Annotated in this window: 34 protein-coding genes and 3 pseudogenes (1 of these 37 running past the window's edge); 22 read left to right on the top strand and 15 right to left on the bottom strand. The window is 67.5% G+C overall.

All coding sequences use genetic code 11. The annotated features are described in order from the left end of the window. On the bottom strand, positions 1-1,018 hold the beginning of the coding sequence (locus tag GWK61_RS02210) for an AfsR/SARP family transcriptional regulator (protein ID WP_194904332.1). Its footprint begins 1,853 nt before the window's first position; 1,018 of the gene's 2,871 nt are visible here — the first part of the coding sequence; it begins with the start codon at positions 1,016-1,018; its stop codon lies beyond the left edge, outside the window. A gap of 719 nt (positions 1,019-1,737) precedes the next feature. Here GWK61_RS02210 and GWK61_RS02205 point away from each other — a divergent pair. The 3 genes from GWK61_RS02205 to GWK61_RS02195 all read left to right on the top strand — a co-directional run bounded on the left by GWK61_RS02205 (position 1,738) and on the right by GWK61_RS02195 (position 10,418). Continuing rightward, positions 1,738-5,211 carry a ricin-type beta-trefoil lectin domain protein gene (locus GWK61_RS02205; protein ID WP_194904330.1) on the top strand — a complete coding sequence of 1,158 codons (3,474 nt, stop codon included), beginning with the start codon at positions 1,738-1,740 and terminating at the stop codon, positions 5,209-5,211. 152 nt (positions 5,212-5,363) lie between these two features. After that, the gene (locus GWK61_RS02200) at positions 5,364-7,910 is read left to right on the top strand and encodes a carbohydrate-binding protein (protein ID WP_194904328.1); all 2,547 of its coding nucleotides are present in this window, start codon (positions 5,364-5,366) and stop codon (positions 7,908-7,910) included. Positions 7,911-8,099: 189 nt separating this feature from the next. Further along, positions 8,100-10,418: a beta-galactosidase gene (locus tag GWK61_RS02195; RefSeq protein ID WP_194904326.1), complete on the top strand. Its 2,319-nt coding sequence runs from the start codon at positions 8,100-8,102 to the stop codon at positions 10,416-10,418. A gap of 231 nt (positions 10,419-10,649) precedes the next feature. Here the strand turns inward: GWK61_RS02195 and GWK61_RS02190 are convergent, their stop codons facing one another. Then, positions 10,650-12,947, bottom strand: coding sequence for a ricin-type beta-trefoil lectin domain protein (locus GWK61_RS02190; RefSeq protein ID WP_194904324.1), 2,298 nt, complete (start codon positions 12,945-12,947; stop codon positions 10,650-10,652). Between the two features lie 321 nt (positions 12,948-13,268). On the opposite strand from GWK61_RS02190, the gene GWK61_RS02185 reads away from it, so the two are divergent. Beyond that, positions 13,269-14,273: a LacI family DNA-binding transcriptional regulator gene (locus tag GWK61_RS02185; RefSeq protein ID WP_228561632.1), complete on the top strand. Its 1,005-nt coding sequence runs from the start codon at positions 13,269-13,271 to the stop codon at positions 14,271-14,273. Positions 14,274-14,547: 274 nt separating this feature from the next. Here GWK61_RS02185 and GWK61_RS02180 read toward each other — a convergent pair whose 3' ends face one another. Further along, positions 14,548-15,558 (bottom strand): LacI family DNA-binding transcriptional regulator, encoded by a 1,011-nt coding sequence (locus GWK61_RS02180; protein ID WP_194904319.1) that lies wholly within the window; start codon positions 15,556-15,558, stop codon positions 14,548-14,550. Between the two features lie 438 nt (positions 15,559-15,996). On the opposite strand from GWK61_RS02180, the pseudogene GWK61_RS60510 reads away from it, so the two are divergent. The 8 genes and pseudogenes from GWK61_RS60510 to GWK61_RS55915 form a co-directional block, all read left to right on the top strand. Continuing rightward, positions 15,997-16,212, top strand: a pseudogene (locus GWK61_RS60510) (bifunctional rhamnulose-1-phosphate aldolase/short-chain dehydrogenase); the annotation flags it as partial. After that, positions 16,209-17,663: a rhamnulokinase gene (locus GWK61_RS02170; protein ID WP_194904317.1), complete on the top strand. Its 1,455-nt coding sequence runs from the start codon at positions 16,209-16,211 to the stop codon at positions 17,661-17,663. The pseudogene GWK61_RS60510 and the gene GWK61_RS02170, both read left to right, overlap by 4 nt. Positions 17,664-17,759: 96 nt before the next feature. After that, a pseudogene (locus GWK61_RS55925) lies at positions 17,760-18,348 on the top strand ((Fe-S)-binding protein); the annotation flags it as partial. Positions 18,349-18,365: 17 nt separating this feature from the next. Further along, positions 18,366-18,551: pseudogene (locus tag GWK61_RS60505) on the top strand ((4Fe-4S)-binding protein); the annotation flags it as partial. Positions 18,552-18,661: 110 nt separating this feature from the next. Beyond that, positions 18,662-19,306: a LutC/YkgG family protein gene (locus GWK61_RS02155; protein WP_194904315.1), complete on the top strand. Its 645-nt coding sequence runs from the start codon at positions 18,662-18,664 to the stop codon at positions 19,304-19,306. A 19-nt stretch (positions 19,307-19,325) separates the two neighbouring features. After that, the gene (locus GWK61_RS02150) at positions 19,326-21,584 is read left to right on the top strand and encodes a glycoside hydrolase family 95 protein (protein WP_194904314.1); all 2,259 of its coding nucleotides are present in this window, start codon (positions 19,326-19,328) and stop codon (positions 21,582-21,584) included. Between the two features lie 405 nt (positions 21,585-21,989). Further along, positions 21,990-23,819 (top strand): discoidin domain-containing protein, encoded by a 1,830-nt coding sequence (locus GWK61_RS02145; protein WP_228561615.1) that lies wholly within the window; start codon positions 21,990-21,992, stop codon positions 23,817-23,819. Between the two features lie 35 nt (positions 23,820-23,854). Beyond that, entirely contained in the window at positions 23,855-24,466 is a 612-nt protein-coding gene (locus GWK61_RS55915; protein WP_228561614.1) for a galactose oxidase early set domain-containing protein, read from the top strand. Positions 24,467-24,772: 306 nt separating this feature from the next. Here GWK61_RS55915 and GWK61_RS02140 read toward each other — a convergent pair whose 3' ends face one another. From GWK61_RS02140 to GWK61_RS02120, 5 genes are all read right to left on the bottom strand, one after another. After that, positions 24,773-25,618: a carbohydrate ABC transporter permease gene (locus tag GWK61_RS02140; RefSeq protein ID WP_323747375.1), complete on the bottom strand. Its 846-nt coding sequence runs from the start codon at positions 25,616-25,618 to the stop codon at positions 24,773-24,775. 18 nt (positions 25,619-25,636) lie between these two features. Continuing rightward, positions 25,637-26,605: a carbohydrate ABC transporter permease gene (locus GWK61_RS02135; RefSeq protein ID WP_194904312.1), complete on the bottom strand. Its 969-nt coding sequence runs from the start codon at positions 26,603-26,605 to the stop codon at positions 25,637-25,639. Positions 26,606-26,612: 7 nt separating this feature from the next. Continuing rightward, positions 26,613-27,932, bottom strand: a complete 1,320-nt coding sequence (locus tag GWK61_RS02130) for an ABC transporter substrate-binding protein (RefSeq protein ID WP_194904310.1) — start codon at positions 27,930-27,932, stop codon at positions 26,613-26,615. An 81-nt stretch (positions 27,933-28,013) separates the two neighbouring features. Beyond that, entirely contained in the window at positions 28,014-30,968 is a 2,955-nt protein-coding gene (locus tag GWK61_RS02125; RefSeq protein ID WP_194904308.1) for a glycoside hydrolase family 2 TIM barrel-domain containing protein, read from the bottom strand. 188 nt (positions 30,969-31,156) lie between these two features. Then, entirely contained in the window at positions 31,157-32,167 is a 1,011-nt protein-coding gene (locus GWK61_RS02120) for a LacI family DNA-binding transcriptional regulator (RefSeq protein ID WP_194904306.1), read from the bottom strand. A 416-nt stretch (positions 32,168-32,583) separates the two neighbouring features. Here GWK61_RS02120 and GWK61_RS02115 point away from each other — a divergent pair, with 416 nt between their 5' ends. Then, positions 32,584-33,051 (top strand): hypothetical protein, encoded by a 468-nt coding sequence (locus GWK61_RS02115; protein WP_194904305.1) that lies wholly within the window; start codon positions 32,584-32,586, stop codon positions 33,049-33,051. 221 nt (positions 33,052-33,272) lie between these two features. Continuing rightward, on the top strand, positions 33,273-35,735 hold the full coding sequence (locus GWK61_RS02110) for a ricin-type beta-trefoil lectin domain protein (RefSeq protein WP_194904303.1): 2,463 nt from the start codon (positions 33,273-33,275) through the stop codon (positions 35,733-35,735). Between the two features lie 292 nt (positions 35,736-36,027). Here the strand turns inward: GWK61_RS02110 and GWK61_RS02105 are convergent, their stop codons facing one another. Then, positions 36,028-38,187, bottom strand: a complete 2,160-nt coding sequence (locus tag GWK61_RS02105) for an MGH1-like glycoside hydrolase domain-containing protein (protein ID WP_194904301.1) — start codon at positions 38,185-38,187, stop codon at positions 36,028-36,030. Positions 38,188-38,913: 726 nt separating this feature from the next. Here GWK61_RS02105 and GWK61_RS02100 point away from each other — a divergent pair. Beyond that, positions 38,914-39,381 carry a hypothetical protein gene (locus GWK61_RS02100; RefSeq protein WP_194904299.1) on the top strand — a complete coding sequence of 156 codons (468 nt, stop codon included), beginning with the start codon at positions 38,914-38,916 and terminating at the stop codon, positions 39,379-39,381. 128 nt (positions 39,382-39,509) lie between these two features. Beyond that, positions 39,510-41,978, top strand: a complete 2,469-nt coding sequence (locus tag GWK61_RS58285; RefSeq protein ID WP_194904298.1) for a ricin-type beta-trefoil lectin domain protein — start codon at positions 39,510-39,512, stop codon at positions 41,976-41,978. Positions 41,979-42,140: 162 nt separating this feature from the next. Here GWK61_RS58285 and GWK61_RS02090 read toward each other — a convergent pair whose 3' ends face one another. Then, positions 42,141-43,001, bottom strand: coding sequence for an MBL fold metallo-hydrolase (locus GWK61_RS02090; RefSeq protein ID WP_194904296.1), 861 nt, complete (start codon positions 42,999-43,001; stop codon positions 42,141-42,143). 119 nt (positions 43,002-43,120) lie between these two features. Further along, entirely contained in the window at positions 43,121-44,158 is a 1,038-nt protein-coding gene (locus GWK61_RS02085; protein ID WP_194904294.1) for a LacI family DNA-binding transcriptional regulator, read from the bottom strand. 224 nt (positions 44,159-44,382) lie between these two features. Here GWK61_RS02085 and GWK61_RS02080 point away from each other — a divergent pair, with 224 nt between their 5' ends. From GWK61_RS02080 to GWK61_RS02060, 5 genes are read left to right on the top strand one after another with little or no spacing between them, the layout of a single operon-like run. After that, positions 44,383-45,372, top strand: coding sequence for a 5-dehydro-4-deoxyglucarate dehydratase (locus tag GWK61_RS02080; RefSeq protein ID WP_194904292.1), 990 nt, complete (start codon positions 44,383-44,385; stop codon positions 45,370-45,372). Continuing rightward, complete coding sequence (locus GWK61_RS02075; RefSeq protein ID WP_194904290.1) at positions 45,372-46,673, top strand: glucarate dehydratase family protein; 1,302 nt, start codon at positions 45,372-45,374, stop codon at positions 46,671-46,673. The genes GWK61_RS02080 and GWK61_RS02075 overlap by 1 nt, the downstream gene beginning before the upstream one ends. Position 46,674: 1 nt before the next feature. Next, entirely contained in the window at positions 46,675-47,895 is a 1,221-nt protein-coding gene (locus GWK61_RS02070; protein WP_194904288.1) for a hypothetical protein, read from the top strand. Next, the gene (locus GWK61_RS02065; protein WP_323747374.1) at positions 47,885-49,435 is read left to right on the top strand and encodes an aldehyde dehydrogenase family protein; all 1,551 of its coding nucleotides are present in this window, start codon (positions 47,885-47,887) and stop codon (positions 49,433-49,435) included. Before GWK61_RS02070 ends, GWK61_RS02065 begins: the two co-directional genes overlap by 11 nt. After that, positions 49,428-50,237, top strand: coding sequence for an NAD-dependent epimerase/dehydratase family protein (locus GWK61_RS02060; RefSeq protein WP_323747373.1), 810 nt, complete (start codon positions 49,428-49,430; stop codon positions 50,235-50,237). The genes GWK61_RS02065 and GWK61_RS02060 overlap by 8 nt, the downstream gene beginning before the upstream one ends. Positions 50,238-50,521: 284 nt before the next feature. On the opposite strand, the gene GWK61_RS02055 is transcribed toward GWK61_RS02060, so the two are convergent. Beyond that, a complete protein-coding gene (locus tag GWK61_RS02055; protein ID WP_194904284.1) occupies positions 50,522-52,660 on the bottom strand; it encodes an alpha-glucuronidase family glycosyl hydrolase in 2,139 nt (712 codons plus the stop codon). 938 nt (positions 52,661-53,598) lie between these two features. Then, positions 53,599-54,288, bottom strand: coding sequence for an NAD(P)H-dependent oxidoreductase (locus GWK61_RS02050; protein ID WP_194904282.1), 690 nt, complete (start codon positions 54,286-54,288; stop codon positions 53,599-53,601). 89 nt (positions 54,289-54,377) lie between these two features. On the opposite strand from GWK61_RS02050, the gene GWK61_RS02045 reads away from it, so the two are divergent. Continuing rightward, positions 54,378-54,854 (top strand): MarR family winged helix-turn-helix transcriptional regulator, encoded by a 477-nt coding sequence (locus GWK61_RS02045; RefSeq protein ID WP_194904281.1) that lies wholly within the window; start codon positions 54,378-54,380, stop codon positions 54,852-54,854. Between the two features lie 43 nt (positions 54,855-54,897). On the opposite strand, the gene GWK61_RS02040 is transcribed toward GWK61_RS02045, so the two are convergent. Both GWK61_RS02040 and GWK61_RS02035 read right to left on the bottom strand, forming a co-directional pair. Beyond that, entirely contained in the window at positions 54,898-57,009 is a 2,112-nt protein-coding gene (locus GWK61_RS02040) for a glycoside hydrolase family 2 protein (RefSeq protein ID WP_194904279.1), read from the bottom strand. Between the two features lie 538 nt (positions 57,010-57,547). Further along, positions 57,548-57,671: RICIN domain-containing protein (locus tag GWK61_RS02035; protein ID WP_194904277.1), on the bottom strand; the 124-nt coding region annotated here is incomplete at its 5' end.

Here is a 57,671-nt window from a genome sequence, read left to right as displayed (position 1 = left end):
CTTCCCCCGTGGGCACAGGCTCAGCGACATCGAAGCCCCGCAGGTCGACGTAGTGCAGACCGCCGGGGAAACGGTCCTGTGCTCGTGCCGCCCAGTGCAGTACGAGCGCCGTCTTGCCGACGCCGGCCGGGCCGGTCAGCGCTATCACTTGTACGTCCTCGCGGGCGGAGTCGCTGACCTGCTCGAGCCACGCCAACTCCGCCGATCGGCCGAAGAACCCGTGGGCTGCCCGGGGGAGAGTCGTGCCGCGGACCGGTTGCGGCGCCGTCGCGGCGACGGCCGCGGTGCCGTTGCCCGCCGCGCGATTGATCGCGTGGAGCAGGGCGTCCCGTATCTCGGGCCCGGGATCAAGACCCAGCTCGTCGGCGAGCCGGGCCTTCGTCGTATGGAAGAGCTCCACCGCCTCCGCCGGGCGTCCCGCCTGGCACAGGCTCAGCATCAGTAGCCTGACCAGCGGCTCACGCAGCGGCCAAGCGATCAGCGCCTCACGGAGATCGGACAGGGTCTGCTCACCTCGGCCCAGGCGCAAGGACAGCTCAGCCCACTGCTCCAGGACCGTTGCCCGCGAGTCGTCGAGCCGCTGGGCCAGAGCCTGGCACAACGGCGTCGATCCGCATCCGGTCAGCGCGGCGCCCCGCCACAGGGCCATCGCCTGTCGCAGCAGGGCCGTCGCTTCGTGGTCTGAGGCAGTCGATGCCTGATCAACCAGCGCGCGTTCTCGGTATACGTCGACGAGGTCGCTCTCGGCTTCCAGAACGTAGCCGGGTGCCCTGGTCACGAGCCGAACGGAGTCGTCCAGCAGGCCGCGCAGGGCCGCGATGTGCCCCTGCACCACGGTGCGGGCTGAGCTCGGCGGATCGGCGTCCCACAGCATCTGGACGAGTCGCTGCGCCGGGACGACGCGGTTGGCCTCCAACGCCAGCGCGGCCAGGATCGCCCGGCGCTTGGTGCCCCCGATGTGGACGAGCGTGCCGTCGGGGCGCCTCAACTCGACCGGGCCCAGTAGGAGAATCCGCATGCCGCAGGCGCCTTCTGTGCTTTGATCCGGTCCCTCGGGCGTGTCAGCCAGCCTATCCGGCGTAGATCCTGCGGCAAGAGGCGGGCCCGAGGTTTTTTGAACCAGTTGGCGTGGCGGGGCGAACGGCTCTGTCTCGCGGAGGGCCGGCGAGGCCGACGGCCGGGTCTTGACCGGCCGTGGCTGCCCGGTCGGAAGCGGCGGATGTGCTTCGCCGGAGTTTCGGCGAGATCACTGACGGCAAACGGTTTGCCATCTTCTGAGCGTCGGGTGCGCGCGCTGTCCTTGATGCCGCGTCGCAGCGCGGTGATCGCGCGCAGCCGGCGCCCTGGTCGCGGCCATCGGCGATGGGTGGAAGCACTACGTGGTGGTTGCTCTCGGACCCGCCTACAAGAAAATCTCGCAAGTTTCTGTGACTCCGGTCCGCCTCAGGGGTCTCCTAAGCGTAGGGCACCTTTTGTCTCAAGAAAATTAAGCCGGCCGCGTCATTTGAGACGTTGACAGCACTTCTTAGCGGGTGTTTCATCCCGGTTACCGAACTGTTTGTTCTTGATAGCAACAAAATTCTCGCGACGGTTATCCGTTCTCGGCTCGAGATGCGCCGTCGACAGCACGTCGGTTCCATCTTCCGCACTGTGTTCCCACACTGAGCCCATCTCCCCACAACCCAACTCCGTATTCGCGCGCCCGAAAACAGGAGCACATCCCCCAAGGAGACACAGATGTCGAGTCGAAGAGACCGGCGAGAAGGGCACGGCTCCAGCCGGGCCCTGGCCATGATCGGTTCGGTCATCCTGATGACGGCGGTCGGGACAGCGGCGCCGCCGATGCAGACAGCCGTGGCGTCACCCGTGGCGGCGGCTTCGAGCGGGCAGTGGGTGCTGTCGACGACCGATCCCTCGTCGAACTACGCGCCGACCTTCGTCGGCAACGGATACCTCGCCGCGCGCATCCCCGCTGAAGGCACCTGGTTCAGCACGAACCCGATCACCACCCAGTCCGAACTGGCCGGGTTCTACGCCAATCCTCCCGGGGCCGGTAGCTGGCCCGAGCGGCGGGCCAGCCTGCCGACGTGGACCGCGCTCGGCCTGACCAGCGGGACCGACAGCTTCGGCAACCTGCCGACCTGTGTGTTCGACGAGATCTGCGAGGCACCGGCCGGTCAGCTGTCCGGCGGCGCCGAGATCGCCGGCGACCACGGCGGCTCCACCGGCGGTTCGTTCGTCGCCGGACTCGGCCTCAACCAGCAGCCGGCCGTCGGCGCGACGGTCACCGTTCCGATCACAGGGTCCAGTGCCGGGTCCGACACGGTCGCCATCAGGTACTCGAACGGCAACTCCAGCAGCCAGACGGTCTCCTACAGCGTGAACGGCGGCGCGCCCCGGCAGATCACGCTTCCAGTCACCGGAAGCTGGGACAGCTGGAGCACCGTGACCGTCCCGGCCATCCTGAATGCCGGCACCAACACCTTCGCCGTCACGGTCGCATCCGGTGACAGTGGACAGGTCAACATCGACACTGTCGCCGCCTACCCCGCCTCTGCCCCGGCACCGCGCGTCGTGGCGCAGGTGCAGCAGGGCACGAAGTCCAACTACAGCCAAAAGCTCGACATGAGCACCGGCACGCTGACCACGTCCTTCACCTGGACAGCGCCGTCCAACCGGACCACCGACTTCACGTACACCGTCAACGCCGACCAAAGCCACGGCCATACCGGCATGGTCACCATGACCGTCACTCCGCACTGGTCGGGTACCGCGACGATCACCGACGCACTGGACGGCCGGGGCCTGAACTACGCCGGCACCGCCTCGCCCAGCGTCGACGGCGCGCACGGCACGTTGACCGAGAACGTGCGGGCCGACAGCACCGGAGTGACGGCTGCGATCGCCTCGGTGCTGCGCGTCGGGGGCGCGGCCACGACGACCACGGCCACCGCACCTGGCTACCCCGCGCAGAGCTCGTCGTTGACGGTGCAGTCCGGCACGACGTACACGGCGACCAAGTACGTCGGCATCGCCGCCAACAACGACACCGACCGCACCCTGACCGCCGCGACCCCGCAGGCCTACGCCCTGTCCGAGGCCACCTCGGCCGCGAACCTCGGCGCCGGCCAGGTCACCGCACGCAACAACCAAGCCTGGTCGACCCTGTGGTCCGCCGACATCTCCGTGCCCGGCAACGACACCCTGACCGCGCAGATCCGGGCCAGCATGTTCTACCTGTTGGAAAGCACCAGGGCCGGCGTGGCCTGGAGTACCTCGCCCGGCGGGCTGTCTGCGGACGGCTACAAAGGGCACGTGTTCTGGGACATGGAGACCTGGATGTATCCGGCGCTGCTTGCTCAGCATCCTGATATTGCCGCCAGCGTCGACGCCTACCGGCAGCGGCTGCTTCCGCAGGCAGAACAGAACGCCGCCACGTGTGGGCCGTCAGGCCAGACCATCGCCGGCGCCCGGTTCCCCTGGGAAAGCGCCCTGACCGGGAAGGAGACCTTCCTCGGCGGCGGTGAGACCTGCGACGAGCTCCACATCACCGCCGACATCGCCCTTGCCCAGTGGCAGTACTACCTGGCCACCGGCGACATCGCCTGGCTGAAGAACAACGCCTGGCCGGTGCTGCGGGACGCCGCCCGGTTCTGGGCCTCGCGTGCCGTCGCCAACGGCAGCGGCGGCTACCAGATCCTGAAGGTGATGGGTCCCGACGAGTACCACGACAACGTCGACAACGAGGCCTACACCAACGCCGCAGCGCAGAAGACGATTCAGATCGCCGTCCAAGCTGCTCAGATCACCGGCAACACGCCTGACGCGAACTGGGCCGCGGTCGCGGCCGGGCTGTCGATCCCGTTCGACGCGGCCGGCCAGCACCACCTGGAATTCGACGGCTACAGCGGTCAGACGGTCAAGCAGGCCGACGTCACCATGCTCCAGTACCCGTGGGGCGTGCCTATGTCCTCCACGGTCGCCCAGAACGACCTCGACTACTACGGCGCGCGCACCGATCTCAACGGGCCGTCGATGACCGACGCCATCGCCTCCATCGATTCCACCAGCCTCAGCAGCAGCCGCTGTGACGCCTACACCTACCTGCAGCGCAGCATCAACCCGTTCATGCGCGCCCCGTTCGACCAGTTCACCGAGACCCGCGGGGGAGGAGCGTTCGACTTCACCACCGGCGCCGGCGGGTTCCTTCAGGAGTTCGAGTACGGATTCACCGGGCTGCGCTGGAACCAGAACTCCCTGCAGCTCGACCCCTCACTGCCACCGCAACTGCCGGGCCTGAACCTCACCGGCCTGCAGTGGCAGGGCCGCACCTACAACCTCGCGATCAGCCCGAACGGAACGACGCTCACCCTCACCGCGGGCCCGGCCATGCCGGTGACCGTCGCCGGTGGTCCCAGCCGGACGGTGAGCACCGGCTCGACGGTGACCATGTCCACCCGCCAGCCGAGCGGCTCGTCGGACGCCGCGCAGTGTAAGACCGCGACCGCCTCCAGCGCCGACCCCAGCTACCCGGCCGCAGCCGCCGTCGACGGCAACCCCGCCACCGCCTGGCACGCGACCGCTCCCGGCGCGAACCTGACCGTCGACCTCGGCACCAGTACGCCCATGCACCAGGTACAGGTTCTGTCCGACGGCGCGACAACCGCCTACAGCATCCAGGGCTCCAGAGACGACAGCACCTGGAGCACGCTGGCCGGCCAGAGCGCTACGTCGTCCTCGTCCACGACGGTCACGTTCCCCGAGACCTCCTACCGCTACCTGCGCTACCAGGCGGGAGCCTCCGCCACCGCACAAGTCGCCGCCCTCGTCCTCGCCCCGCAGGCCGGGCAGATCACCGGCTATGCCGGTCTCTGTGTCGACGTGCCCGCCGCGAACGACGGCACCGCGGTGCAGGTCTACAGCTGCAACGGCACGGCTGCCCAGAGCTGGACCGTCCACCTCGACGGGACCCTTCAGGCGTTGGGTAAATGCCTTGACGTCCGCGGGGGTGCCACGGGCGACGCGACGCCGGTTCAGGTGTACGCCTGCAACGGCACCGGTGCCCAACAGTGGGCGCCCCAAGCCAACGGAGAACTCGTCAACCCGCCGTCCGGCAAATGTCTGGACGACACCGCGTCCGGCGGCTCCGGAACCCAGCTGATCATCTACACCTGCCACGGCGGGACGAACCAGAAGTGGGTCCTGCCGTAGTCGGCTGACAGCACAGCTCGTTCGCCTCCACCTTAATCCACAAGAGCAGGACCGCTGGCGGAGTCATGCCCTGACAGTGGCCCTGCCGGACACCTTCGCCAGCCCTCTGCTCGGCGTGCACACCCTCCGGAAAGGCAAGGATCATGAGAAGAGTGCTGCGACACACTCGCAGACGTACCGCGATCGCCGGCGGGATCGCTATCACGTTCCCGCTGACCCTGATGCTCATGGCGCCGCCGTCCAGCGCCGCCGCCACGCTCACCGCCGCGGGTACCACCGTGTCGGTGTCGGCTAACGGCAGCTACACCATCGACACCAGCGCTCCGCGCCTTCACTTCGGCGGGACCGTGGGCGTAGCGGTGACCAACATCAAGCAGACCACCGGGCAGGACGGCGTCGGCGCCTTCCACGAGTTCGGCTTCGACTACTGGGCCGGTGGAATCGCACGCACCAGCAGTATCCGCGCCTACGACAACAGTCGCGTGGTGCTGTTCAGCACGACCTACCAGAAAGCCGCGACGAACGCCTACCCCTTCCCGGCGCTGTCGGCCAAGCCCTCCCTCCAACACCACGAAACCTTCGGCAACAGTTGCTTCGCCCCGCACCAACTGGACGCCGCAGGCGATCCGGGATCCAGTCCCTACCTGGCCTACGACACCTCCGGCAGCTACCTGTTGTCCCCGGCGTCGAACTTCTCCACCGCGGTCACCAAATATGACTCCACCGGCGCGCTGACCAGCGGCATCTCCTCGGGGATCAGCAGCCTGCCGGCCGGATTCACCCAGCGCACCGTGCTCGCTTTCGGCAGCGGCGTTGGCGGCGTGTACACGACCTGGGGCAACGCCCTGACCGACTTGTCCGGCAAGAACCGGCCGTCGCAAAGCTCGACGAACACCCTGGCCAAGCTCGGCTACTGGACCGACAACGGCGGCACCTACTACTACAAGTACGACACGAGTCTCGGCTATGCCGGCACTCTGCAGGCGGTCCGCAACGACTGGACGGCCAAGGGCCTGCCGATGGGCAACCTCCAGCTGGACAGCTGGTTCTATCCCAAGGGCCCGAACGCCTCCTGGAGCGCCAAGGGGAACGGCGAGTACCTCTATCAGGCCGATCCGACGCTGTTCCCCAGCGGACTGGCCGCGTTCCAGAAGAGCGTGGGCGTGCCGCTGATCACCCACTCCCGGTGGATCGACCCCTCGAGCCCCTACCACCAGCAGTACCAGATGTCCGGCAACGTCGTCACCGACCCGGCGTACTGGAACGACCGGATGAACTACCTGAAGTCCTCCGGGGTCACGACCTATGAGCAGGACTGGTTGTGCAAGAACGGACAGCCCGCGTTCAACCTCACCGACCGAGCAGCATACCTGGGCAACATGGCCAAGGCCGCCGCAGCCAACGGCCTGGACATCCAGTACTGCATGCCGCTGCCGCAGGACTACCTGCAGAGCACGTTGTACAACGCCGTGACCAACGCGCGGGTCTCGGGAGACAGATTCGAGCGCTCCAAGTGGGACGACTTCCTGTACAACTCGCAGCTGGTCGGCTCGCTCGGGGCCTGGCCCTGGGCCGACGTCACGATGAGCACCGAGACCTCGAACCTGCTGCTGCAGGACCTGTCGGCCGGCCCGGTCGGCGTCGGCGACCCGATCGGCGCCGAGAGCGCCGCCAACCTGAACAGCGTGGCCGAGGCCGACGGCACGATCGTCAAGCCGGACACCCCGATCGTCCCTGACGACGCCACCTACCTGCGCGACGCCGCCACGCCCGGCGGGACGATGGTCGCCACCACGAGCAGCCGGCACGGTGCCATGTCGGCCGGGTACGTCTTCGCCTATGCGCGCTCCACCGCGGCGCCGAGCCCCGGCACGGTCTACGAGGCCGAGAACGCGCTCCTGTCCGGCCCCGTCGTGCGCGCCGACCACTCCGGCTACACAGGCACCGGATTCGCCGACTATCAGAACGCGAACAACGACTACGTGCAGTGGAAGATCAACGTGCCCACCACCGGTACCTACACGCTGTCGTTCCGCTACGCCAACGGCGGAACTTCCAACCGGCCGCTCGCGACCACCGTGGACGGCAAGGCCATCTCGACCTTGCCGTTCGCTCCGACGGCCAACTGGGACACGTGGGCGGTACAACCTCTGACGGTCACCCTCACTGCCGGTCAGCACACTGTGCGAGCCACCGCGACCGGCCAGAGCGGCCCGGACATGGACAACCTCAGTGTCGCGGCCAGCGGCAACACACCCGGCGGCAACGCGCCCTTCCGGCCTGCGGACCTGGGCGTGACGGGAACGGCCTACGTCTTCGACTACTTCGCCGACACCGGCACCCTGATCGACGCCAATTCCACCTACAACCCCCACGTCGACTACAACGGGTCCTACTTCCTGGTGGTACCGGTAGGCCCGTCGGGCATCGGGTTCCTCGGCGACGCGGGCAAGTTCGTGTCGCTGGGCTCGCAGCGGATCAGCTCCCTGTCCGACGACGGCGCCGTCCACGCGACCGTCGCCTTCGCCCACGGCGACGGCCCGGTCACGCTGCATGGCTACTCTCCGACGCCGGTGAAGGTCACGGCCGCCGGCGGCACAGTCGCCAGCGTCACCTACGACACCGCGACGCACCGCTTCTCAGCGCGCATCAGCCCCGGCGCAGGAAGCACCTCGTCGGTCACCATCACGCGAACCTGAACAGCCAGCTGCCCCTTTCGCGTGCGCGGAAGGGGCAGCTCGCCAAGTCGCCCTCCATGTGTCGGGCGACCTACCAACGGCGTGGAAGCCGCCAGCCGGCGTGACCTGATTCCGGCCCGGACATCGACGGCCAGAAGCGGGGGGACCAGCAGCCGACGCTTCATCCCCACATCGTCAGGAGACGGACCCATGGATCGACGGAAGTTCCTCGTCATCAGCACGCTGACTCCGCTCGCAGCGACCTTCGCATCGAGCGCTGCTGCCCACGCGGCCGGGCACACCTTCGCCTTCTCCGCCGACGGCTCTGCCTTCCTCTTGGACGGGCAGCCGTTGCAGATCCGCAGCGGCGAGATGCATCCGGCACGCATCCCGGTGCAGTACTGGCGGCACCGCATCCAGATGGCCAAGGCCATGGGGATGAACACGATCGCGGTGTACGTGATGTGGAACTACCTGGAGGAGAAGCCGGGCGTCTTCGATTTGCACACCGACCGGCGGGATCTCGCCGCCTTCGTCGGGCTGTGCCAGGCCGAGGGCATGTGGGTGCTGCTGCGGCCCGGGCCGTACGTCTGCGGCGAGTGGGACCTGGGCGGCCTGCCGCCGTACCTGCTGGCCAACAACCCGATCTCGTTGCGGGTGCGGAGTGCATCCGACCCGCACTACATGGCCGCCGTCACCAGGTACGTCAACACCCTGGCCCTGGTCATCGCACCGCTGATGGCCGCCAACGGCGGACCAGTCCTGATGCTGCAGATCGAGAACGAATACGGCTGGTACGGCAGCGACGTCACGTATCTGGCTGAGATCCGCCAGGCCTGGATCAACGCCGGGATCAACGGGCCGTTCTACACCGAGGACAGTCTGAGCCAGGTGCAGGCCAAGCACACCACCGTCCCCGGCGGTGCGATCGGCGTGTCCAACGGTGACGCTTCGAAGATCGCGTCGTGCCGAAGCAGCTTCCCCGCCGTCCCGGCGCTGGCCGGCGAGGTGTATCCGGGCTGGCTCAGGCACTGGGGAGAGAGCTGGTACTCCGAGACCGACATCTCCGGCGCGCTGACCGGGCTGATGAACGGCGGCCTGTCGTTCAACATCTACGTGATCCACGGCGGCACGAACTTCGGGTACTGGGCCGGCGCGAACGCCAATGACGACGGCAGTGCCTACAAGCCCCACATCACCAGCTACGACTACGGGGCACCGATCAACGAGCAGGGACAGCCGACCGCCAGCTACACCGCGTACCGCAACCTCGTCACCGGGTACGTGGGCACACTGCCGGCGGTTCCGTCGCGGATCCCGACGATCGCGGTCAACGGCAGCCGGGCCATGACCCCGGTGGCGTACGCGTCGCTGTGGGACAACCTGCCCACACCACTGCCGTCCGCACAGACCGTCAACCCACAACCCATGGAGATGTACGGTCAGAACTCGGGGTTCATGCTCTACCGCCGAACCCTTCACGGCTACACCGGCGCCACACTGAACGTCACCGCAGTGCACGACTACGCGACTGTGTTCCTGAACGGCGCCTACCAGGGCGGCTTCTCCCGCCCGGCCATCCCGTCGGCATACGCGACGCCGTTGAACGTGACCACCGGCAGCACCCTGGCGCTGGGGACGTCCACCACGAGCCCGACGCTCGACATCCTGGTCGAGGGCATGGGGCGCGACAATTTCGGGCACGGCAACATCGACCGCAAAGGCATCACCGCGCAGGTGTCCCTGACCAACGCGGGAGGGCTCGACGGCGTCCTCACCAACTGGCAGAGCTATGCCCTGCCTGTCGACGAGGCATACGTCGCGAGACTGAACCCGGTAGTCAGCAACCCGGACCGGCCGGGGATCTTCTTCCGCGCCACCGTCAACCTCACTCAGACCGGCGACACCTACGTCGACATGTCCGGCTGGACCAAGGGCATCGTCTGGGTCAACGGCCACAACCTGGGCCGGTACTGGTCCATCGGGCCGCAACAGCGCCTGTACTGCCCCGCCCCGTGGCTCAACGTGGGGGAGAACACCGTCCTCATCCTGGACCTGCACCAGACCCAGGCACAGCCGATCACGTTCGAGGCGACCGCGATCGCCCCGTCGACCGCCTACGTGATCACCAACCGGCGCAGCGGCAAGGTCCTGGACGATCCCAGCGGATCGACCACCCAGGGAACCCAGCTGATCCAGTGGACCGCGAACGGCGGATCGAACCAGGTTTGGCGTGCGATCAGCGCCGGCGCCGGTATCAGCAACCTGGTCAACGCCCAGTCGGGACTGCTCGTCGACGTCCAGGGCAGGGCGTCCGCGGACGGCACTCCGATCATCCAGTGGCCGTCCAACGGCGGAGTCAATCAGCAGTGGCGGATCGTCGCGGCCGACGGCTACGTGAAACTGGTCAGCGTGCTCACCGGCAAGCTGATCGGCGTCAGCGGCGACAGCACCGCGGACGGCGCGACCATCGTCGAGCAGACCGACACCGGCGACATCAGCCAGCACTGGAGCCTCAGCCCGAGATGAGCGTCTATATACCCGGCAGGTACTGGAACGTGACCGCTGACCGGAGGCGGCTCCCATTACCGGGCAGGGCGCTGATTGCCTGAGCCATGTCGGTGTCGCGTGGTGGCCGCGACCGTGACGGTCGCGGCCACCACGAGCAGCGACACCAGGAGGGCGGCGCGCCTCATTGAAGCGCCTGCTTCTGACGCGCTCCGCCTGGTCCCGTCATCGCTGTGCTTCTTGTCCGGGGGCCTACTGATTGGGTTGGGTGAGCGACCATTGCTGGTTGGGATGACCATTGCACGCGTAGATGATCAACTGCGTGTTGTCCTGGGTCCCGCCGCCCGATGCGTCCAGGCACATCCCGGCGTAGGGGCTGAGCTCTTGCGTCGCGCTGTCGTAGCTCCACTGCTGGCCGGCCGAGCTGTTGCAGGTGCTGATGGTGACCGGCGTCAGGCTGGTGCTGGACGCGGCAGTCAGGCACTTGCCCATGGTCCGAAGGGTGCCGTCGCCGAACCGGGCGAAGATCTGGTTCGGTGATGAGCCGCCGCAGTCGTACAGGGCCAACTGGGTGCCGTCGGTGGTGTTCGCTCCGGGAACGTCGGCGCACCGCATACTCGGGACACCCTTGATGACGCTGCTGGGCGCTGTGGCGACGTTGACGCTCACGTCATCGCAGTCCGCATAGCCGGCGCCGGACGCCTTGTAGCAGTAGATCGTGGCCTGGGTGCTGGACGGCCCGGTGTGGAAGGTCACCGATCCGCTGGTGTACGAGGTGTTCGTGATCGTGGAGTAGGCCTCCGCGCCGCCGTAGTTCTTGACTCCGATGCGTACCCGCTCGCCGGCGGTGGCCGTCTTCGCCCAGCCGGACAGCTGGTAGGTGGTGTCCGGTGCCACGGCGACCGCCTGCTCCGCCGACGCCGGTGCCGGACCGACCTGCAGCGCGTACGAGCCGCTGTGCGCGTTGCCTGCTACGACCGACGCCGAGTTCCACGCGTTCCAGGGAGCCAGCGACCCGGACTCGAATCCGCCGTTCTTCGCGATCGCGCACGACGCGTCGTTAGGAGTGGACAGTTGGTCCGCCCCGATGTCCGGCGCACAGGCCGCAGGCACCGTGTGGCCCCAGAAGTCACGCCCCCCGTTGTTGGGGAGGACGCGGCCGGCACCGATGGCGGGGGAGCCGGGCTGGATCTGGTAGCCGGCCACCGTGCCGATTCCGGTGCCGCCGCTTCCAGGCGACACGAGCTTCGGGTCCGCGACGATCTGTCCCGCGGGCGCTCCGGACTGGTTACCGGACAGGATGTTGTTGCTGAACGCGACAGTGCCGGAGTCGAAGCTGTATCCGCCGGAGCCCTGGTTCACGATGATGTTGTTGTCGATGTTCAGCCGGTTGCCGCCACCCGCGTCGATGATCGTGGCCGTCGAACCCGCGGGCTCGTAGATCGTGTTGTTGTAGAACCAGCCGTTGTTCACACCCGCACCACGCAGCACCTGGCTTCCGTCGTTCTGGCTGACGTTGTAGCGGAAGGTGGCGTTGCTCGTCGAGGCCGTCCCGCCGCTGCAACCGCAGAACATCGCCATGCCGCCGGCGTTGTCGTGGCTGTAGTTGTACTGGTAGACGGTGCCGTCGGTGCCGAAGTCGGCGTCCCAGGCCATCCCGTCGTTGTTGTCGGACAGCTTCTGGCTCTGGTACGCCTCGTTGTACTGGAAGGTGACGTTGTCGGCGTTCCAGACCCAGATCGCGGCGTTGGAGCCGAAGGAACGTGCCGAGGTGTCGTAGGCGACGTTGTTCTCGGCCAGCCCGTTCTGCGTGTACTGCATGACGATGCCGTCGCCGCCGATGTCGTGCACGGTGTTGTTGCGGACGACGAACCCGGTCCACGGGTAGTAGGTGGTCACGCCGGCCTGACAGGTGCCGATCCAGCCTATCGAGGCCCGGCAATACCAGGTGGTGGACATGTTGATGCCCGAGCGGTCCACTGTGTAGACGTCGTTGCCGTTGAGGACGACGTCGTTGAACTTGGTCTTGACGCTGGTGCCCAGGACGTCGAACTGGATGCCGGCGCTGCCGCCGAGGTCCTTCTTGCCGTCGCCGTTGACGTCGTGCACGGTCAGGTTGGTCAGCCGGTAGTAGCTGCCGGTGCCGTAGTCCTGCAGCACGATGTGGACTCCGCGGCGGTTGGCCGCGGTCGCGCCGTGGTTGGTCACCTCCAGGTTCCGGATCTCCCAGTACTGCTGGTTGTCCAGCAGGACCGCATCGGACGCGCCGCCGCCGGCGACGACCGGCTTCGGTCCGCTGCCGTAGGCGTCGACGACGATCGGTGCGCCCGCAGCGCCCGACCCCTTGGGGGCGAGTGTGCCGTTGCAGGTTGTGCCACGGGCCAGCAGGATCTGGTCGCCGGCGGCGAAAGTGGTCGAGTCGACCTGGTTCAGAGTGTTCCATGGGCTGGTCTGGGAGCCGTTGCCATTGCTCGCGGCAGAGCAGTTCACGTAGTGCGCGGTCCCGGCCGCCGAAGCGGTGGAAGGCGCCCAGACTGAGGCCGCTGCCATCGTCAGGGTTCCCAGGGCGACGGCTATTCGGTGTCGGGTTCTTCGTGTGAAGGCGGGTGATCGTGACACGTGCTGACTCCTTGGTCGTCGATGCGTTGTGACATCCCGCAGTGGAGTGACCGGTCAATCAGGAAGGTGGCCGGAACGTTAAACCCTGACGTCCAGGCCGTCAAGGAGTACAGATCTCGAAATATTTGTGTGACCTGCGGACCTCTCGAGGATCGCAGCTGGCTGGTATTGACTGGCGGGAGCCATCAGAGCTACTGTCCCGCCACACCATGATTGACCGGTCAAGCTTAAGGGGGCTTCATTGTGGCGACGATGCAGGAAGTGGCCGAACGCGCCGGCGTCACCAAGCAGACCGTTTCCAACGTGGTCTCCGGCCGCGGCCGAGTCAGCACCGCGACCGCAGCTCGCGTCCAGGCCGCGATCGACGAACTCGGATACGTCCCGAACCTGGTGGCGCGAAGCCTGGCCACCGGGGCGACGATGACGGTGGCCCTGGTGGTGCCGTCGGTGGCGAACCCGTTCTACTCCGAGGTCGTCGAGGAGGTGGAGAATGCGCTGCGAGAGCAGGGCTACCACCTGCTGCTGGGCACGACGCGGCAGGATGCCGGGCGCGCGCGGGAGCTGTTGACCAGCCTGGCCGGTCGGTCGGTGGACGCGCTGCTGATAGCCGGTGACCACGATCTCGAGGACCATCTGGCGTTGCTGGCCGATGCGCGCTTTCCGGTCGCGCTGTGCGCATGGGAGAACGACATCCCACACACTCTGCCGGTTGTGACGATCGACTACGACAACGGCGGCTTTCTGGCCGGACGGCATCTGCGGGAGCTCGGGCACGAGCGCATCGCGGTCGTCGCCGAGATGCCCCACCACGCGCCGCGCGTCGAGGGGGCGCGCCGAGCCTTCGCTCGGGACGGGTTGACCATCCCCGACGAGGCGATCTTCGTCTCGGATCCGTCGAGGCCGGAGCATGAGTTCGAGGTCGCGGAGCAGGTGTTCGACAGCAGCCTGCGGCTGACCGCGGTCTTCGCCACCCGCGACGTCCTGGCCCTTCGGATCCTGGAGGCTGCTCGCCTACGTGGCCTGGCCGTGCCCGGCGACATCTCGATCGTCGGGTTCGACGACATCGCCGAGGTCGGGAGCGCGCATCCGCCGCTCACCACGGTCGCGATTCCGACGCGGTCGATGGCCCGGCAGTCCGTCGAACTGCTGCTGCGATCCGTGGCCGACTCCATGAGGCCGGACAACACGATGTCGTTGTTGCGACCGCGCTTGATCGTGCGGTCCAGCACCGGTCCGGCACCGAGGGCCGCTGATTGAACAGCGATGGGGAAGCCTCGTGTCGTAAGGACACAACGGTCGAGGAACCGTCTCGGCCGATCGTGTTTGCCAGGCTTGATGATAGGCACGTCAGAAGACTGATTCCAGCGGCGCCGGACGGCTCAGGGCTCAGCTGAGGCATCTGCGCCGCGCCCGAGTCGGCATCAGTCACAAGATTCGTCGAGCCGCGACGCGATCGACAAAGAAGGGATTCGAGTGTTTGGTTCTGTGAACCCGGTACGAGCCGGTCCACGTTCAGTCTCGAGGACCGGCGTCAGCGGGGCTTCTCGGTCGATTCCCGGACGATCAGGTCGGGGGCGAACAGCGAGTGCTCGTGCACATGGGTGGCCGGCTCGGAGATCTCGTCCATCAGCATCCGCACGGCGGTCCAGCCCAGACGCTGGCGGGCCCGCCACACGGTCGTCAACGGGACCAGCGACGCTCCGGCCCATATGAGGTCGTCGAAGCCGACGATCGAGAGGTCCTCGGGCACCCGGACCCCGTGGCGCACGACCTCCTGGAGGACTCCGAGAGCCAGCATGTCGTTCGCGCAGAAGACGGCGGTGGGCCGCTCCTCCGGATCGCGATCGGCCAGCAACTGTCCGGCCCGGCGCCCCTCTTCGACGGTCCACGTAGCCGGCAGGCGTTCCACGGACTCCGGTGGCAATCCGGCTCGCTCGACCGCGGCGTACAGACCCTGCGCTCGCTGCAGGACCTGTACGGAGATGGGATCCTCGCCGATGAAGGCGATCCGGCGGTGGCCCAGCCCGAGCAGGTGCTCGCCGGCGAGCAGTCCGCCCTTGAAGTCGTCGCTCGCGACATGGCAACAGGGGTGGTCCCCCGAGATGCGGTCGACATAGACCAGCGGTGTACCGCGCTCGATCAGGCTCTCCAGGCCTTTGTTGCGCACGTCGACGGGCACGATCATGATCCCGTGGACCCGCTGCTGGATGAGCAGATCCAGGTTCTGCTCCTCGCGCGACGGGTCCTCCCCGTTGTGGACGATGAGAACGCCCACGCCCAGCTCTTTCGCCGCCGCCTCCGCGCCCAGCGCGATGTCGGCGAAGAACGGGTTGCCCAAGTCGGCGATCGCCAACCCGAGCGTCCGCTCGCGGCCGGCCCGGAACTGGCGCCTGGTCTTGGTGGGCACGAAGTCGAGCTCGGCCATCGCCGCCAGCACCCGTTCGCGTGTCTGGGCGCCCACATAACTCGGGCGGTTCAAGACGTTGCTCACGGTGCCCGCGGATACCCCCGCGCGCCGTGCGACATCGTGGATCGTGGCCATGGCATGCATGATAGGCGCGATACGGGTTCATTGAACATAGATCGCCGGATTTGGTTGCACCCGAGGATCCAATCGCTGACATCTTCCCTGTTCAGACGAACGTACTGGCCTAGACCACGTCTCCCCGTCGTCCCGAACGCTCGATGTCATGGCGACCCTTGTTCGCTCAGAAGTCTAGTACACCCGTGCGATCACTGCTAATATTGCGCATAGGTTCACTGAACCAAGCGCTGTTTCGATCTTGAGGGGTGGCAAGTGACGAAGCCTGAGGGGGTCCCCGCCGCCGCCCGGACAGCGGTTCCCCGCGACGGCATCGGGTGGCTCGGGCAGGTGTCCCGGGTCGACAGCTTCACCGTCGACGACGGGCCCGCGCGCGGCACGCGGCTGATGCGCCTCGTCAACGGCGGGGCTCTGGAGATCGAGGTGCTCCCCGACCGGTTCGCCGGGGGCTGGGGCGTGCGGCGCGCCGCGGTCTACCGGATCGAGAAGGACAAGCTCGGCGAGTTCTACGCCAAGGGCACCATCCTCAAGCGCGAGGTGCTTCCCGGGCATGTCGCGAACGCCGTGTTCGCACTGACCTGCGGCGACCTGACGCACACCACCGGCCTGCACATCCCCGTCGACGCGGGCGTCGCGGCGGCGTTCCTGCGATGAGCACGACCTCGAAAACGGTCGCGGCCGTCGACCTCGGTGCGTCCAGCGGACGCGTGATGGTCGGCCGCGTCGGTCCGGACTCGCTGGCGCTGGAGAAGGCGCACCGCTTCGCGAACGTGCCGGTCCGCGTCGGCTCCACCCTGCATTGGGACATCCTGTCGCTGTACTCCGGGGTGCTGGAGGGACTGCGAGCCGCCGATCACCTGGACTCGATCGGAATCGACAGCTGGTCAGTGGACTACGGTCTGCTGGACTCCGACGGGCAGCTGATCGGCAATCCGGTGCACTATCGGGATGCCCGCACGGAAGGTGTCGCCGAGAAGGTCTGGGCGACGATCCCGGTGCGGCAGCTCTACGCAGCCACCGGCATTCAGTACGCACCCTTCAACACTGTGTATCAGCTCGTGGCGGCTCAGGGTTCGGCGCAGTTGGCGGCAGCGAGTCAGTTGTTGCTGATCCCCGACTTGATCGCCTACGGGCTCACCGGCATCGCGGGCACAGAGCTCACCAACGCCTCGACCACGCAGCTGATCGATCCGCACACCTGCGACTGGGCCTCCTCGATCGCCGCCGAGTTGGGCATCGACCTCGGCCTGTTCCCGCCGCTGCGCCGACCTGGCGATCCGGCGGGGACGGTCCTGCCCGAGGTTCTGGAGCAGGCAGGGCTTCGGGGAGTGGTTCCGGTTACGGCGGTGGGATCGCACGACACCTCGGCGGTGGTCGCGGTCCCCGCAGGCGAAGCCGAGCGCTTCGCCTACATCTGCACCGGAACCTGGTCGCTGGCCGGGGTGGAGCTCGACGCGCCGGTGCTTTCCGAGGCCGGTCGCGTGGCGAACTTCACCAACGAGCTCGGCATCGACGGCACTGTCCGGTACCTGCGCAACATCATGGGGCTGTGGCTCCTGCAGGAGTGCATGCGGGAATGGGACTGGGACCCGCACGACGTCGGGCCGCTGCTTCGTGATGCCGCTGACGTACCGGCGCTGCGTTCGGTCGTGGATGCCTCCGACCCGGTGTTCCTCGCACCCGGCCGCATGGCCGAGCGCATCGCCGACGCGTGCCGTGCCACCGGCCAGCCGGTGCCGGTGAGCCTGGGGGAGTTCACCCGCTGCATCCTGGATTCCCTCGCGCTCGCCCACCGCCGTGCGATCGTCGAGGTGCAGACGCTGGCCGACCACCCGGTCGACGTCGTCCATCTCGTCGGCGGCGGCGCTCGCAACGCCCTGCTGTGCCAGCTCACCGCCGACGCCTGCGGACTGCCGGTGGTCGCCGGCCCCGCCGAGGCCGCGGCGCTGGGCAATGTGCTCGTCCAGGCCCGCTCGCTGGGCCTGGTCGGAGATCGTGCCGCGATGCGGTCGCTGGTGGCCCGTGCGCAGCCGCTGACGCGGTACGAACCGTCGGGTGATTCTGCCGCCTGGAGGGGCGCGGCTGAACGGATCGCCCGGCAATGAGCCTCCGGACGGGCCCCGAACCCCCGTAGGCGGCCCGTCCGGAGGTCTCACCAGATCACTACGAAGGAGCGCCGTGCGTGTCGCCCTGTTCCTGACGAACCGCTCGCCCGGCGCTTCGCCGAAGTCTTCGTCGGCTACGACGCGATCGTGTCGCCGTCCGGGTCGTGCGTGGCGATGGTGCGTGAGCTCTACCCGCGTATGGGTGCGCGGGCCGACGCCGCGGGGCGGTACCGACCTCGCCCAGACCCTCGCCGAGTTCGTACCGCGGACGTTCGGGCTCACCGAATTCCTGGTGGACGTGCTCGGAGTGACCGACGTCGGCGCGTACTACCCGCACATCGTCACTTACCACCCGACCTGCCACGGGCTGCGCGGCCTCGGGCTCGGTGATCGCCCGCGTCGCCTGCTGGAGGCGGTCGAGGGCCTGGTGCTGGCGGAGCTGCCGAGAGCAGAAGAGCGCTGCGGCTTCGGTGGCACGTTCGCGGTGAAGAACCCCGAGGTCTCGGTCGCCATGGCGACGGACAAGGTACGCGCCGCCGTCTCGACCGGTGCAGAGGTGCTCTGTGCGGCGGACAACTCCTGCCTGATGCATCTGGGCGGTGTGATGTCGCGTCTGGAAGTCGGCATGCGTCCGGTTCATATCGCCGAGATCCTGGCGGGCAACCATGAGGAGGTCTTCGCGTGAACGGTACCTACCTCGCCATGCCCGCGTTCCCGAAGGCCGCCGGAGTGGCGGTTCGCGACACCACCCTGCTGGGGAACCCGCGCCACGCCACCTACACCATCCGCGACAAGCGCGCCAAGGCAGTCGCGGAGCTCTCCGACTGGTCCGAACTCCGGGAAGCCGGAAAGCAGGTCAAGGACCACAAACTCCAGCACCCTAAACGGCTTCCAGGCCCCGGTCGGGCCTGGACCGCGGAACGCGACCTGCCACAGGTACCGGCACGGATGTTCCGCGCTTGGTGGAAGCAGTCGCGGCCGTGGAAGGCAGGCATCAAGTGAGCAGCAGAGGGCTGATCCTCGGCCGCATCCAGAACGCCCTGACCCGGGTTCCCGCCACCGGACCGAACCACATCGACGACGTCGAGCGGCGCTGTCTTCGCGAGCATGGCACACGCGACCTGGACGAGCTCGTGGACCTGCTGGCCGACAACCTCGCCGACTACCGGGCGAACTTCTACCACACGGCCGGTGCCGCGCTCCCGGCGCTCATAGCCAGACTGCTGGCTGATCGCGGCGCGCGGCAGGCGGTGGTGCCCGAAGGTCTGCCGCCGGAGTGGACGGCGGCGGCCAACGCCGAGCTCGTGCCGGACGACGCCTCGAGGACCGCGGCCGAGCTCGACCTCGTGGACAGCGTCGTGACCGCGAGCGCCCTCGCCATCGCCGAGACCGGCAGGATCGTTCTCGACGGCGGCCCCGGCCAGGGCCGACGCCGCATCACCCTGATACCCGACCATCACATCTGCGTGGTGCGCGTCCCGGACCAGGTGGCGGCTTCCGTGCCGCTCGCGCTCCGGCGTCTGGACCCCGGGCGCCCGCTGACGTGGATCTCGGGGCCGTCGGCGACCCGCGACATCGAGTTCGAGCGGGTCGAGGGTGTGCACGGTCCGCGGCGGTTGGACGTCATCCCGGCGATGAGCTGAATCTGAAGGAGACACATTCATGACAAGTCCATTCTGGTATGACGCTCCGGCCGGGGACTGGACATCCGCGCTCCCCATCGGCAACGGCCGGATCGGTGGAATGATCTTCGGCGGTGTCGAGGAAGAACTCGTGCTCTTGAACGAAGCGAGCGTATGGTGCGGGCCGCCGGAGGACCTGGACAACCCGCGCGGCCCGCAGTTGATCGCCCAGATGCGTGAACTGCTCTTCGCCGGCAAGCCGGTGGAGGCGGAGGAACTGTGCGAACGGGAGTTCCTCCACCCCGATCCTGATGAAGACCGCTGCTACCAGCCGCTCGGATTCCTCCGGCTGCGCCACGGGTCTGCCGGCGAGGTGACCGGCTATCGGCGCGAACTGGACTACGACCGGGCCGTGGTCGGCACGAGCTTCGAGCGCGGCGGAACGGGCTATCGCCGAGAGGCCTTCGTGAGCGCACCCGATCAGGTCATGGTGCTCCGGTTCACCGCCGACGAGCCGGGCGCGATCTCGTTCTCGGCCTCGCTCGACCGCCCCGCCGACGCGGCCATGACGGTCTGGGGCGACTGCCTGCGCCTGTCCGGTCGGGTGTCCGCGTCAGGGGGCAGATATCCGGGTGTCAGCTTCGACGCGCTGGTCGGCGTGGTCGCGAACGGCGGCGACGTCGTCGCCGCGGCCGACGGACTCCAAGTCTGCGGCGCCGACGGAGTGACGCTGTTTCTTGCAGTGGCCACGGATTACGACCTCCACCGACCGGAAGTGCCCAGCCGGCGTGATCGGATGGCTGAATGCGAGGGTCGGCTGGCCGCCGCTCGTACGAAGTCCTTCGCGCAGCTCAAAGCGGATCACGTGGCTGACTACCAGCAGCTCTACCGCAGCAGCGCGCTGCAGATCGCCGCCCCGCCGTGCTCGGACGCCCCGATCGACAGGCGTGTCGCCGAGGCGGCCAACGGCGCGGGCGATCCGAAACTGCTCAGCGTCTACTTCGCCTACTGCCGGTACATCCTGATCTCGGCGTCGCGGGCCGGCGGCATGGCGATGAACCTCCAGGGCATCTGGAATCCGCTGATGAAGGCGCCCTGGCGGTCCAACTGGCATCTGAACATCAACGTTCAGCAGGCATACTGGTTCGCCGAGCAGGGCAACCTGGCCGAGTGCCACGAACCGCTGTTCACGCTCACCGAGAACCTGGGGCGCAACGGCCAGAAGACGGCCCGGGTGATGCTCGGAACCGATCGGGGTTTCGTCGGCAGCCTCCGGACCGACGCGTCCATGTACACCGCACCGGCCCAGAAAGCGGTGTGGGGCATGTACGTCGCAGGCGGCGCGTGGTGCGCACAACACGCCATGGAGCACTACCGCTTCACGCAGGACCGCGAGTTCCTCGCACACCGTGGGCTGCCCATCCTTCGAGCCAACGCTTTGTTCTGGGTCGACTGGCTGGTGCCGGAACCGAAGACCGGCAGTCTCGTGTCCGGGCCGACTGCCTCGCCGGAGAACTTCTTCCTGCTGCCCGACGGCCGCAAGGCGAGCTTGGCGATGGGGGCGTCGCATGATCAGGAGATCGCCTGGAACTCGCTGCGCGACTTCCTTGAGGCGTGCCGCGAACTCGGCATCGACGACGACGAGACGCGCGAGGTCCAGGCCGCGATGGAGCGCCTCGCCCTCCCCACGATCGCACCTGACGGACGCCTGCGCGAATGGCCGGAGGACTATGAGGAATCCGAGCCGGGCCACCGCCACCTCTCGCATCTGTGGGGGATGATGCCCGGCAATCGGATCACCCTGCGCGAGAATCCAGAGCTCGCGAAGGCCGTCACCGCGTCGTTGGACTACCGGCTCTCCCACGACTACCACGCGCAGGGCTGGAGCCTGGGCTGGGTCGCGTGCATGCTGGCCCGGTTGAAGCAGGGCGACCGCGCCCTGGAGCTGATGACGCACGAGTACTTCGAGCACGTCTGGCCGAACGTGTTCGTCGAGGCCCACGAGCAGGTCCAGGTCGGCGACATGATGGGCGTGCCGCTGGCCATGATCGAGCTGGTGCTGCAGAGCCATACCGGCGAGATCGAGCTGCTGCCCGCACTGCCGCAGAGCTGGGCGACGGGCTTTGCGACCGGGCTGTGCGCGCGCGGTGGGTTCGTCGTGGATCTGGCGTGGACCGACGGCGAGCTCGACTCGGCCGTCATCACCGCCAAGGCCGCCGGGTCGTGCACCGTGCGATACGGAGAGCAGGTCACAAGTCTGGAAGTCGAGGCCGGTAGCACGCATCGGATCACGTTCTGACGGCGGTCGTATGGAGTTGCGTCATGTGGCGGGGCGGAGGCCGCGGATCCAGATAAGCGATCCGCGTAGCTGAAGTCCCGCCATAGAGCCGTCGGGTGTCTTCTCATAGCGGTATGCCAGGTCGCGCCAGGCTCTTCTGATGCCATACCTCGTTCGTCTCGCCAGGCGGATCTCTCGAAATCCAATTATCAAAGTTCCCACAGTTCAGGGCTTCCGCTTCATGCCACGAGGCTTCACGTCGACGCAATACCAAGCCCCGAATACTGTTGTATCGTAATTTCGCGGTCACGAGATCAGGATACTGTCGCAAACGCACTGCCACCAATGCGCTGTCACCTGGCTCGTGAAAGAGGAACGATGCATCGACGAATAAGCCGCAAGACAATGTCCCTATTACTTCCGTCCATGGCGGCCTTCCTGCTGGGGCTGGTTGCACTCGTCGGCGGCGGCCCGCCAACGAACGCTCACCGTACGGCGCCGCCGGCGTCGGCGGTCGACTCGATGGCCGCGACGCACAGCATGGACACGGTGATACCGGCGTCGGCGATGCAGGCGCGGGCGCCGGTCCTGTCCCGGGCCGGATGGACCGCGACCGCCAGCGACGAGGAGACCACGGCGCTGAACGGCCACGCCGCCAACGTCCTGGACGGCAGTCCGAATACTTTCTGGCACAGCCTCTTCACGCCCACACCGACCCCGCTGCCGCACTGGATCCAGATCGACATGCACCAGACGCAGATCGTGTCGGCACTGGTCTACACCCCGCGCGCCGGGGGCGGGAACGGCACGATCGGCTCCTACGCCGTCGAGCTGTCGATGGACGGGACCGCCTGGAGCGCTCCGGTCATCTCCGGCGCCATGGCGGACGACGCGACCGCCAAGACCCTGAGTTTCGCGCCGCAGCCGACCCGCTTCGTGCGCTTGACCGCGCTGTCCGAGGCCGGCAACCGCGGCCCGTGGAGCTCGGCCGGCGAGATCAACCTGCTGGGCGATCCCGGGACGACGGCTCCGACACTGACCGAAATGCCGCGCACCGGTTGGGGCGCGACTGCCAGCGATCAGGAGACGACGAAGGAGGACGGCCGGGCCGCCAACGTCTTGGACGGCAACCCGAACACTTTCTGGCACAGCCTCTACACGCCCACGCCGACCCCGCTGCCGCACTGGATCCAGATCGACATGCGCCAGACCCAGCAAGTCGGCGCCCTGCTCTACACGCCACGTCCCCGGGGCGGCATCGGAACGAGCAACGGCACGATCGGCTCCTATACGGTCAGCACCAGTCTGGACGGCACGACGTTCACCCAGGTGGCCTCCGGTACCTGGCCGGACGACGCGACGACGAAGACTGCGACGTTCAGCGCGGTCGTGCCGGCGCGCTACGTACGCCTGACGGCGCTGTCGGAGGCGGGCAACCGCGGGCCGTGGAGCTCGGCCGCCGAGATCAACATCCTGGGCGAGAACCCGGCCTTGACCGGTTCCTGGGGCAGCGTCATCGGCTTCCCGCTGGTCCCCGTGGCCGCCGCGCTGCTTCCGAACAACAAGCTGCTGGTCTGGTCTGCCTACCGCGATCTGTCCTACCGCCAGAACACGGGGATGACACAGACCGCGATCCTGGACCTGGCGACCGGCGCGGTATCGCAGCGGACCGTCACCAACACCGACCACGACATGTTCTGCCCCGGCATCGCCGTGCTCCCGGACGGCCGCGTCATGGTCACCGGCGGCGACGACGCGGCCAAGACCAGCATCTACGACCCGGCGACCGACACCTGGGCCACCGGCCCGGAGATGAACATCCCCCGCGGCTACCAGGCCATGACCACACTGTCCGACGGCGACGTGTTCGTCCTCGGCGGCTCCTGGAACGGCCCGCTCGGCGGCAAGAACGGTGAGATCTGGTCGCATACCAGCGACACCTGGAACCTGCTGCCCGGCGTGCCGGACACTCCGGCCCTGACCAACGACCCGAAGGGCATCTACCGCCAGGACAACCACATGTGGCTGTACGCGACTTCCAACGGTCGCGTCCTGCAGGCCGGCCCCAGCTCCGCCATGAACTGGATCGACACCAGCGGGGCGGGCACCATCACCCCTGCGGGCCGACGCGGCGACAGCCCGGACGCGATGAACGGCAACGCCGTGGCCTATGACATCAACAAGATACTGACACTCGGCGGCGCCACAGCGTACTCGGATGCCGACGCCACCAACCGGGCCTACAGATCGACCTGACCTCCGGCCAGCCGCAGGTGGCCCGCACCGGCGACATGTCCTTCGCGCGATCGTTCGCCAACAGCGTCGTCCTGCCCGACGGCAAGGTTCTCGTGGTCGGCGGCCAGGCCTACCCGGTCCCGTTCAGCGACAACCAGTCCGTCATGACACCGGAGCTGTGGGACCCGGCTACCGGCGCCTTCACACAGATGGCGACCATACCGATACCCAGGAACTACCACAGTGTCGCCGTGCTGCTGCCCGACGGCCGGGTCTTCTCCGGAGGCGGAGGGCTGTGCGGCACGTGCACCACCAACCACCCCGACGGCACGATCTTCACGCCCCCGTACCTGCTCAACGCCGACGGCTCCGCCAAGCCACGCCCGACGATCACCACGGCGCCCGCCAGCGCGTCGCTGGGCAGCACGATCACGGTGTCCACCGACCGCCCCGTCGTCTCCTTCGCGCTGGTGCGCACCGGTGAGTCGACGCACTCGGTGGACAACGACCAGCGCCGGGTCCCCCTGACGATCACGGGGAGTTCGGGCACCGGATACTTCCTGGCGATTCCGGCCGATCCCGGCGTCGCCCTGCCCGGGAACTACATGCTGTTCGCGATGGACCAGAACGGCGTGCCGAGCGTCGCAGCGATGGTGAACGTCCACTGACGGTTCTCGGTGCCGCGAACGTGCCCCGCTCCGTCGTGACGAGGAGCGCGGGTACGTTCGTACCTTGAGGAGGCACGTGTTCGCCAGGCCGGGGTCTGCCGACTGCCAAGGCAGTGGAGAACAACCGATGCGACTGCCCGGTACTGTCTCGATTGCAGCGAGGCTGACGTGCTACCGCGCCGCTCCGAACCGCAAGACAGAGTCCTGAAAACGGCCACTGATTCCAGGGCTCTGGGTCGGAAGGCCCATGCCCGGCGCGGCGCGGTGCTCCGCCGACAGCCCAGGCGATGGGGACAGAGCGCTGCCCTACTTGCCGATCCCGACGGTCATGCCCTGGATGATGCGGGTGCCGAGCCAGGTGAACAGGGCGAGCATGGGGACCAGGATGATGCAGATCCCGGCGAACATGGTGCCGTAGTCCAGGCCGTTCATCTGTTGGGTGGCCAGGAAGTCGTTCAGGGCGACCGGCAGGGTGATCTTGTTTTGCGAGTGGGTGAGGACCAAGGCGAACAGGGTCTCGTTCCAGGCGCCGATGAACTGCAGCAGGAAGGCGGTGATCAGGCCGCCGCGGGCGACCGGGACGATGACTTGCAGGAAGGTGCGCAGGGGTTTGGCACCGTCGATGACGGCGGCTTCTTCCAGGACGGCGGGGACGCCGGCGAAGAAGCCGGTGAGCAGGTAGACGGTGAACGGCATGGCCAGGCCGGTGTAGACGATGATCAGGCCGGTGTGGGTGTCGACCAGGTTGGCCTTGGCCAGTCCGATGAACATCGGCACGATCAGCACCTGGCCGGGTACCCCGAGCCCCATGGCGAATGCCATGGTCAGGGCCGAGGAAGTGCGGGTGCGGCGGCGGGCCAGGGCGTAGGCGCAGGGTGCGGCCAGGGCGATCGCCAAAGCGGAGGAGACGGTGGCGTTGATGACGCTGTTGAGTGCGGCCTGTCCGAAACCGCCGTCATGGATGGCGGTGCTGTAGTTGGACAGTTTCGGGGTGGTGGGCAGCCCGAAGGGGTGGTGCAGGATGTCCCTGCTGGGACGGAGCGAGGTCACGGCGACCCAGGCGAGCAGGGCCAGGTCGGCGGCCACGATCGTCCACACGATGGCGGTGCCGACCCGCATCGCCGGCCCTGTCGCCTTGCGTCTGGTGTTCACGGTGGAGTTGCCCCTCTCTCAGTATTCGACGGCGGCGCGGCGCATGATGCGGCGCAGGATGACAGTGAACAGGGCGACCATGACCAGGGAGACGATCGCCGCCGCGGTGGCCATGCCCAGCTCGGGGGTGGACTGCGGCGGGAAGGCCTCCTCGTACACGTACATGGCGGTGTTCCAGGAGGCCGCGGGCGGGGCCGCTCCGCTGTTCGAACCGCCGTAGACCAGGATCAGCTCGAAGATCTTCACCGAGGACACCGTCCACAGCACCGCGCACACGCTGATGACGTCCCAGGCCATCGGAAGCGTGACGTGCCGGAATCGCTGGAAGGCGTTGCAGCCGTCCAACTCGGCGGCCTCGTACAGGTAGGTGGGGATCTGGTCGACCGCGGCCATGATGATCGCGGTGTAGTAGCCGGTTGCGGTCCAGATGAGGGTACCGATGATCATCGGCAGCAGGTTGTCGGTGGACAGCCATTTCGGGGGAGTGCTGATTCCGATGCCGTGCAGAATCTGGTTGACCGGGCCGTCCGGGGAGAACAGGAATCCGGCCAGGATTCCGAACACCATCGCGTTGACCAGGCACGGGAAGAAGATCACCGAGCGGGCGAACAGCCGGCCGGTCATCTCCCGCAGCACCAGCGTCAATGCGAAGGCGATCGCGAAGGTGCAGCCGCCGCCGATGAAAAGGATCTTCAGCGTGTTCGTCAGCGAGGACCGGAAGTACGGGTCGTCGAACAGGATCTGGTAGTTCTTCCATCCGCGCCAGCGTTTCGGGCCCATGCCGTCCCACTTGTACAGGGACGTCCAGGCCGCATATCCGATCGGCACCAGGAAGATGACGGTGTAGACCAGCAGTGCCGGCGCGGCGAAGGGCCAGAACATCCGCCGGCGCTGCTGCTCCAGCGGTGAGTGCTTCTTGCGGCGGGCGCGGAGGGAATCCCCCCGGGCGCCGTGGGCCCGGGGGGATTCCGTGGTGAGCGCGGTCATGGTGATCTCAGCCCTGCGTCTTCCAGTAGGAGATCTGCGCGGCCTTCGTCTTGGCCACGAACTGCTCCGCGGTGATCTTGCCGTGCCACAGGTCCAGGAAGTTCGGGCTGAACGCCTTGTCCATCACCGACCCGGCCTGCCCGTCGTAGGTCAGCCGGACCGTGTTGGCGTCCAGAGCCTTCTGCACGTCTGTGAGGTCGGCCGGGGCCGGCACGTCGGACCGCACGGTGATGCTGTCCGAGGTCGAGGCGAGGTTCGCCATGTTCTGCTTCTGGAGGAAGTAGGCGATGAACTGCTCAGCCGCCGTGGCGTTCTTGGCCTTCTTCGGGATCGAGAACCCGAAGGTCATCGAGTCCGGGGCCGTCACCCCGGGCGGCAGCATGGCGCCGTACTTCCAGGTCGAGGCGACTTCCTTGCCGGTCTCGGAGGTGGCCCAGCTGCCGGTCATCCAGAACGCGTCCTTGCCGCCGGCCCAGGCGGTCTCCTGCGCCGGGGACTTGGTGGCGTCGTAGCCGGGGACGATGTAGCCGCCCTTGACCAGCTGCTCGGTCTCCTGCGCGGCCTTGAGCACCGCCGGGTTGTCCCAGGCCGCGCCGGTCTTGTCGTTGGTGAGGTCGGCGAAGTTCACCCCCTGGGCGTTGAGCTGGTAGTCGAACTCCAGCCCGTTGGTCCACGCGTCCTCGCCCTCGGAGGCCAGACACGGCTTGCCCTTGGCCTTGAGCGTGTCGCAGATCTTGATGAAGTCGTCCCAGGTGGTCGGCGGCGTCGTCATGGCGGCCTGGACGTCGGGGTCGGTGGCGTTGTAGAAGAGCTCCGCCGAGTCGACGATGTACGGGATGACGTAGTTCTGGACGCCGTTCGGGTCCTTCGGCAGGGCCGAGAGGTACTTGGCCGGGACGACGTCGCCGACGGTCTTGCCCTCCCCGGGCACCTGCATCCCCAACACCGGCGTCAGATCCAGGGCCTGCCCGGCAGAGGCGGTCTGCCCGTAGATCACGTCCGAACCCTGATCCCACAGGTCCGGAGCCTGGTTCGCCGCGATCGCCGGACCGATCTTGGTGCGCACATCACGACCCGTGAACTGCAGGTCCACCTTGACCCCGGTCGACGCCGTGAACGCGTCCACCGCAGCCTTGATCACCTTGCCCTGCGGCTCGTCAGCCCGCCACATCGACCAGTAGGTGAAGTGGCCACTGCTCTTCGCCCCGGAGCCGCCGGAGGTGGAGGAGCTGCTGCTGTTGCTGCTGCATGCGCTGACACCAACCACGAATACCGCCGCGGTGGCGAGAGCCAGGACGCCGCGTGAGCGCCTGGTGGTGCTGACCATGGTTCGTACCCTTCTTTGACGGAATCGTTATGGAGCGGTAGTGCCTTGGTGCAGGTGGGGATGCGGGCGTGTACCCGCCGATCAGTCCACGCCGAACTCCACGCTGAACGACGTCGGCGTGGCGGCGAGGGTGTGTGGGGGCGTCGGCTGCGGACCGCATGAGGCGCTGCCCAGCCCGTGGTGTGCGTGGTCGATGTGAAGATGGATACGTCCATCGGGCCGAAGCTCGCTGGTGTGGTCGGCGGCGGTGAGAGCTGCGGTGCCCCAGGGTCTGGCAGTGAGGTCGAAATAGGGCGCGCCGTCGATCAGCAGACTGCCGTCGCCGGTGGTGATCAGGGCGCGCCGAACGTGGCGTCGGTTGCCGTTCTCCTGTGGACGGATGTAAGGGGTCTGCATCGCTGCGACGGTGGAGGTGAAGCAGGCGACGCGGGCGGCGCTCTGCGAGTCCCGATATGCCTCGCCCGGTCCGAGACCGAACCACCCGACGTCGGCATCGGTGCCCGGCACAGACATCGCGACACCGAGACGCGGCAGGGGAAACGGCCAGTCGCCCTCAGGTGTGACCGCGACATGGAGCCTGAGCCGGGGCGGCAAGCTGCTTCCGGGTGCGGACGCGCTCCACCGGTATACGACGCCAAGCGCGGCGGTGGACCCGGCGGCGGCCAGGCGCGCCGATACGGCCAGCCCGTTCTCGTCGGCTTCCACGCTCAAGGTCCGATGGCGCATGCGGTCCAGGCCGGCTTCGTACCAGGCGACGGCTTGGGGCTCCCCGTAGACGTAGAGCAGGTCGTTGTCGATCGGGGCGCGCCAGATGTCCAGACGCGGCCCGTCGAGCTCCAGGTCGCCGAGACCGATCAAAGTGCCGGTGCGGGCGTCGAAGCGCCCGGAGCCGAGTTCGATGACGCCGCCACGTGCAACGGCGGGCGCGGGCGTGGAGGTCTCGGCTTTCACACTGGCAGAGAGTTGCGCCTGCCCCCAGGCAATCTCATGCCCTGTGTCGGCCCAGCTCTCGTCCTTGGCCAGGCTCGCAGTCACCGACAGCCACAGCTCGCCGCCGACGCCGGCTTCGGTCGCGGCATGGGCGGCCGCATCGAGTTCGGCCGGCCAGTACAGCGCGATCCCAGCACCCGGCGGGATCGGGGGCACCGGCACGTCACCGGAGCCGACTGGTACGCCATCGGCCTCAGCCGTCCACTGGAAGCGCAGGTGCCCGGTGTCGCGGAACCGATAGAGGTTGGATATGCCGATCCGTCGCGCAGAGCCGTCGATGGCGATCCGGACCGGCTCGATCACCTTCTTGTATTCGACAAGCCCCGGCGAGGGCGTCCGGTCGGGGAAGACCAGGCCGTCGGCGACGAAGTTGCCGTCGTGGACCTCCTCGCCGAAGTCACCGCCATAGGCGTAGAACGGTGTTCCACCATCTGTGGTCTGCACGATGCCGTGGTCTATCCACTCCCAGATGAAGCCGCCGGCCAACCGCGGGTGCGCCTCGAAGATCTCCTGATAGTCGGCCAGCCCGCCGGGGCCGTTGCCCATCGCATGGGCGTACTCGCACATGATGAACGGCAGGCTTCTGCGATGGGCGTCATCGGCCGGGTCCGGGGTGCGCGGTTCGCGGTGTCGGCCGATCGCCTCCAGCTCGTCCAGGTGGAGGTACATCTTGCTGTACAGGTCGGTGTACGACGCGCTCTCGTGGTCGCCTTCGTAGTGGATGAGCCTGGTGTCGTCCCGTCCCCGGATCCACGCGGCGGCGACGGCCAGGTTGGCGCCGGTTCCGGCTTCGTTGCCCAGCGACCAGACGACGATGCTGGGATGGTTCTTGTCCCGTTCGACCATGCGCCGGGTGCGGTCGATATAAGCGGGCTGCCAGTCGAGGTCGTCGCTGGGATTGCGGCGCCAGCCGCCGGATATGAAGCCGTGCGTTTCCAGGTCGCCCTCGCAGACCACCCACAGGCCGTGCTCGTCGCACAGATCCAGGAAGCGGGCGTCCGGCGGGTAGTGGCTGGTGCGGACCGCGTTGATGTTGTGCTGCTTCATCAACAGCACGTCGGCCAGCATCGTCTCGTGGTCGAGGGTTCTACCGGTCATCGGGTGCCATTCGTGCCGGTTGACACCGCGGAACGTCAGCGGTCGGCCGTTGGCCGTCAGGACGCCGTCGGTGACGGCGACGCTCCGGAAGCCGATCCGCAGGGGTATCCGCTCGCCGGAACCCGATATCAGTTCCCCGGCATACAGCCGCGGCACTTCGTCCGACCAGGGATCGACGCGCTGGATGAAGTGTGGGCCGGCGGGGTCGGCGTCGGCGATGTCCAGCTCCGGCACGGACAACCGTGCGGCTACCGAGCCTGCCATCGTGATGGACAGCGTCCCGGCGCCGGAGGTGTGATCGTAGTCGGCGCGGACGAAGAAGTCCTCGACGCCCCGGGCGATCACCGACACCGGTCGGAAGATCCCGGACAACCACCACATGTCCTGGTCCTCCAGGTAGCTGCCGGACGACCACTGGTGCACCCGTACGGCCAGCACGTTGCGTCCGGGACGGAGGTCAGCCGAGGCGTCGAACTCCGTGGGAAGGCGGCTGCCCTTGCCGTCGCCGAGCCGGACCCCGTTGAGCCATACCGCGAAAGCCGAATCGACCCCCTCGAAGCGGAGCACAGCGCTGTCGACCGGGAAATCGTCCGGCACCTGAAAGGCACGTCGGTACTCGCCGGTCGGATTCTGCTCCGGTACCCGCGGGGGGTCGACCGGGAATGGGAAGACGATGTTGGTGTAAGCGGGAGTCCCGAACCGCGGCGTGCCAGGAAGGCCGGCAAGCTGCCAGCACGACGGCACGCTCAGGGCGGCCCACGCCGTGTCGTCGAAATCAGTCTCGGTGAAGTCCGGCGTCAAGTCGTCCAGACCGGCAGCCAGCCGAAAGTACCAAGCACCGTCGAGCGCGATCGCGGGGGTGTCTGAAGCGAACGCGGCGCGGGGACGCAGCCGTCCGGTTCCGGGCGACCGGTCTTCGACGTAGGCGTTCGGGTCGGTGACGCTCATCGGTGTGGGCGCTTCCTCTCGGCTCCAAGCCCGTTGCCCCTGGCGGCGGCAGCGGGATGCGGGAACAAGGCAGAACAAGGCATGGGTCGGCCGATCAATCGGCCTGGTGCAGCAGAAGATGTGGTCCGCCCCGCCCCGCGCGGCGCCGATCGACGGTGCCGTGTGCGGTGCCGGGGCGAGGGCATGGTTCAGTCGCCGGATCGCGGCGGCGGCGCGCTGCTGTCGCGCACGACCAAGGTCGGGCGCAGCAGCGACACCACATTGGTCGGCGGCCGCTCGGCCTCCAGGGAACGCAGCAGCAACTCGACAGCCTGCTGGGCCATCTCGCGCTTGGGGACGGCGACGGTGGTCATCGCCGGGTGGGTCCGCCCCACCTGGGCGATGTCGTCGAATCCGACTACCGACATGTCTTCGGGCACCCGGCGTCCTGATTCCTGGACGGCCTGCAGCGCGCCCAGCGCGAGGATGTCGTGGGTGGCGAACAGCGCGGTGGCGTCCGGGTGGGCCGCCAGTGCGGCGTCGGCGCCGGCGAAGCCTCCGGCCGGGTCGTCGGTGGTCCGGGCGAAGATCATGTCGTCGCCGATGGTCAGGCCGTCGGCGGCGAAGGCCCGACGCAGCCCATCGATCCGGCGTGTGTGCGCCGGTAGGACGGCTACTACGACGACCTTCTCGTGGCCCAGCTCGCGAAGATGCCGTCCGGCCAGGAACCCGGCGTGCTCGTAGTCGATCGACACCACCGGCAAGGTGTCCGGCGGGTCCACCTCCCAGGCGAACAAGACGACCGGAAACGGCGCCGTGGCCAGCGTCGGCAGCTGCTCGATCACGCCGGCGTCGCCCGCGACCAGCAGCGCGTCCACCGAGCGACGCGTGAGGATGTCCAGATGCCGCCGGGTGTACTCGCCGTCATCGCGGGTGGTGGCCAGCAGCAAGTTGTAGCCGTGGCGCACCAGGACGTTCTCCACCTCCTCCACCAGTTCGGAGTAGAACGGGTTCGCCACGACCGGCACGAACAGCCCCACCGTCATCGTGGCGCCGGTGGCCAGCGAGCGGGCCAGCAGATTCGGCTTGTAGCCGAGCTGTGCTATCGCCGCGTTCACCTTCGCCGCCGTGTCCGGGCGCACCTTCTTGCCGGACACCACGTTGGAGACGGTCTGCTTGGTGACCCCCGCAAGGGCGGCCACCTCCGCCATCGTCGCCATGGAATCCCTCTCTACGTTGACCGGTCCACGTGAAGTGGAATGAAACGTAGCCCCTGGGTTTCCGATTCGTCAATAGATCCGGCGTCGGATCATCGGCGAGTGACAATGCGGACCTGGCGCCTTCTGTCGTTCTCGCGGGCAAACCGTGCACCTCAGGACATTGCGTCGAGGCTGATGCCGCCACGCTTGACGAGGCGGACACGCGGCGTTAACGTCCGTCGCCACAGAGCGTAGACCGGTCAACGTAGTACGGGATCGCAAGACGCACACCGATCAGGTTCCGCATCGCACCGCCTCCTGTGAGCGATGCCTTCAACCCGTTGAAGGAGCGATTTGTGTTCTATCAAGCCTCTGCCGGGCGAACGGGCCGGCGGCCGCGCCGTCGACGCCTGGCCGTTCTGGCGTGCGCTTTCGCTGTGACGGCGGCTGCGGCCGGCCTGCTTTGGTGGCCGCACCACAGCGCCGCCTCGGCCCGAGCCCGGCCAGGCGAGGCGGCCAACGTCATCGGACGTCCCCAGCCGGTGGGCAAAGTCCACCTGGTGGCGTTTCTGGCCACCCAGCCGGACACCGCAGCGACTCCTTCGCGCAGCCAAGCCGTCGAGATCACGAGTCTGCTGGCCCAGTACGGCGCGAAAGGCCTGACCGCCGAGATCGTCGATGAGAGCGGTGCGACGACGAACGCGTTGACCAACACCTACTACGACTGGCAACTCGGAGACATCCACCTGACCGGTGACCCCGGGCGTACCCGGGCTGGGCAGTTCAAGGTGACCGGCGCGCCCACGACGCTGCTGGTCGATGACAAAGGAACGGTCCTCGCCCGCTGGGACTCCTACGTCCTGACCGCCCAAGCCGCCCAGATCATCACCGTCAAGCTCAGCTGATTCCGGCGCAGCGAGCGCCGACCACCGAACCGCGCGCCGACCACCGAACCGCGCGCCGACCACCGAACCGCGCGCCGACCACCGAACCGCGCGCCGACCACCGAACCGCGCGCCGACCACCGAACCGCGCGCCTCCACGGCGATCGCAGAGTTCGACCTTCAACGTGCGCTGCTATCCGCATCGCGCTTCCGTAATCACTGATTTGTCAAAGGAGTGACAGATGTCGCACAGACACCGCGTCGGCGCCCGATGGCGCCGGCGGCTCGTCGGCTTGGTGGCCGTCCTGGCGATTCCCGTCGGCTATCTCACGCTGGCCGTGGCCGCCCCGGCGCAGGCTGCGGGCCCCGCGCACTACGTGGACTGCTCCCGGGGCACGAACGGCACCGGAACGCAAAGCAGTCCGTGGAACAGCCTGGCATCGGTCAACGCCACGACGTTCGGCCCCGGCGACAGCATCCTGTTCGCTCGTGGAACGACGTGTACCGGCGCGTTGCACGCCCCCGGCTCCGGCTCCTCGAGCGCGACGATCAAAGTGGACGCCTACGGGACCGGCGCGCGGCCGGTCATCAACGACGGGTCCGCAGACAACGCTGCCGTGGAGCTGAACGATCAGTCCTTCTGGGACATCAGCAATCTGGAGATCGTCGGCGGAGTGCACTTCGGCGTGTACATCACCGGCAACACGCCGAGCGCCAGCCTGCATCACTTCCACCTGACCAACCTGGACGTGCACGGCGCGACCTTCAACCAGAAGGAGCGCGGCGTGGACGGAGAGGTGTATGTCTACCCGAACGTGGCGGGCGAGACGATCAGCGACGTCGTGATCGACAGCGTGACCGCGCACGACAGCAAGGTCTCGCAGGGAATCTTCCTGGGCGGATACTGGGGCGCCTTCCCGATGGGATCGCCGACGCCGCCGACGAACGCGACCCTCGGGTCGGGGTTCACCGTTGAGAACTCCTCCGCCTACAACGTCGGCGGTGACGGCATCCTGCTCACCGCGATGAACAACGCGCTGGTCACCCACAGCGTCGCTCACGACTCCGGGCAGTGCCGCATGAACAACGCCACCGGCTGCGACGGCTCGTCTTCAGGTCTGTGGCAGTGGTACTGCAACAACTGCACCGTCCAGTACAGCGAGTCCTACAACAACCACTCCGGCGGTAATGACGCCGGTGCGTTCGAGTTCGACAACGGCAACCAGAACAACGTCGTGCAGTACAGCTACGGCCACGACAACGACGGCTACTGCATCGCGACCATCGACAGCAATCTGGACGTCAACAACATCTTCCGGTACAACGTCTGCGCGAACAACCAGCAGGATTCGGGCAGTAGCACATCCGACGTGCTGTTGGTCACCGACGCCGGCGCGCCGACCACCACCCAGATCTACAACAACACCTTCTACCACAACCCCGGCAACGGTAACCCGTGGCTCACGCAGAGCGGCGATCCCACCCTCTCGCACGCAATCGTGAAGAACAACATCGTCTACTCCACGCTGCTGGCGGTGGTGAACGCCACCTCCACGGTGACGCTCGACAACAACCTGTACTACGTCAACTCCGGCAAGGCGCCCACGTTCACCTACAACGGCACGGCCTACAGTGGCCTGGCCGCCTATCAGGCCGGCAGCGGGCAGGAGAGTCACTCTCTGGCGGCCGATCCCAAGCTCAATCTGGCAGGAAGCGACAGCGTCGGCATGCCTTCGCTCGCCTACGCCTTGGCTCCGGGTTCGCCAGCGTTCGGTGCCGGAACCAACGTGTGTGCCGGCATCAGCGGATGCGACATGGGCAGCCGTGACTTCTACGGCAACCCTGTCACCACGACGGGCGCGCACAACATCGGCGCCTATGAGGCGTCGACCGGCCTGGAGGTCATCAAGAACGCCGGCTTCGAGTCCGGGAACTGCACCGGCTGGACCTGCTACGGCGGTTCCACGGTCGTGGCCGGGAACGCCCACTCAGGCAGCTACGCCGTGCAGACCCCGCCGAATGCCGGTGCCGAGCAGACCATCACCGGCCTGACCCCGAAGACCACGTACACCCTCACGGGCTGGGCCAAGAGCGGGACCGCGGGTCAGTGTGAATACATCGGCGTGAAGAACTTCGGCGGCGCCGAAGCCCGAGGATGCGCCAAAACCATCGCCTACACCGACCAGACTGTCGTCTTCACCACCGGCGCGACCAACACCAGCGCCACCATCTATGCGTGGAACGCGCCGGGCAACACGACCGCCGGCCACGCCGACGACCTCGCCCTCAGCGTCGGCGCGCCATCGACCACGGGCCAACTGGTGCTCTCGGCGTCGAACACCTGCATGGACGTCCCGAACGTCAGCACCACCAACGGTACCCAGGTCGAGATCTGGTCCTGCAACGGCGGCGGCAACCAGAAGTGGACGCACACCTACGGCAACGCCATCCAGGTCTACAACGGCACCAACCTTAAGTGCCTGGACGACCTGGGCGGCGCCAAGACGAGCGGCAGCCCGGTCGCCATCTGGAGCTGCACCGGCGGAACCAACCAGCAGTGGGTCCTCAACCCCGACAGCACGATCACCACACCGGCGGCGCCCGGACTGTGTCTGGGCGTTCCCGACGGGCAGAGCGCCGACGGCACCCTGGTCACGCTCCAGACCTGCAACGGCGGCACATACCAGAAGTGGGCTGTGCAGTGACAGGCACAGCTGACCTACGTTGCTGAGCGGCGACGGTCCTTAGGCACACTGGGGCCATCTTAGCCAGGGCGGAAGTCAGACCTGTAGAAGGGGTCTGGCTTCCGCTGCCGCAACGACCACCGTCCAACGAGCACCGCATTTTGCGCGGCGTACCGGTGTCAGGATCCCGATCGCCCTGTCACCGGTCCGGCGCTTGACTGCTCTCGGGCGGGCAGTGGAGCCGCAGGCGACGGCCGGTACAAGAACGGCCAGACCTGCAGCTCTCTGCTATCGCCGCCGTGTCAGCACACGGTCAGTGCTCCAGCGCCAACAACAAGGCCGCCGACCAGCTGAACCCCTGAGAGCACGTCGCGGAGCCGTCCGACGAGTCGTAGTTCTCCATCAGCGGACCGTCGCCCAGCATCCCGGCCGCGTTCGCGCGCAGCTTGTCCGCCAGCGCCGCCGCGTCGTCGGTGTAGCCGTAGCGCTTCAGGCCCTCGATGGCGAAATACGCCTGGTCTATCCACACCGAGCCACGCCAGTAGCTGGTCGACTCGTAGTACGGCGAACTCGCCGCTACCGTCGGGAACGGCAGATGCGTGTTGAACTCCGTCGGCGACACCAGATTCGTGCGGACGGCCGCCGCTTGCTCCGGCGTGGCGACGCCCGCCCACAACGGCACCACGCCCTCGATGCCGCGGCCGCGTTCCGTCAGCAGTTCGCCGGTGGCCAGTGAGATGTCGTAGAACCAGCCGCTGGCCGGGTCGTACATCTTCTGCTGCACCGCGGACGCCACCGCTGCGGCGGAGGCCTGGAAGCCGGCGGCGTCGGCGTGGCGGCCCAGGCGATCGGCGATCTGGGCCAGGACACCGCTCTCGGCGGCCAGGTAGGAGTTCAGATCGACGGACTCCTGGGTCAGCGAGTAGCCGACAGTGTTCCCTGAAGCATCAGTGTTCGGCACCACTTCGGTGCCCAGCGCCGCGTCGAAGCGCGGTGCGTCGTCCATCCCGCTCTCCCACGCCGCGGCCAACCGCTTGTCCTCGTCGGTGACGTTCACGGGGTCCACCGTCGAGCCGTACTCGGCCAGCCCGTTGTGGTCGTGGTCTCGGTTGCGATACCACCAGTCGTGGTACGCCACCAGTTTCGGATACATCTCTTCCAGGAAACCGACGTCGCCGTTGCGCTGGAACACCGACCACACAGCCCACGCGGCCAGCGGCGGCTTGGAGTTCCGCTCGTTCCAGTTGCCGCCGCCGTGCGCCGGGTCGTTGTAGAAGATGCAGTCCGGGATCATCCCGGCGTCCTGCGGACGGTCCAGGCTGGCTGCTGTGACCTGGTAGTCGAACATGGAGCGGATCTGCGACTCGGCCAGGGCCGGGTCGAACACCGCAGTGCCGACCGCCTGCTTCCAGCTGTCCCAGGACCAGAAGCCGCTGAACCACTTGTTGGAGATCGACGGCGTCACCCCGTCGCGCCGCAACGCCCCGGCGGGGCTGCGCCAGTTGGTGATCAGCGTCTCGACCGACTTCACCGCCAGCCGCTGCCGCTCCCCGACGGGGACGCCGCGCGTGGCGGCAGTGACGTAGCCGCGCCAGCGCTGCTCGTCAGCCGCGGCCACCGCCGACGGCGCCGCCAGGGTGCGGGCCACGACCGGCTGCTCGGCGGCGTAGTCCGAGGCGGTGAACGTGTACGACTCGGTCCATGTCAGGGCCCGGCTACCGTGGGGCTCCAGGGCCAGTGGCTCGTTCAGCGTCGTCGTGTAGGAATCGTCGGCCACCGAAGTCGTCACCGGCTCGGCGTGTGTCACCTGGAACTTCTCGGTCCCATCGGTGAGGTAGTCCTGCGTCTGGCGCACCTTTGCGAACCCGACCTCGACGCCGGTCGCTGTCGCCTGCAACGACGGCGCGCTCTTGATCGGCTCATCAGCTGGCCGCAGCAGCGACCCGGTCCACCCCGCGCCGAGCGTCCGGGGCCGACCGCTCGTGTTCTCCACGAACGCCTGCACCATCGCCGTCCGGTTACTGACGTAGCGCAGCTCCATCGTGACCCGCAGGTCGTCGACGTCGAAGCTCTGCCGCAGCAGGCCCGGCAGCGAGGTGAAGGCCGGGTTCAACGCGTTCGCCAGGTCGATCGCCTGCCCGCCCTCGGACAGCGTTAGATGGCTGATGCCCTTGCTCAGCCACCACGGATACTCCTGCGCGATGTACAACGGCCCCGTGAACGCGCCGTACGAGGCGGTGTTCCCGGCCTTCGGCAGCGCATAGGCGTGCCACGCCCCGAGGTCGGCGAACACTCCGATCGGATTCACATTATTGGTGGGATCCCCGGGCAGCGCCGTGCTTGGCACCCCCTGCAGATCCAGAACGTTCGCGAACGTAGCTGGTGACTCCGAAGCGGTTTGCGCCGCGGCCGCCGGATCGACGCGACCGGCAGCGAGCGCCGGCGCGGCGGCGGTCTGTGATGAACGGGACATGATCATCTTCCTGGCTTCAGGACCGCGGCGCCTGCCCCGGCCAGATGAGAGGGACGCCCGGTCAGCAGATCCACCGCACCGGAAGGTGCGGCGGACCCGAGATCGACTGGATGAGCGTTGTGGTGGGACAAGAGGTGGTGCGAGGCCACCGCGGCGATCCCTGGTGCGATGGTCGTGCGTCCCGGCCGATCGTCCGGCCGGTGTCGAAGCCATGTGCCGGCGGTCGGACTCATGCCTGGTGACCCCGCAAGCGCGGCCACCTCTGCCGTCGGCGCCATGGAATCCCTCTCTACGTTGACCGGTCCACAAAAGTGAAACGAAACGTAGCCCCTCGGTTTTGTAATCGTCAATAGTCCCGATCGCAGCGAATCGGTGAGCGGTGCTGCGGACCTGGTGGCCCTTGCTGTTGCTGCCGGAAGGACCTGCATGTCAGGGCACAGATTCCGGGTCGTCGCAGTCATGGTTGACGAGAGCGACATCTGCCGTTAACGTTCGACGCCACGGAGCGTAGACCGGTCAATGGAACACGGGGTCGCACGTCGCTCACCGATCAAGTCCCACATCGCACCGCTTCCTGTGAGCGATGCCTTCAACCCGTTGAAGGAGCGATACGTGTCTTATCAAGGCTCAACCGAGCGAACCGTGCGCCGACCGTCTTCGCCAGGCGTCGCAGCATTTTCGGCAAGGCGCGTTCAGAGCCTCATCGTCTTGGTGTGTGCGTTCGCGGTGGCGGTCGCTGTGGCCGGCCTGCTTTGGTGGCCTCACCACGACGCCGCCTCCGGCCCGACCAAGTCGGCGGCGTCGACCGACGTCCTGGGACGTCTGGCGCCGACGGGCAACGTGCACCTGGTGGCGTTCCTGGCCACCCAGCCTGACACCGCGGCCACCCCTTCGCGCAGCCAGGCTGTCGAGATCACAAGTCTGCTGACCCAGTATGGCGCCAAGGGACTGACCGCGGAGATCGTCGATGAGAGCGGCGCGACCGCGAGCGCTTTGACCAACACCTACTACGACTGGCAGCTCGGGAATATCCGCCTGACCGGCGACCCCGGGCGCGTTCGAGCCAGTCAGTACCAAGTGACCAACGCACCGACGACCTTGCTCATCGACGACAAGGGCACGGTCCTGGCCCGTTGGGACTCCTACGTCCTGACCGCCCAAGCCGCCCAGATCATCGCCGGCAAACTCGCCTGACGCTGGCGAAGCGAGCGCCGACCACCGAACCGCTCACCGTTCGGCAGTGATCGCAGAGTTCGACCATCAACGTGCGCCGCTATCCGCACCGCGGTTCCGTAATCACTGATTTGTCAAAGGAGTGACAGATGTCGCACAGACACCGCGTCGGCGCCCGATGGCGCCGGCGGCTCGTGGGCTTGATCGCCGCCTTAGCGATCCCGGTCGGCTATCTCACGTTCGTCGCGGCGGTCCCGGCGCAGGCCGCAGCCTCCGCGCACTACGTGGACTGCTCCCAGGGTACGAACGGCAACGGAACGCAGGCCAGCCCGTGGAACAACGTGGCGTCCGTCAACGCCGTCACCTACGGCGCCGGGGATCAGATTCTGTTCGCCCGGGGAACGACGTGTAGCGGTGCACTGCATCCGGCCGGGTCGGGCTCGGCTGCCGCGGCGATCTCGATCGACGCGTACGGCACGGGTGCGCTGCCGGTCATCAATGACGGGTCCGCAGACAACGCTGTTGTGGAGCTGAACGATCAGTCCTTCTGGGACATCAGCAACCTGGAGATCGTCGGTGGAGTGCACTTCGGCGTGTACATCACCGGCAACACGGCAACCGCGAGCCTGCATCACTTCCACCTGACCAACCTGAACGTGCACGGCGCGACCTTCGACCAGAAGAATCGCGGCCTCGACGGCGAGGTCTACATCTACCCGAACGTCGCGGGCGAGACGATCAGCGACGTCGTGATCGACAGCGTGACCGCGCACGACAGCAAGGTGTCGGAGGGAATCTTCCTGGGCGGCTACTGGGGCGCCTTTCCAGTGGGATCACCCGTTCCGCCGTCGAACGCGACCTTCGGGTCGGGGTTCACCATCGAGAACTCCTCCGCCTACAACGTCAACGGTGACGGCATCCTGCTCACCGCGATGAACAACGCACTGGTCACCCACAGCGTCGTCCACGACTCCGGGCAGTGCTGGCTGAACAACGCCACCGGCTGCAGCAACAGCACCCCTTCAGGGCTGTGGCAGTGGTTCTGCCACAGCTGTACCGAAGAGTACGACGAGTCCTACGCCAACCACTCGACCGGTCTCGACGGCGGCTCGTTCGAGTTCGACGACGGCAACCAGAACGACACCGTGCAGTACAGCTACGGCCACGACAGCGACGGCTACTGCATCGGGACCATCGACAGCAACTACGACGTCAACAACACCTTCCGGTACAACGTCTGCGCCAACAACCAGCAGCACTCGGGCGGAACCATGCCCGATGTGCTGGTGTCCGCCGGCGCCGCCAGCGCGCCTACCACCACCAACATCTATAGCAACACCTTTTACCACAGCCCGGGCGACGGCCACCCGTGGCTCGCACAGGGCGCCCACCCCGCCCCCTCACACGCAGTCATCAAGAACAACATCGTCTACTCCACGCTGCCGGAGATGGTGAACGCCACCTCCACGGCGACCCTCGACAACAACCTGTTCTACGTCAGCGGCGGCAGGACGCCCACGTTCACCTACGACGGCACCGCCTACACCGGACTGGCCGCCTACCAGGCCGGCAGCGGACAGGACAGCCACTCCCTGGCCGCCGACCCCAAGCTCAACCTCGCCGGCAACGACAGCGTCGGCATGCCGACGCTCGCCTACAGCCTGACGCCGGGTTCGCCGGCGTTCGGTGCCGGTACCAACGCGTGTGCCGGCATCACCGGCTGCGACATGGGCAGCCATGACTTCTACGGCAACCCCGTCACCACCACCGGCACGCACAACATCGGTGCCTACGACGCGCCGACCGGCCTGGAGGTCATCCAGAACGCCGGGTTCGAGTCCGGAGACTGCACCGGCTGGAACTGCTATCGCGGCACCACGGTCGTGGCCGGCAACGCCCACTCGGGCAGCTACGCCGTGCAGACCCCGCCGAACGCCGGCGCCGAGCAGACCATCACCGGCCTGACTCCGAAGACCACGTACACCCTCACCGGCTGGGCCAAGAGCGGGACCGCGGGTCAGTGTGAATACATCGGCGTGAAGAACTTCGGCGGCGCCGAGGCCCGAGGATGCGCCAACACCACTGCCTACACCGACCAGACTGTCGTCTTCACCACCGGCGCGACCAATACCAGCGCCACCATCTATGCGTGGAACGCGTCGGGCAACAGCACCCCCGGCTACGGCGACGACCTCGCCCTCAGCGTCGGGGCGCCCTCGACAGTCGGCGAGCTGGTGCTCTCGGCGTCGAGCACCTGCCTGGACGTGCCGGGCGGCAGCACCACCAATGGCACCCAGGTCGAGATCTGGACCTGCGGTGGCGGTGGCAACCAGACGTGGACGCACACCTACTCCAATGCCATCCAGGTCTACAGCGGTGCCAGCCTCAAGTGTCTGGACGACCTGGGCGGCGCGAAGACGAGTGGTAGCCCGGTCGGCATCTGGAGCTGCACCGGCGGAACCAATCAGCAGTGGGTCCTCCACGCCGACGGCACGATCACCACACCGGCGGCGTCCGGACTGTGCCTGGGCGTCCCGAACGGGCAGGCCGCCAATGGCACCCTGATCACGCTCCAGACCTGCAACGGCGGCGCCTATCAGAAGTGGGCCATGCAGTAGGAGACACAGCTGACCTGGTGCTTGGGAGCAGTGACGGTCCTTAAGCACTCTGGGACCGCGTCACGCAGGGGGCGGAAGTCAGAACTAGTAGGAGGGGTCTGGCTTCCGCTCCGTCGCCTGTCCGGCGCCGTCTGCCGCGGGCCGGTTGCCAGCAGCTCAGGCCTAAGGATCGGTTTTCTTGGCCCGGTTCGCTCCGCCCCACAGCGAACCGGGGTTGGCGCGGTCCGGGTAAAGCGTGAGCATGGCCTCGTAGAGTTCAGTCGCCGTCGCAGTCTGGGCGTCGAGCCGGTTGAAGTCCGCCAGGTACTGCTTGGTCTCAGCGAGGATCTGCGGGTCGTCGGGCAGGTCGGGGTTCTTGTGGCCGGCCACGACGTACTCCGGGTCGAGGGCGGCGAGTGTGTCGGTGGCTTGCATCCATTCCTGCCGCGATTCCGTGCTGGTCTCGCCCAGGTACTGGTGGATCCCGTTGTAAGCGACGTCCCCGGCCACCACCAGCCGCAGATCCGGCACCCACAGCGCCGTGCTGCCCTCGGTGTCGGTGAAGCCGGTCTCGATGACCTTGAGCGGATGTCCCTCCAGGGTGAAGCTGTCGCCGTCGAGGACCTCGGGGAACACCTGCGGTTGCGGTACCTGCCCCGGAAAACGCGCGATCCAGAAGTCGTCGATGAACGGCGGCGTGCCCTCGAGCTTCGCCTTGGCCGCCACCGCTGCGCTGGCAATGGCCTTGGCGTCGGGAAACGCTTCGAGGAGCTGTTTGACGCCGAAGGCGTGGTCGCCGTGGCCGTGCGTGAGGTAGATGTAGGCCAGGTTCCGGTCGTGGGCTTTGACCCAGTCGACGAGCTGCTGGTTCTGCTCGATGGTGAGGAAGGTGTCCACCAGCACGGCGTCACGCTCACCGAAGATCAGCGTCGCGGTGTTGACCACCCACTGGAGCTCGTCCTTACCCGGCGGGAGGTCACGGGTGAGGCCCGGCCGACGCACACACAGCGTGTCGTACTGCAGCGAAGATGCGGACTCCGACATGTCGCGATCGCCTTCCCTTCTCGCGGGGACAGTCTCGTGGGGACAGTCCTGCGCCTCACACCGACGCAAGCCCATTGCACCCCGGGACCTCCGGACCCGCCACCGCTCTGCGACCGAGGTCAAGCGATGTCGCGTGTCGGTCGCGGCACCGGTCCGGTGGAATCGCGGACGGTGAGATGAGTGGGCAGCACGATGGTGTGAAGCGCCGAGGTCGTCGTGGCTTTGAGCCGCGCCAGCAGCATCGACGCCGCGACGCCGCCGGCCCGCTCGATCGGCGCGGTCAGGGTGGTCAGCGGCGGGTTGCAGAAGTCGGCGCCGAAGATGTCGTCGCAGCCGACCACACTCAGTTCGTCGGGTACGCGGACGCCGCGCTCGCGCAGCCGGTTCAGCATGCCGATGGCGAGGAGGTCGTTGTAGGCCACGCAGGCGGTGGCGCCGGTGTTGAGCACCGCGTCGGCGGCCGCCGTGCCGGACTCCTGGACCGGCGAGAACGGGCCGACCATGCTGACGTGCAGCACCAGCCGCCGGCCGGCGATGCCCATCGCGCGCCAGCGCGCGCCGTTCGGCCACGAGTTGGACGGACCGGAGACGTAGGCGATCCGCCGGTGGCCGAGCGACGCAAGGTGTTCGACGGCGTGTTGGACGGCGCCGGGCGTGTCGATGATGACGCCCGGGTTGTCCCGCAGGTTGCGGTTGATGGCCACCAGCGGCATCTCCTCGGCCAGCGCGCTCAGCGCCTTGTCGGTCAGGCGGGACCCGGCGACTATCGCGCCGTCCATCGAGCGGCGCATCTTGTGCAGCACCTCCACTTCCAGCCCGCCCGCGTTCTCCGCGATGTCGATGAGCATCTGTGCGTATCCGGCAGCGTTCAGGGCGCGCTGCGTTCCGCGGATGATCCCGAAGTAGAAGGGGTTCGTCACGTCCGACACGAGCAGCGCGACAGTCTCGGTGCGGCCCGAGGTCAGGGCGCGCGCCTGCGAGTTCGGGACGTAGTTGAGCTGCTGCGCGGCCGCCTGGATGCGTTCGCGCGTCGCCGGGTTGACCCGGCCCGGGTTGTTCAGCGCGCGGGACACGGTCGAGGCGGCCACATTGGTCACTCTGGCGATGTCGTTGATGGTGACCGGGCGGGCCTGACCAGGCTCGGGGTGGCTGCGCATAGGTTCATGAAACCTCTGATGGCAACTGATGGCAAACGATTGCCGCCCGGATGCCGCTCGGGTTGACTCCCAGCAGAAGCAGCGGCCCACGACAAAGCCGGCGGACGTGGGCGAGGCGCTCCGACTGCGACTGCGACGCCGTGGCCATGGGGTCCGAGCTGCGCACATGACGTTTCCCGCTCGAACGGCCGCCGCTATCAGAACACAGAGAAAGGTCGAGCACTGTGACCAGCGTTGGATCCGAACTCGTCAGCCGTCTCGACGGCTTGCTCTTCTTTCCCGTCACCCCATTCCATCGGCTCGACGACGGCCGAGCCGCAGGTGTCGACCTCGACGCCTTCGCCTCGCACGTCGCCTCCCGCGTCGATCTGCGGGATACGCCGATCGGCGGTCCGGCCGCGGTCTTCGCCGCCTGCGGCACCGGTGAATTCTGGACCCTGAGACTGGACGAATACACCGACGTCGTGCGTACCGCTGTGGCGACCGCCGCTGGGCGCGTCCCGGTGATCGCGGGCGTCGGATACGGTGTCGAGATCGCCAAGGGATACGCCGCAGCCGCCGAGGCGGCCGGCGCCGACGGACTGCTGGTGTTGCCGCCGTATCTGGTCAACGGGACGCAGGCGGGTCTGCGCGACCACTACACCGCCGTGGCCGCGGCGACCAGTCTCGACATCATCATCTACCAGCGTGACAACGCGATCTTCACTCCCGAGTCGGCAGCGGAGCTCGCCGGCGTGCCGAACATCGTCGGATTCAAGGAGGGCAAGGGCGACGTCGACCTCATGCAGCGCATCGTCAGCGCCGTCCGGCAACGCCACGGGTACGACGCGCTGCATTTCCTCAACGGCCTGCCGACCGCTGAACTGTCGCAACTCGCCTACGCGGGCGTCGGTGTCACGAACTACTCCTCGGCGGCGTTCTGCTTCGCACCCGACATCGCGATGGCCTTCTACAGCGCGTACCGGAACCACGACGCCGTACTCACCGCGGAGCTGATCGACCGGTTCTACAAGCCGCTGGTCGAGCTCCGCAACCAAGGCGTCGGGTACGCCGTGTCCTTGGTGAAGGCGGGCGTCCGACTCGACGGGTTGGACGTCGGGCCGGTTCGGCCGCCACTGTCCGAGGCGCGCCCCGACCACGTCGAGCAGCTGGCGGGTCTCATTGCCGACGGCCGCCGGGTCCTGGTCGAGCACGGCGTGGTGGTGGCCGCCTGATGCCCGGCTCCGATCGCCGCACAGGCGACCTGCTCGTCGTCACGGCGACAGCCGTCACCCCGGTCGCGGTCCAGGATCCGCCGCTGCTCAACGCATCCGGATGCCACCAGCCCTACCAGCTGCGTTCCATCATCGAGGTGCACACCGCCGCCGGGATCACCGGTATATCCGAGGCCTACGGCGACGACGCGACCCTGGCCCTGCTGGCCGTCGGCGTCGCTGCGCTGCCCGGGCTGGACGTGTTCGACCTGCACGGTCTGACCAGCCGGGTCACGGAGGTGCTCGGGAACGTCGTGTCGAGCAGCTTCACCGAGCTGATCGGCCCGGCCAGCCGCGACAAGACCGTCGCGCAGGTCGTCGGAGCCTTCGAGGTCGCGCTCTTGGACATCCAGGGCAAGGCTTTGGGCCGACCGGTCGCCGACCTGCTCGGCGGCGCCGTCCGGGACACGGTGGACTTCAGTGCCTACCTGTTCTACAAGTGGGCCGAGCATCCGGCGGGATCGTCGAGTTTCGCCCCCGATGACTGGGGAACCGCCCTCGACCCAGACGGGATCGTCGCCCAGGCCCGCCGCATGGTGGACACCTACGGCTTCGGCTCGCTCAAACTCAAGGGCGGAGTCTTCGCCCCCGAGGAGGAGATCGAGGCTGTCAAAGCACTGCGAGCGGCCTTCCCGGACCATCCGGTGCGCCTGGACCCCAACGCGAACTGGACCGTGCAGACCAGCCTGCGTGTCGCCAAGGAGTTGGAAGGCGAGCTCGAATATCTGGAGGACCCGACACCAGGGATCTCGGGCATGGCCGAGGTGGCGGCTCGGACCTCGCTGCCGTTGGCCACCAACATGTGCGTGACCGCGTTCGCCGACATCCCCGAGTCGGTACGCCTCGGTGCGGTGCAGGTGATCCTGTCTGACCACCACTTCTGGGGCGGTCTACACCAGTCGCAGCGACTGGCCGGCATCTGCGACACCTTCGGCCTGGGGCTGTCGATGCACTCGAACACCCACCTCGGGATCAGCCTGGCCGCCATGACCCACCTGGCCGCCGCGACGCCGAACCTGACCTATGCGCTCGACACACACTTCCCCTGGAAGACCGAGGAAGTGATCCAGCCCGGGGTTCTGAACTTCTCGGGCGGAGCGTTGCGGGTGCCCACCGGCCCCGGCTTGGGCGTGGAGATCGACCGCGACGCCCTGGCCCGACTGCACGAGCAGTACCAGCGATGCGGCATACACAGCCGCGACGACCTCGCGCACATGCGCCTGGCCCAGCCGCATTTCACCGGCCGCCGGCCGAGGTTCTGACATGGCGCGGTCTTTCGACGCCGGCGCGTACCTGTATCCGTGGGATGTGGTTGGCGACCCTGAGGCAGCGAATCTGATCGCCGATCTCGGCGCCGACCATGTGACACTGGCCGCGGTCTACCACGCCACCAGGGCATTGACTCCGAGACATCCGCGGCACCGCGTCGTCGTCGCAGACCACAGCGCGGCCTATTTCCCGCCTGACACCCGCCTGTGGTCCGGGGCCGGCCTGCGGCCCGCGCCTCAGGCCTGGGTCCACGGCCCCGACCCGTTCGGGGCAGCCACGAGAGCGCTCGCGGCGGCGGGGGTGTCGACCCACGCCTGGGTCGTGGTCAACCACCGGGACGCGCCGCCCGGAGCCGACGTCGGCGCCGCCGTGGTCAACGCCTATGGAGACCGATACGAATGGGCGTTGTGCCCCGCGCGACCACTGATGCGCGACTACGCCGTCCGCCTGGCCGCCGATGTCGCAGCTCGGGAGGACATCGCAGGAATCGAGTTCGAAGCATGCGGCTGGTATGGCTTCGACCACCTGCACGCCCACGACAAGGTGGCCGGGATAGCGCTGGACGAAGCAGAGCAGTTCCTGTTCTCGCTGTGCTTCTGCGAGTTCTGCAGGGCGGAATACCTGCTTGCGGGTATTGATCTCAAGTACCTGAGGGAAACCGTCACGGGGGCCCTGGACGGACGGTTCAGCGGATCGGCCGGTCGGCCCGACCCCGAGGCGAGTCCGAGCCAGGCGATAGAGACGACGCTCGGGCCGGATCTGGCACTCCCCGTACTGGCGATGCGCGCGCGCATCGCGGACCGGCTTCGCTCGGAGGTCGCGAAGACTGTTCGTGACCGGCGTGGTGATCCCGATTTCTCCGTGGCCTTCCACGCAAGCCCGCAGCCGTATCGAACAGACGCCAACACCGGCCTGGATCCGGCCGCACTGCCGGCCGAGGCCGACGGCGTCGTCGTGAAGTGCTGGGGGACTCCGGATGGCGCGGCCCAGACCGTTTCCCTCACCACAGATGCGGCGCGAACCGGCTTGCGCGTCTTCGCCGGCCTGCAGGGTGTCGGAGGCTGGGGCGCCACCGCGGAAGGCGCACTGGCAACGCTGGATGCCGTGCGTTCGGCGGGTGCTTCCGGCGTCCGGATATACCACGCCGGGCTCGCCGGATCCGGCGATCTCGATCTCATCCGAGCCCTGATCGCCGAGGCACATCGTGAGCTCTGATCCGGAGAACACTGATATCTGGTCCGTCGACGCGCGCACCGGCGGACGCGTCGAACGTGTCGGGTCCGTCACGACGGCGCAGGAGCTGCGCGCCGTCGTCCGCGCCGCCGCGAGTACCGGCCCCCAGCTCCAAGCCGCAGGCCTGGCAGGGCGCGCGAGGTTCTTGCGGACCGCGGCCGACCGGCTGGAGGAGGATGCCGAGGAGATCGTCGCCTTGGCCGACCGAGAGACGGCGCTGGGTGAGTCCAGGCTCCGTGCCGAGATGGCCCGCACGACCTTCCAACTGCGATTCATGGCCGAGGTCGCCGAGGACGGCGCATGGCTCGACGCGACGATCGACCACGCCGATCCGGCGGCGGCGCCCGCACCTCGGCCCGACGTCCGCCGAAGCCAGGTTCCGCTCGGACCGGTCGCCGTGTTCGCGGCCTCCAACTTCCCGCTCGCCTTCTCCGTCGCCGGCGGCGACACGGCCAGCGCGCTCGCCGCCGGCTGCCCGGTCATCGTCAAGGCTCATCCCGGACATCCGGCGACCTCGCAGCGATGCCTGGTCGCCTTGCGGGAAGCCGCGACGCGGTCCGGGCTCTCCGCCCATGTCGTCGGCATGGTCCACGGACTTGCCGCAGGGCTCGAACTGGTACGGGATCCGCTCGTGCGAGCGGTCGGCTTCACCGGATCGACTGTCGGCGGGCGAGCGCTGTTCGACGCGGCCGCCGCGCGCGCCGACCCGATCCCGTTCTTCGGCGAGCTGGGCTCGGTCAACCCGCTGGTCGTCACGCCGATCGCAGCCCTGGAGCGGGCCGGAGCGATCGGCGCGGGACTCGCCGCGTCGTTCACGCTCGGTGGTGGCCAGTTCTGCACCAAGCCGGGTCTGGTCCTCGTTCCCGCCGGTGCCGATGGTGATCGCTTGCGTGCGGCGCTCGCTGCGTCCGTGGCGCCGCTTCCCGCACCGGTCATGCTCACATCCGGCATCCGCCAGGCATTCGTGGCGGGGCTTGAGGCCAGGATGGCTCTGCCCGGTGTCTCGGTCGTCGCGCGGGGTGTCGGCGACGATGCCGCCTCGCCCCGCGTCATGTTCACCAAAGCCATGGACATCATCGACGAGGAGCGGCTGGCGCTTCTGCTGGAGGAGGACTTCGGTCCGGTGGTCATCGTGGTCGAATACGCCGACGAAGCGGAGCTGACCGCGGTGCTGTCACTCGTCCCGGGCTCACTCACCGGAACGGTCCACAGTGGCTCGAACGAACACGGCCCGGACTCGATGGCCCATCGCGTCGCCGTGGTACTCGCGGCGCGGTCCGGCCGGGTCGTGTGGAACGGCTATCCGACAGGTGTGGCGGTCACGTGGGCGATGCACCACGGCGGCCCGTACCCTTCGTCGACCTCGACGGCGACCTCGGTCGGCGCTGCCGCGATCCGCCGCTGGACCAGAACGGTCTGCTGGCAGGATGCCCCGGCCGCCTCGCTGCCGGCGGAACTTCAAGAGGACAACCCGCTGGGAGTCCCTCGGCGGATCAACGGAAAGTTGGTTGTCAGTGACTGAGCATTCCCCGTCGAAGACGGTGCTGATCACGGGTATCGCCGGCGGCGTGGGTGCCCTCGTGCGCGATGGCCTGGCCGATCTGGGCTGGACGATCCGCGGGTTCGACCTGGCCGCGCCGAGTGAGCCGGGCGAGGACTGGATCGTCGGCGACATCACGGACGCCGCCGCTCTGGACGAAGCCATGGCAGGCGTCGACGCGGTGATTCATCTCGCGGGCATCCCGGTCGAGGCCCGGTTCCCGAAGATCCTGCACGTGAACATCTTCGGCACCTACGAGGTCTTCGAGGCCGCACGCCGTGCCGGTGTCAGGCGTGTGGTCTACGCGAGCAGCAACCATGCCGTCGGCTACCACCGGCGAGCCGATTTCGTCGACGAGGACGTCAGCGTGGACGTCCGTCCCCGTCCCGATACGTACTACGGAGTCAGCAAAATCTTCGGCGAGGCGCTCGGCTCGTTCTACGCGGACCGCCACGACATGTCGGTGGCCTGTGTCCGGATCGGTGCGTGCTACGCGCAGCCGTTCACCCGGCGGATGCTCGCCACCTGGCTCAGTCCGGGCGACGCTGTACGGCTGTTCAACGCCCTCCTCGTCGCGGATTTCAAGTACGAGATCGTCTACGGCGTCTCCGCGAACACCCGCGCCTGGTGGGACCTCGCCCCCGCGCGCCGCCTGGGCTTCGAGCCGAAGGACGACTCCGAGGTCCATGCCGCCGAGCTGCTGGCCGGGCTGGCGCCGCAGCTTCCGGACGACCCGGAGGCGGTGTTTCTCGGCGGCGACTTCACGGTGCGCAGGCCCGACTGATCCGTTCTGGTCCGGGCTGTCGTGCCGGCTGGGGTCCCGGGGCTCCACCAGGCGGTGGGCCCCGGGTCCGCGGCGCGCGCCGGGCTTTGCCATCTCAGGTCCGGAGCTGGCGTGGTGGAGAAGCCGACCAGGCACAAAACCTCGTCCGATTCCGCAGGGAGGAAGGGGACCGTTCCCGTGCCGCACGGTTACCAGAGCCCGAACCGGCTCCCAGCGCGACCGAATGCAGGCGTTGCACGCCGGACCGCGAAGGGGAACGCCGCGTTCGTTATCGACTGGCGCGGCTACCGGCGCTTGACCGTGTCGGCGATGCCGGAGAGTTTGTTGAAGTAGCCGACGATCGAGTCGCGCCACAGCGCCGAATGGGTGATCTGGCCAGCGAACTTCTGCGCCACCTCGTGGAAGCGTCGCTGGTCGATGTGTCCCTCCAGCCGGGCCCAGGCCTGGGAGTACAGCACGACGCGAGCCGCACCGTCGTAGTGGGTGTCGTAGATGTGCTGGATGACCGTCTTCCCGGACTTCAGGCGATAGGTGTACGGCACGTGGTGGAAGAACAGCAGCAGGTTCTCCGGCGTGGTCGTGATCTCTTCGAAGATCGTCGCGATGCCCGGGGCGTACTCGTGGCTGTATCCGGAGCCGGTTGCCCGGGTGCGGTCGTAGCCGACACCATGTGCGTCCGCGTGGGTGGTCGAGGCACGGACCCGCGGTTCGGGATAGAAGTGGTCGCCCTGATTGCAGAGCATTCCCAATCCCAGCGGGGATGTGTAGTCCTCGTACGTGGGCCACGACGTACGCAGCAGTGTGGTGATGGTCTCCACGACGACGGGGTCCGTGCCGAAGGTTGGCCGGATCCATTCCTCGGTGATGACGCTCTCGTCCAGACCGGGGTCCCAGGCGAGTCGTCCGAACCCGTAGGCGTTCGCGGCCGCCAGGTGGTGGCCGGTCCAGTCGGCGTCGTCGCCGAAGCCTGCGACTCCGGCGAACCCGCCGTGCCGGTAGCGCGAGAGCAGGTCCCTCAAGCGGGTGCCGTCGTCGGTGACGGGCGTGTCCAGGTACGTCTTCCACTGCGGTACCAGGTAGCACAGGTCGGTGGACTGGCCGGTGTACTCCTGGGTGATCTCCAGTTCGCAGGTCAGATTGGTGTGCGGCATCGCTCCGAAGAGCGGGTGGATCGGTTCGCGCACCTGGAAGTCGACGGGACCGTTCTTGATCTGCACGATGACGTTGGAGGCGAAGGACCCGTCGAGCGGCGTGAAGAGTTCGTAGGACTCCTTGGCCCGGTCGGGATCGCCGACGCCGTACACGAAGGCCCGCCAGAAGACCAGACCCCCGTGGTTGTTGAGGGCGGCGGCGATCATGTTGGCGCCCTGGGCGTGGGTGCGGCCATAGGTCACGGGCCCCGGCTCGCCTTCGGAGTCGGCTTTGATGAGGAATCCGCCGAAGTCGGGGATGGCGGCGTAGAGCCGGTCGGCCGTCTTTGCCCACCATGCTCGCACCGCATGGTTGACAGGGTCGGCGGTCGGAAGTCCGCCGACCGTCATCGGGCTGGCGAAGCTCGGGCTGATGAACAGGCGGATGCCGTAAGGACGCAACCGGTCGGCGAGTTTGACGAGGTCGGCGTCGCGGGCGGAGTCGAGGAGCTTCTTGTTGGCCGACCGGTTCGCGTTGACATTGGTGACGCACACGGCGTTGATGCCGATCGAAGCTGCGGCGCGGGCGTAGGCCTGATGCCGGCTCGGGGTCGTCACGCAGGTGCCGTTGGACCAGAATATGGACTGGCCGCCGTAGCCGCGCTCGACGCTCCCATCGAGGTTGTCCCAGTGGTCGAGCATGCGGACCGGGTTGGCGGGAGACTCGGCGATGTCGAGATGATCGATGGCGCTGCCGGTCTGGAGCAGGCGCAGGAACGCGAACGCGCCGTAGAGCACTCCGGCGGCTCCGGTGCTGGCGATCACCGTGACCCTCCCGGGCCCGTAGCCGGTGGTGCGGATGGCGAAACCCTCGTCTCCCAGCGACTTCAGTTTGTCCGATTGGAAGGTACGGGCGACGACGGGAGAGGCGGCCAGGGTTCCCAGGACCACCGCGCCGGGCCCGGTCACACTCCCTTCGGTACGGATCGCCTGTCCGAGCAGGCTCCGCAGGCCGGAGGTCAGTTCCTCCGCGGCGGACCGAACCATGGCGCCGGCTGCCTCGACAACCAGGTACGACACGGCACTGCGGTAGGCGCTCAGCAGTGTCTGGTCACTGATGAGCCGGTAGCGCAGCCATAGTTCGTGGCCGTCCTCATCGGGGGGCGGGTTGCCCGCGGCAGCTTTGCCGATCGGAGCAGCGTTACCGACCGAAGTGGATACGCCGACGGTGCCGCCGGCAAGGGCGACAACGCCCACAGTTTGCAGCAGGCCTCGGCGTGATATCCGGCTCATTTCTACCCCTCATTGAGTGTAGTGGTGCTGAGACTTTGTGACGACATCTGATCGGAACGCAGAATGCGTCGGCAGCGTATTCGGTCGAGGAAATCGCGCAGGCTCTTGCAAGCCGCCTGCCTGCGGCCCAGACTGGGCGCCTGCAATCCGGGCCGCGCACCCCGCAAGGCGTCCACTGCGTCTGGGCGGCCTCGCCGAAACGTCGTCAGATTCAGCATGTGACTTGCCTGTAACATGTCTGAATCGTGAGGGGATCGTAAAGTTGTTGCGCGGAAGGCGTCAAGGCTGCATGGCAACAATGGACGCGGGTTTGCCAAATACGCGCGCTTCGCGAGGATGACGTTCAACGGGCCTTGATCTCGAACATCGGACAGGGGTTCAGCCGACTTCTCGATCAAGGTGTTCTCGTAGGCGATCGGAGAGTTCTGTCTTAGACGGGAGCGTCTGCAGGTGTTGTGGCGGTCGGCGGATCCGAACACCGTGATCTGGGCCTCGCGGTAACTGGCGAAGCCAGCCGCGCCCTGGTGAACCGCTCCGGGGTTGCTCCTCACTCTGAGCCCGGGGTGCATTTGTGCCTGTCATGTGGTCCGGGTCGTGGGGTCGCCTTTGTGTGAGAGGCGGTGGGCGTGACTTGTCCGCGTCGGCGGCTTCGATCGGTGCGGTGCCGAAGTAGTTCGCCTAGGCTGCCGCGGTGGAGGACCGGTCGATGTTCTCGGTGCGGGACGATCAGCCGGGCGGCCATGACCGGGCCGATCCCGGGTGTCGACATCAGGGTGCTGTCGACAGGCCTGGCCACGTCGGCGCAGCTGTTCGGCGTTTCGCAGCCGGCTGCGCGTTCAGGGCGCGATGTTCCGCCACCGGCTGAGCCTCGCCCTGCGGATGTTACGGCTGCTGGTGTGTCGGGTCGCGTCGTTGGTCATGGCCGGACGTCGTCCGTTTCAACGGTGGTCAGGCGTGGCGCCCTGCCGGCCGGGCGGTTCGGGATGTGGGACGGCCCGTGTCGGGGCGAGAGCGGTGAACCGGGTCTCGGTGTCGTGGAGCATGCGGTCGCGCTGTTCAGGGGTTATGCCGGTGACGCGGTCGAAGTTGATCCACCGCAGGTCTCTGATGCCGATTTTGCCGAAGGTGCCCTTGAACAGGATCTTCGTCAGGGGATCGCGGTACCACCAGCGGTAGGCCTTGTCCGGGGTGGTCATGACAGACAGGACGGTGACGGCCTGCAGCCGGGGCATCAGGTTGCCGAACGGGTTGCCTTTGGCGTCGGGCAGTTCGGCGAAGACCACGCCCTTGGTGAGTACGCGGTCCAGGAATCCCTTTGTGGCCGCGGGCATCGCTTCCCACCACACGGGGAACGCGAACACCAGGTGGTCGGCGGTCAACAAGCGGCGCTGGTAGTCGCGCACCTGCGGGTCGACGGTGCCGGCGGCCCGCCAGGCAGCCAGATCTGCCGCGGTCATCGCCGGGGAGAACCCGTCGGCGGCCAGGTCGATCAGGTCGACCTGGTGCCCGGCGGCAGTAGCTCCGCGGATGGCTGCGGCTGCCACGGCGGCGGTGAAGCTGCGGCGGTGCGGGACGTTTTCGGCCGAGGCGAGCGTGTAGGGGTGGTCGAGGATTAGCAGGACCCGCATGCGGTGCTCCCGTCGAGTGGAAATAGTTTCCCATGCAACGGTTGCACTTCAAACTGTTGCCTGTCAAACGAGCGAGTACCCTGGGCACCATGGACACCGCGCCGCCGATGCCGGACGACCTGGCCACGCTCTGGTACCTGACCCGCCGCGTGGCAGGCCTGATGGACCGCGCCGGGGAGGCGCTGTTCCAGCGGGAGCTGGGTATCTCCCTGGCCCAGTTCCTCGTCCTGTCCGTGGTCGACGCTCGCCCCGGGCCGATGAACCAGCAACAGGTCGCCGACCGACTCGGCCTGACCAAAGGCACCGTCAGCCGCCAGATCGACAACGCGGTGTCCGCCGGCCTGATGGAAGTCCAGCCGTCCCCGCACAGCCGCCGCGAGAACACCCTCACCCTCACCACGGCAGGCACCGAACTCGTACGACGCGGCGACACCGCGTTTCACCAGGCGCGTGCAGCCGTCCTGCCGCCGGCCGACCCCCACGACATGCACGCCGCGCTCCGCGTCCTGGCGGCCGTGAACGACGCGCTGGACCCCACAGCACCTGACGTCCCGCCCCGCCAGTAGCCGATGGCCCCGAGGGCCCTCACCGGGCAATCGCGGTCAAGCCTTATGAGCTTGTATAGGTCCAGGTCACGCTGTCCGTATAAGTGAGTCCGCCGCGGGTGCCGGTCACGGTGACGATGTTGGACCCGGGCGCGAGGGTGACCGGCCAGTTGTAGATGTGGTCGCCGGACGTGACGGTGCCCTGTGATACGCCGTTGAGTGTGAGCGTGGCGGCATCGACGTTGCCGTAGACCTTCACGGTGGTCGTTGCGCTGGTGCGGTTGGTGAAGCGGCGGCTGGTGATGTAGACGAACGGGGTGGTGGTCCAGTTGGCTTTGTACCAGTAGAAGGCGTCTTTGCGGACGGCGCGGTCGTAGGTGACCATGCCCTTGTCGTTGCGGCCCGGGGTGTCGCCTTCGTGGCGGCCGTCGGAGGCGAAGTCGAACATGTTCCACACGAAGGTGCCCCACAGGTAGGGCCGGGCCTGGATCTGCTTCCAGGTCCCCTCGTGCAGCAGAGCCTGATACTCCTCCGGGTGCCAGGTGGAGCCGGCGACCGGAATCGGCGGGTTGTCCTGGTGCTGGTAGATGCTGGCGCCGGCGCCGTATTCGCTCACAGCGATGGTGCGCGCAGGCTCGCTGGCGTGCAGTTTGTCGGCCCAAGGGCCGAAGTCGGTGATGACGCCGCCGTACCAACCGTTGTAGACGTTGAACCCGGCGGTCTGGGTGTGCGTGACCCGGGTGTCCGAGCCGCCGCCGGCCTGGGCGTAGGTCGAGATCCGGCCCGGGTCCTCAGTGGCGGCGAGGTGGGCGAGGGTGTCGAGCAGGGTGTTGGTCGCGGTGTCGTTGGAGCCCTGCTCGTTGCCGATGCTCCAGAACATGATCGAGGGGTGGTTGAAGTTCTGGCGGATCAGTTCCCGTAGTTGCTGCTGGGCGTTGGCGGTGAAGGTGGTGCTGTTGGTGATGGCGTTGACCAAGGGGATCTCGACCCAGATCACGTAGCCGCGCTGGTCGGCCAGGCTGTAGACCTGTTGGGCCTGCTGGTAGTGCGCGGTGCGCAGGGCGTTGACGCCCATCTCGTCCATCAGGTCGAAGTCCTGGACGTGGTCGGCGGGGCTGACGGCCCAGCCCATGTTCAGCCGGTCCTGGTGCCGGTTCACGCCGTGCAGCCTCAGGTGGGCGCCGTTGAGACTGAAGCCGGCGTTCGCATCCAGGCTGAACGAGCGCAGCCCCAGGGGGACAGCGACCGCGTCCACGACGGTGCCCGAGTCGGCGTCGTGGATTTCCACGGTGGTCGTGTAGAGGTAGGGGTCGGCGCGTCCGCGCCACAGCCGAGGGTTGGCCAGCGTCACCGTCTGAGTCACCTCGTCGCCGCCGGCCGCGGCCACGGTGCGCACCCCGCTGGTGGTGTCGGCGACTACCGCGCCGCCGGCATCGGTGATGACGGTGCGGACTTGCACGTGCCGTGTGCTGCCGGAGTTGTTCCAGTACTTGGTCTCCACGTCCACCGTGGCGCTGCTCGTGGACACCGAGCGCTGCCGCACGTAGACGCTGTCACTGGCATAGTCCAGCATCCGGATCGTGAGTGGGTCCGTCACCACAAGGCTGACGTCGCGGTACATGCCACCGCAGAACGTGAAGTCGGCCGACAGCGGCGCGATGTCCGCGTTGTGGGCGTTGTTCACCTTCACCGCGACCACGTTGTCCACGCCGAGCTTGAGGGCGGAGGTGGCGTCGAACCGGAAACGGGCGTAGCCGCCCTGGTGCTGGCCGAGGTGGACGCCGTTGACCCAGACGTCGGCGACCGTGTTCGCGCCGTCGAACTGCAGCCACAGCTTCTTGCCGGCCAGCGCGGTCGGGGCAGTGAAGTGCCGGCGGTACCAGCCGATACCGCGGTAGTAGTCGTTACCGCCGTCCTGGCCGTCCAGCGCGTTCCAGGTGTGTGGCACGCTGATCGGCGTCCAGGCGGAGTCGTCGAACGCGGTGGCCTGAGCGCCGGCCACATCGGTGCGGACGAAGCGCCAGTCGCTGTCCAGGCTGAAGCTCTGACGAGGCGAAGGCGGGGTGTAAGTGGACGTGGCCGCTCGGGCGGTCGACGTCGCGACGGACAGTCCGGTGGCGGGTACTGCGGCTGCCGTGAGCGCGGTCTGAAGGATTCTGCGTCGGGTGACGGGCATGTGGTGCCTCCGATCGATGGCTGGGCACGACGAGATCTGCGGCCTGGCGCTGCTTCGCGAGTGGCGGGAGCCGAGGCACGTACGGCGGTGGCCCCAAAGGAATTACTGCGTTGCGTGAAGGGCCGACTGTGCCTTTTGTCGTCGCCGAGAACGTAATCCGCATCGAGGTACTTCGCAAGGTGTCGAGTGGAAATCCCAACCCGCACAACGACATTGGCCAACTTGTCGTGTACCAGACTGGGCCCGCCCCAGTCCGCTGCCGACTCCTGCTGGTCACGGTCAGAGATGGCAAGTCTGTTGCAGGATCCGCCGATCTTCTTGACGCGTGCAAATATCCGGGTGTTTCATCTGTGTTGCTGTTTGTCGTCAGCAGTGCCACAACTGCACGGCGCGCCAAAGGAATGTTTCACGCCTTCGTCATGAAACATGTCGCACGGCACCAATAGGGGTCGCGCCAATTGCGGCGCCGGAGCCTGGCGCTCGGTCCCTCAAGCCGAGCGCCAGGCGGTCCGTCACCGCGGAACGCGCTTGAAGCGTGCTAGGGCAGGGTCCATTTCTGGTTGGTGCCGCTGTTGCAGTCCCAGATTTCCAGTTGGGTGCCGTTGGTGGTGTTGGATGCGGGGTCGTCCAGGCAGCGTCCTGATTGGCTGCTTTTGAGTGTG

The organism is Catenulispora rubra (assembly GCF_015356825.1).
Classification (GTDB): domain Bacteria; phylum Actinomycetota; class Actinomycetes; order Streptomycetales; family Catenulisporaceae; genus Catenulispora; species Catenulispora rubra.
The sequence above is the reverse complement of the archived record's forward strand: the minus strand, read 5'-3'. Positions and strand labels throughout refer to the sequence as shown.

Coding starts and splice junctions, on each gene's coding strand:
- GWK61_RS02205 (WP_194904330.1), top strand. CDS start 1,738: ATGTCGAGTCGAAGAGACCGGCGAGAAGGGCACGGCTCCAGCCGGGCC.
- GWK61_RS02195 (WP_194904326.1), top strand. CDS start 8,100: ATGGATCGACGGAAGTTCCTCGTCATCAGCACGCTGACTCCGCTCGCA.
- GWK61_RS02190 (WP_194904324.1), bottom strand. CDS start 12,947: ATGGCAGCGGCCTCAGTCTGGGCGCCTTCCACCGCTTCGGCGGCCGGG.
- GWK61_RS02185 (WP_228561632.1), top strand. CDS start 13,269: ATGCAGGAAGTGGCCGAACGCGCCGGCGTCACCAAGCAGACCGTTTCC.
- GWK61_RS02180 (WP_194904319.1), bottom strand. CDS start 15,558: ATGGCCACGATCCACGATGTCGCACGGCGCGCGGGGGTATCCGCGGGC.
- GWK61_RS02170 (WP_194904317.1), top strand. CDS start 16,209: ATGAGCACGACCTCGAAAACGGTCGCGGCCGTCGACCTCGGTGCGTCC.
- GWK61_RS02150 (WP_194904314.1), top strand. CDS start 19,326: ATGACAAGTCCATTCTGGTATGACGCTCCGGCCGGGGACTGGACATCC.
- GWK61_RS02145 (WP_228561615.1), top strand. CDS start 21,990: ATGGCGGCCTTCCTGCTGGGGCTGGTTGCACTCGTCGGCGGCGGCCCG.
- GWK61_RS55915 (WP_228561614.1), top strand. CDS start 23,855: ATGTCCTTCGCGCGATCGTTCGCCAACAGCGTCGTCCTGCCCGACGGC.
- GWK61_RS02135 (WP_194904312.1), bottom strand. CDS start 26,605: ATGACCGCGCTCACCACGGAATCCCCCCGGGCCCACGGCGCCCGGGGG.
- GWK61_RS02130 (WP_194904310.1), bottom strand. CDS start 27,932: ATGGTCAGCACCACCAGGCGCTCACGCGGCGTCCTGGCTCTCGCCACC.
- GWK61_RS02125 (WP_194904308.1), bottom strand. CDS start 30,968: ATGAGCGTCACCGACCCGAACGCCTACGTCGAAGACCGGTCGCCCGGA.
- GWK61_RS02120 (WP_194904306.1), bottom strand. CDS start 32,167: ATGGCGACGATGGCGGAGGTGGCCGCCCTTGCGGGGGTCACCAAGCAG.
- GWK61_RS02110 (WP_194904303.1), top strand. CDS start 33,273: ATGTCGCACAGACACCGCGTCGGCGCCCGATGGCGCCGGCGGCTCGTC.
- GWK61_RS02105 (WP_194904301.1), bottom strand. CDS start 38,187: ATGTCCCGTTCATCACAGACCGCCGCCGCGCCGGCGCTCGCTGCCGGT.
- GWK61_RS58285 (WP_194904298.1), top strand. CDS start 39,510: ATGTCGCACAGACACCGCGTCGGCGCCCGATGGCGCCGGCGGCTCGTG.
- GWK61_RS02090 (WP_194904296.1), bottom strand. CDS start 43,001: ATGTCGGAGTCCGCATCTTCGCTGCAGTACGACACGCTGTGTGTGCGT.
- GWK61_RS02085 (WP_194904294.1), bottom strand. CDS start 44,158: ATGCGCAGCCACCCCGAGCCTGGTCAGGCCCGCCCGGTCACCATCAAC.
- GWK61_RS02075 (WP_194904290.1), top strand. CDS start 45,372: ATGCCCGGCTCCGATCGCCGCACAGGCGACCTGCTCGTCGTCACGGCG.
- GWK61_RS02070 (WP_194904288.1), top strand. CDS start 46,675: ATGGCGCGGTCTTTCGACGCCGGCGCGTACCTGTATCCGTGGGATGTG.
- GWK61_RS02055 (WP_194904284.1), bottom strand. CDS start 52,660: ATGAGCCGGATATCACGCCGAGGCCTGCTGCAAACTGTGGGCGTTGTC.
- GWK61_RS02050 (WP_194904282.1), bottom strand. CDS start 54,288: ATGCGGGTCCTGCTAATCCTCGACCACCCCTACACGCTCGCCTCGGCC.
- GWK61_RS02045 (WP_194904281.1), top strand. CDS start 54,378: ATGGACACCGCGCCGCCGATGCCGGACGACCTGGCCACGCTCTGGTAC.
- GWK61_RS02040 (WP_194904279.1), bottom strand. CDS start 57,009: ATGCCCGTCACCCGACGCAGAATCCTTCAGACCGCGCTCACGGCAGCC.